52 protein-coding genes (2 of these 52 cut by a window edge) are annotated in these 57,671 nt (G+C 40.5%); 39 read left to right on the plus strand and 13 right to left on the minus strand.

What is annotated here, in order from left to right; translation table 11 throughout:
- The 8 genes from LX92_RS07995 to LX92_RS22625 all read left to right on the plus strand — a co-directional run.
- Positions 1 to 99 carry the 3' portion of a helix-turn-helix domain-containing protein gene (locus tag LX92_RS07995; protein WP_223308348.1) on the plus strand. It extends 771 nt beyond the left edge of the window, so 99 of the gene's 870 nt are visible here — the last part of the coding sequence; its start codon lies off the left edge, out of view; its stop codon occupies positions 97 to 99.
- 56 nt (positions 100 to 155) lie between these two features.
- Positions 156 to 1,247, plus strand: coding sequence for a family 16 glycoside hydrolase (locus LX92_RS08000; protein ID WP_109649785.1), 1,092 nt, complete (start codon positions 156 to 158; stop codon positions 1,245 to 1,247).
- Positions 1,248 to 1,438: 191 nt separating this feature from the next.
- A complete protein-coding gene (locus LX92_RS08005; protein ID WP_109649786.1) occupies positions 1,439 to 2,497 on the plus strand; it encodes an alpha/beta hydrolase in 1,059 nt (352 codons plus the stop codon).
- A gap of 125 nt (positions 2,498 to 2,622) precedes the next feature.
- Positions 2,623 to 3,285, plus strand: a complete 663-nt coding sequence (locus LX92_RS08010) for a hypothetical protein (protein WP_109649787.1) — start codon at positions 2,623 to 2,625, stop codon at positions 3,283 to 3,285.
- A 424-nt stretch (positions 3,286 to 3,709) separates the two neighbouring features.
- Positions 3,710 to 5,638, plus strand: coding sequence for a S9 family peptidase (locus LX92_RS08015; protein ID WP_170117812.1), 1,929 nt, complete (start codon positions 3,710 to 3,712; stop codon positions 5,636 to 5,638).
- An 81-nt stretch (positions 5,639 to 5,719) separates the two neighbouring features.
- Positions 5,720 to 5,893: a DUF6090 family protein gene (locus tag LX92_RS22895; RefSeq protein ID WP_223308347.1), complete on the plus strand. Its 174-nt coding sequence runs from the start codon at positions 5,720 to 5,722 to the stop codon at positions 5,891 to 5,893.
- A 549-nt stretch (positions 5,894 to 6,442) separates the two neighbouring features.
- Complete coding sequence (locus tag LX92_RS23050; RefSeq protein WP_211315843.1) at positions 6,443 to 6,574, plus strand: cob(I)yrinic acid a,c-diamide adenosyltransferase; 132 nt, start codon at positions 6,443 to 6,445, stop codon at positions 6,572 to 6,574.
- A gap of 50 nt (positions 6,575 to 6,624) precedes the next feature.
- The gene (locus LX92_RS22625) at positions 6,625 to 6,834 is read left to right on the plus strand and encodes a cob(I)yrinic acid a,c-diamide adenosyltransferase (protein WP_211315844.1); all 210 of its coding nucleotides are present in this window, start codon (positions 6,625 to 6,627) and stop codon (positions 6,832 to 6,834) included.
- 59 nt (positions 6,835 to 6,893) lie between these two features.
- On the opposite strand, the gene LX92_RS08025 is transcribed toward LX92_RS22625, so the two are convergent.
- Positions 6,894 to 8,048: a N(5)-(carboxyethyl)ornithine synthase gene (locus tag LX92_RS08025; RefSeq protein WP_109649789.1), complete on the minus strand. Its 1,155-nt coding sequence runs from the start codon at positions 8,046 to 8,048 to the stop codon at positions 6,894 to 6,896.
- Positions 8,049 to 8,574: 526 nt separating this feature from the next.
- Between LX92_RS08025 and LX92_RS08030 the strand changes: the two genes are divergently transcribed.
- From LX92_RS08030 to LX92_RS08060, 7 genes are all read left to right on the plus strand, one after another.
- Positions 8,575 to 10,065: an ArnT family glycosyltransferase gene (locus tag LX92_RS08030; protein ID WP_109649790.1), complete on the plus strand. Its 1,491-nt coding sequence runs from the start codon at positions 8,575 to 8,577 to the stop codon at positions 10,063 to 10,065.
- Positions 10,066 to 10,296: 231 nt separating this feature from the next.
- Positions 10,297 to 11,154 (plus strand): hypothetical protein, encoded by an 858-nt coding sequence (locus tag LX92_RS08035; protein WP_223308346.1) that lies wholly within the window; start codon positions 10,297 to 10,299, stop codon positions 11,152 to 11,154.
- A gap of 186 nt (positions 11,155 to 11,340) precedes the next feature.
- Positions 11,341 to 12,630 (plus strand): alkaline phosphatase family protein, encoded by a 1,290-nt coding sequence (locus tag LX92_RS08040; protein ID WP_109649791.1) that lies wholly within the window; start codon positions 11,341 to 11,343, stop codon positions 12,628 to 12,630.
- A 175-nt stretch (positions 12,631 to 12,805) separates the two neighbouring features.
- Positions 12,806 to 13,630, plus strand: a complete 825-nt coding sequence (locus LX92_RS08045; RefSeq protein ID WP_211315845.1) for an acyl-[acyl-carrier-protein] thioesterase — start codon at positions 12,806 to 12,808, stop codon at positions 13,628 to 13,630.
- Positions 13,631 to 13,921: 291 nt separating this feature from the next.
- Positions 13,922 to 14,785, plus strand: coding sequence for a CPBP family intramembrane glutamic endopeptidase (locus tag LX92_RS08050; RefSeq protein ID WP_109649792.1), 864 nt, complete (start codon positions 13,922 to 13,924; stop codon positions 14,783 to 14,785).
- A gap of 221 nt (positions 14,786 to 15,006) precedes the next feature.
- On the plus strand, positions 15,007 to 15,207 hold the full coding sequence (locus LX92_RS08055) for a hypothetical protein (protein ID WP_109649793.1): 201 nt from the start codon (positions 15,007 to 15,009) through the stop codon (positions 15,205 to 15,207).
- Between the two features lie 5 nt (positions 15,208 to 15,212).
- Positions 15,213 to 16,061 carry an SDR family oxidoreductase gene (locus tag LX92_RS08060; RefSeq protein WP_109649794.1) on the plus strand — a complete coding sequence of 283 codons (849 nt, stop codon included), beginning with the start codon at positions 15,213 to 15,215 and terminating at the stop codon, positions 16,059 to 16,061.
- Positions 16,062 to 16,240: 179 nt separating this feature from the next.
- On the opposite strand, the gene LX92_RS08065 is transcribed toward LX92_RS08060, so the two are convergent.
- Genes LX92_RS08065 through LX92_RS08080 form a run of 4 tightly spaced genes read right to left on the minus strand, consistent with a single transcriptional unit; the run spans position 16,241 to position 20,912 of the window.
- The gene (locus LX92_RS08065) at positions 16,241 to 17,008 is read right to left on the minus strand and encodes a hypothetical protein (RefSeq protein ID WP_109649795.1); all 768 of its coding nucleotides are present in this window, start codon (positions 17,006 to 17,008) and stop codon (positions 16,241 to 16,243) included.
- A gap of 24 nt (positions 17,009 to 17,032) precedes the next feature.
- On the minus strand, positions 17,033 to 17,770 hold the full coding sequence (locus tag LX92_RS08070) for an MIP/aquaporin family protein (RefSeq protein WP_109649796.1): 738 nt from the start codon (positions 17,768 to 17,770) through the stop codon (positions 17,033 to 17,035).
- 31 nt (positions 17,771 to 17,801) lie between these two features.
- Positions 17,802 to 19,298: a glycerol kinase GlpK gene (gene glpK / locus LX92_RS08075; protein ID WP_109649797.1), complete on the minus strand. Its 1,497-nt coding sequence runs from the start codon at positions 19,296 to 19,298 to the stop codon at positions 17,802 to 17,804.
- Between the two features lie 54 nt (positions 19,299 to 19,352).
- On the minus strand, positions 19,353 to 20,912 hold the full coding sequence (locus tag LX92_RS08080) for a glycerol-3-phosphate dehydrogenase/oxidase (protein ID WP_109649798.1): 1,560 nt from the start codon (positions 20,910 to 20,912) through the stop codon (positions 19,353 to 19,355).
- Positions 20,913 to 21,229: 317 nt separating this feature from the next.
- On the opposite strand from LX92_RS08080, the gene LX92_RS08085 reads away from it, so the two are divergent.
- Complete coding sequence (locus LX92_RS08085) at positions 21,230 to 21,997, plus strand: DeoR/GlpR family DNA-binding transcription regulator (protein WP_109649799.1); 768 nt, start codon at positions 21,230 to 21,232, stop codon at positions 21,995 to 21,997.
- A 232-nt stretch (positions 21,998 to 22,229) separates the two neighbouring features.
- Here the strand turns inward: LX92_RS08085 and LX92_RS08090 are convergent, their stop codons facing one another.
- Positions 22,230 to 25,709: a hypothetical protein gene (locus LX92_RS08090; protein WP_109649800.1), complete on the minus strand. Its 3,480-nt coding sequence runs from the start codon at positions 25,707 to 25,709 to the stop codon at positions 22,230 to 22,232.
- Between the two features lie 291 nt (positions 25,710 to 26,000).
- Here LX92_RS08090 and LX92_RS08095 point away from each other — a divergent pair, with 291 nt between their 5' ends.
- From LX92_RS08095 to LX92_RS08140, 10 genes are all read left to right on the plus strand, one after another.
- Positions 26,001 to 26,348, plus strand: coding sequence for a VOC family protein (locus LX92_RS08095; RefSeq protein ID WP_109649801.1), 348 nt, complete (start codon positions 26,001 to 26,003; stop codon positions 26,346 to 26,348).
- Positions 26,349 to 26,529: 181 nt separating this feature from the next.
- The gene (locus LX92_RS08100; protein WP_170117813.1) at positions 26,530 to 27,312 is read left to right on the plus strand and encodes an alpha/beta hydrolase family esterase; all 783 of its coding nucleotides are present in this window, start codon (positions 26,530 to 26,532) and stop codon (positions 27,310 to 27,312) included.
- Between the two features lie 251 nt (positions 27,313 to 27,563).
- Positions 27,564 to 28,427: a mechanosensitive ion channel family protein gene (locus tag LX92_RS08105; protein WP_109649803.1), complete on the plus strand. Its 864-nt coding sequence runs from the start codon at positions 27,564 to 27,566 to the stop codon at positions 28,425 to 28,427.
- 53 nt (positions 28,428 to 28,480) lie between these two features.
- The gene (locus LX92_RS08110) at positions 28,481 to 29,014 is read left to right on the plus strand and encodes a dihydrofolate reductase family protein (RefSeq protein WP_109649804.1); all 534 of its coding nucleotides are present in this window, start codon (positions 28,481 to 28,483) and stop codon (positions 29,012 to 29,014) included.
- A gap of 171 nt (positions 29,015 to 29,185) precedes the next feature.
- Entirely contained in the window at positions 29,186 to 29,851 is a 666-nt protein-coding gene (locus tag LX92_RS08115) for an HAD family hydrolase (protein ID WP_109649805.1), read from the plus strand.
- 2 nt (positions 29,852 to 29,853) lie between these two features.
- Positions 29,854 to 30,873: a 3-dehydro-L-gulonate 2-dehydrogenase gene (gene yiaK, locus LX92_RS08120; protein WP_109649806.1), complete on the plus strand. Its 1,020-nt coding sequence runs from the start codon at positions 29,854 to 29,856 to the stop codon at positions 30,871 to 30,873.
- A gap of 585 nt (positions 30,874 to 31,458) precedes the next feature.
- Positions 31,459 to 33,774 (plus strand): chondroitinase-B domain-containing protein, encoded by a 2,316-nt coding sequence (locus LX92_RS08125; RefSeq protein WP_109649807.1) that lies wholly within the window; start codon positions 31,459 to 31,461, stop codon positions 33,772 to 33,774.
- Position 33,775: 1 nt separating this feature from the next.
- The gene (locus LX92_RS08130) at positions 33,776 to 36,034 is read left to right on the plus strand and encodes a heparinase II/III family protein (RefSeq protein WP_109649808.1); all 2,259 of its coding nucleotides are present in this window, start codon (positions 33,776 to 33,778) and stop codon (positions 36,032 to 36,034) included.
- Positions 36,035 to 36,108: 74 nt separating this feature from the next.
- Entirely contained in the window at positions 36,109 to 37,323 is a 1,215-nt protein-coding gene (locus LX92_RS08135; protein ID WP_211315846.1) for a winged helix-turn-helix domain-containing protein, read from the plus strand.
- Positions 37,324 to 37,393: 70 nt separating this feature from the next.
- Positions 37,394 to 38,488 carry an SGNH/GDSL hydrolase family protein gene (locus LX92_RS08140; protein ID WP_109649809.1) on the plus strand — a complete coding sequence of 365 codons (1,095 nt, stop codon included), beginning with the start codon at positions 37,394 to 37,396 and terminating at the stop codon, positions 38,486 to 38,488.
- A 54-nt stretch (positions 38,489 to 38,542) separates the two neighbouring features.
- Here the strand turns inward: LX92_RS08140 and LX92_RS08145 are convergent, their stop codons facing one another.
- On the minus strand, positions 38,543 to 38,863 hold the full coding sequence (locus LX92_RS08145) for a winged helix-turn-helix transcriptional regulator (RefSeq protein ID WP_109649810.1): 321 nt from the start codon (positions 38,861 to 38,863) through the stop codon (positions 38,543 to 38,545).
- A 137-nt stretch (positions 38,864 to 39,000) separates the two neighbouring features.
- On the opposite strand from LX92_RS08145, the gene LX92_RS08150 reads away from it, so the two are divergent.
- On the plus strand, positions 39,001 to 40,002 hold the full coding sequence (locus LX92_RS08150; protein ID WP_109649811.1) for a YhdH/YhfP family quinone oxidoreductase: 1,002 nt from the start codon (positions 39,001 to 39,003) through the stop codon (positions 40,000 to 40,002).
- A gap of 136 nt (positions 40,003 to 40,138) precedes the next feature.
- Here LX92_RS08150 and LX92_RS08155 read toward each other — a convergent pair whose 3' ends face one another.
- Positions 40,139 to 40,615 (minus strand): Dps family protein, encoded by a 477-nt coding sequence (locus LX92_RS08155; RefSeq protein WP_109650100.1) that lies wholly within the window; start codon positions 40,613 to 40,615, stop codon positions 40,139 to 40,141.
- Positions 40,616 to 40,856: 241 nt separating this feature from the next.
- Here LX92_RS08155 and LX92_RS08160 point away from each other — a divergent pair, with 241 nt between their 5' ends.
- The 10 genes from LX92_RS08160 (at position 40,857) to LX92_RS08205 (ending at position 49,305) form a co-directional block, all read left to right on the plus strand.
- A complete protein-coding gene (locus LX92_RS08160) occupies positions 40,857 to 42,392 on the plus strand; it encodes a serine hydrolase (protein WP_109649812.1) in 1,536 nt (511 codons plus the stop codon).
- Between the two features lie 345 nt (positions 42,393 to 42,737).
- Positions 42,738 to 43,142, plus strand: coding sequence for a DUF134 domain-containing protein (locus LX92_RS08165; RefSeq protein WP_190263534.1), 405 nt, complete (start codon positions 42,738 to 42,740; stop codon positions 43,140 to 43,142).
- A 9-nt stretch (positions 43,143 to 43,151) separates the two neighbouring features.
- Positions 43,152 to 43,469 (plus strand): NifB/NifX family molybdenum-iron cluster-binding protein, encoded by a 318-nt coding sequence (locus tag LX92_RS08170; RefSeq protein ID WP_109649813.1) that lies wholly within the window; start codon positions 43,152 to 43,154, stop codon positions 43,467 to 43,469.
- Between the two features lie 5 nt (positions 43,470 to 43,474).
- Positions 43,475 to 43,714 (plus strand): DUF5320 domain-containing protein, encoded by a 240-nt coding sequence (locus LX92_RS08175; protein ID WP_109649814.1) that lies wholly within the window; start codon positions 43,475 to 43,477, stop codon positions 43,712 to 43,714.
- 102 nt (positions 43,715 to 43,816) lie between these two features.
- Positions 43,817 to 44,182, plus strand: coding sequence for a NifB/NifX family molybdenum-iron cluster-binding protein (locus LX92_RS08180; protein ID WP_109649815.1), 366 nt, complete (start codon positions 43,817 to 43,819; stop codon positions 44,180 to 44,182).
- A gap of 95 nt (positions 44,183 to 44,277) precedes the next feature.
- Positions 44,278 to 45,177, plus strand: coding sequence for a nucleotide-binding protein (locus LX92_RS08185; protein WP_109649816.1), 900 nt, complete (start codon positions 44,278 to 44,280; stop codon positions 45,175 to 45,177).
- Positions 45,149 to 46,036: an ATP-binding protein gene (locus LX92_RS08190; RefSeq protein WP_109649817.1), complete on the plus strand. Its 888-nt coding sequence runs from the start codon at positions 45,149 to 45,151 to the stop codon at positions 46,034 to 46,036. Before LX92_RS08185 ends, LX92_RS08190 begins: the two co-directional genes overlap by 29 nt.
- A 49-nt stretch (positions 46,037 to 46,085) precedes the next feature.
- Entirely contained in the window at positions 46,086 to 46,703 is a 618-nt protein-coding gene (gene ribA, locus LX92_RS08195) for a GTP cyclohydrolase II (RefSeq protein ID WP_109649818.1), read from the plus strand.
- Positions 46,704 to 46,752: 49 nt separating this feature from the next.
- Positions 46,753 to 47,535: an MBL fold metallo-hydrolase gene (locus LX92_RS08200; protein ID WP_109649819.1), complete on the plus strand. Its 783-nt coding sequence runs from the start codon at positions 46,753 to 46,755 to the stop codon at positions 47,533 to 47,535.
- 81 nt (positions 47,536 to 47,616) lie between these two features.
- Positions 47,617 to 49,305: an FAD-dependent oxidoreductase gene (locus LX92_RS08205; protein WP_109649820.1), complete on the plus strand. Its 1,689-nt coding sequence runs from the start codon at positions 47,617 to 47,619 to the stop codon at positions 49,303 to 49,305.
- A gap of 140 nt (positions 49,306 to 49,445) precedes the next feature.
- On the opposite strand, the gene LX92_RS08210 is transcribed toward LX92_RS08205, so the two are convergent.
- The 5 genes from LX92_RS08210 to LX92_RS08230 all read right to left on the minus strand — a co-directional run bounded on the left by LX92_RS08210 (position 49,446) and on the right by LX92_RS08230 (position 53,216).
- The gene (locus LX92_RS08210; protein ID WP_109649821.1) at positions 49,446 to 49,721 is read right to left on the minus strand and encodes a DUF3817 domain-containing protein; all 276 of its coding nucleotides are present in this window, start codon (positions 49,719 to 49,721) and stop codon (positions 49,446 to 49,448) included.
- 147 nt (positions 49,722 to 49,868) lie between these two features.
- Positions 49,869 to 51,260: a dihydrolipoyl dehydrogenase gene (gene lpdA, locus LX92_RS08215; protein ID WP_109649822.1), complete on the minus strand. Its 1,392-nt coding sequence runs from the start codon at positions 51,258 to 51,260 to the stop codon at positions 49,869 to 49,871.
- Between the two features lie 159 nt (positions 51,261 to 51,419).
- The gene (locus tag LX92_RS08220) at positions 51,420 to 51,947 is read right to left on the minus strand and encodes a DUF1572 family protein (RefSeq protein ID WP_109649823.1); all 528 of its coding nucleotides are present in this window, start codon (positions 51,945 to 51,947) and stop codon (positions 51,420 to 51,422) included.
- Positions 51,948 to 51,969: 22 nt separating this feature from the next.
- Complete coding sequence (msrB, locus tag LX92_RS08225) at positions 51,970 to 52,476, minus strand: peptide-methionine (R)-S-oxide reductase MsrB (protein ID WP_109649824.1); 507 nt, start codon at positions 52,474 to 52,476, stop codon at positions 51,970 to 51,972.
- Between the two features lie 161 nt (positions 52,477 to 52,637).
- Positions 52,638 to 53,216 (minus strand): collagen-like protein, encoded by a 579-nt coding sequence (locus LX92_RS08230; protein ID WP_109649825.1) that lies wholly within the window; start codon positions 53,214 to 53,216, stop codon positions 52,638 to 52,640.
- A 179-nt stretch (positions 53,217 to 53,395) separates the two neighbouring features.
- On the opposite strand from LX92_RS08230, the gene glgB reads away from it, so the two are divergent.
- Together glgB and LX92_RS08240 are read left to right on the plus strand one after the other, a co-directional pair.
- On the plus strand, positions 53,396 to 55,291 hold the full coding sequence (glgB, locus tag LX92_RS08235) for a 1,4-alpha-glucan branching protein GlgB (protein ID WP_109649826.1): 1,896 nt from the start codon (positions 53,396 to 53,398) through the stop codon (positions 55,289 to 55,291).
- A gap of 99 nt (positions 55,292 to 55,390) precedes the next feature.
- Positions 55,391 to 57,671, plus strand: the 5' portion of a protein-coding gene (locus LX92_RS08240) for a glycoside hydrolase family 31 protein (RefSeq protein ID WP_109649827.1). 119 nt of this gene lie beyond the right edge of the window; the window shows 2,281 of its 2,400 coding nt (coding positions 1–2,281); the start codon lies at positions 55,391 to 55,393; its stop codon lies beyond the right edge, outside the window.

The following is a 57,671-nucleotide window of genomic DNA, read 5'->3' on the forward strand; positions in this document are numbered from 1 at the left end:
AATTTCAGTGAACCTAATAATTTGACACGGTTCTTTTTGAAAATGGAAGGGGTCAATCCTACCAAGTATCGGGAAAATTACCAAAATGATAGTAATTAATGATAAAGTGATACGCTACTAGAGGCGGTAAATGGGTAATTTGGAAATAAAAAATCATGGCAAAAATCAGTTATTCATTCATTGCTTTTTTTGGTCTTCAACTGGCTATCTCCCAAAGTCCCGAAATAAAAATTGACATGGTCGCTTCGAATTGGAATGTTTCGCAAGAAACTACTTTTGAAAGATTCGACAATAGGGAAACCCTACTTCTAAATGGTGGAAGGGTCACCGTAAAAAACCACAGATTTACAAACGGTACCATTGAAGTGGATGTGTATGCCAACGCCAACCGGAGTTTTGCAGGCATTACGTTTAGAAAGCAAAACAACACGATGGAGGAGGTTTATATGAGACTCCATAAATCGAACCAAGTCGATGCCGTTCAATATACCCCCATTTATAATAATGAGTCGAATTGGCAATTATATCGCGAAAACCAGGCAAAGGTCTCATTTAAAAATACAGGTTGGAACAACTTGCGAATCGAGGTGAACAACCAAAGTGCCGAGGTTTTTGTAAACGACGAAAAAGTCATGACCATAGATGAACTAAGAACAGACCAAAATGATGGGGAGATCGGACTCTTTGCTTTGTTCCCCAATAGGTTTTCAAACTTCAGGATTACACCCAAGGATGCCGTAGACCGTACCGATGCCGTAGCACGAACCAAAAAGGATAACGATCTTTCCGCTGATTCTTCCATTATCACGACATGGGAAATCACGAAGGCAAAACCCTACAAAGCGGAGGAGATACGTTTTGAAAACTTTGAAAAGGAAGAATACATGACGGTTAAAACGGAAGCGTCTGGACTCTTACCCATTTCCAAGTACATAAAGAAGTCTTCTTCGGGTAACTTCGAACAGAATGAAGAGGACTATATCGTCGCAGCTACAACAGTCTATGCCAGCAATGACGAGACGAAACTTTTGTCATTTGATTACAGTGACAGAATAATGGTCTATTTAAATGGCAAAGCGGTTTTTAAGGGCAATAATGCCTTTAGGGCCAAAGGAATTCAATACATGGGGCATATTGACATTAATACCAATAAATTATACCTGCCACTTAAAAAAGGAACAAACAAAATTCACTGTGTTGTTATGGATAAGGCAAATGGTTGGGGTTTAATTGCAAAATGGGAATGATGCTTTAGAACAATCTATTACCACAATTAGGGAGTCATAACGCTTCGGGATGACTAGCCCAAAACTAGTTAAGGACAGGCTATTCGAATCCAATTGAAATTGTCAACTGTCGGCCTTAATCAAAAATAATCGCTAACTTACGGTAAATGAAGGTTATACGATATTGTTGTAGCCCATTAAATCCAAATAAAATGGAAAGGACTATCTTCTTATTCATTGCCTTTTTCCTCACGCTGCAGGTATCCTTAGCCCAATATCCAAATGGAAAGGTAGTTTACGAAAAATTATATTCAAAGTTATTGGAGAACCCCGGTGGCGAAAATCCGACACGAAGAGTGACTGTTTATCTCCCTCCGGGATATGATACAGGTGAAAAAAGATACCCAGTAATCTATTATCTACATGGTTTTACATGGAATGATAGTCTGGCAATTGCAGTAGATAAATTTGATAAGTTATTGGATAAGGCTATTGCGACCAATAAAATAGAACCCGTAATTGTCGTTATGCCCGATCAATATACGGTATATCGAGGTAGTTGGTACACCAACTCAACACTAACCGGTAAATGGGCTGACTTTACGGGTAAGGACCTTGTTACATTTATTGATAAGAACTTTAGGACAATCCCGGAAAGTGGGAGTAGGGGTATCGCGGGCCATTCAATGGGCGGGCAAGGAGCCATAAAAATGGGAATGATGTTTCCTGATGTTTTTTCCTCTGTTTACGCTTTGTCCCCTGCACATATGGGAACACTTACCGAAGAGTTTGGAATTGATGGATATGCCCATAAACGAATAACAGAAATTTCATCTCACGAGCAATTGACCACAGGATATGCTGAATTTTTACCTAATGTCTTGGTTTCTATGGGTAGGGCATATTCACCAAACCTTGATAACCCACCTTATTATATGGATTTTCCATTTGAATATGTTGGTGATAGTATAATTACTAACTACGATGTTATAGAGAAATGGAAAAATAACACTCCTGTTGGCATGATTGACGATCACATTAATGATCTTAAAAAATTAAAAGCATTAAAGCTCGATTGGGGAAGAAATGAAGATAATAAGCTAATTCCTAATACCTGTTTGGAATTCAGCAAAAAGCTAGAAGCTTTTGGAATTAATCATTATGCGGAAACTTATATTGGTAATCATACCAATAAACTTTGGACCGAAGATGGCAGGGCTTTGAACAGTATGTTGCCATTTTTTAATATGTATTTAAAATTCAGGGAATAAACGAGCTAAAACGCCACTTCCTATGAAAAGTTTTAGCCCGGTTCTCTAAAGTCACTTTATATCTTATCTTTAAATCAATAACCAAACATAGGGGCTAGCCCGTTACCACACATTTGAGAAAACCAATGATTGAACAACTCATCGAAAGAACAAATACTACAGAATTCTATCAAAATGGATATTTACATTTGACTGGGGCAAAAGGTCAATTGGATATATTTAAAACGATGGAATTTGATTTTGTGGTAGAAGAGGAAGACAATTTCGGAAAAAAGCATAATGTGGAATGTTGGAGATTAATTGCCCACAAAATAATAGATTTTAAAGGAATCTTTGCAGATCAATATCTTCCCTACATAAAATTGAAAATCTTAACAGACCACCCACTGCTATGGAGTTATAATAAAGCCCAATTACAATGTGAATTAATAAGGTTCCCGGAAAACCCAAGCGAATTTATGGGGGATTTATTCTTTGAGTATGAAAAGATTACCGGAAATTGGATTCCACTACACAAGAATTTTTGGGCTATCAATGGACATTATAAACAAAACGGAAAGCGCAATTTATCGATACTAAAACCTTTAAAGGAATCTGTTGAAAGAGTTTGCGGGAAACACGGCGTGGAATTTAAAGTGAAAAAAGAGACTGACGGATATGATAAAGGTTATACAAATCGACCTAATGCGAAGCTGTTGATTTTTGGAAATGAAGACGTCTGTCCTAATGATTTTAGCTTGGGTCAACCCTATATTATTGCGGACGAATTCATGGCAAGTCGGAAATAAAAATGTGTGCCAACAACGAACTGAGCTAAAAGGCAAATACGATTTAGCGTAATCCACCCACAGAATTACGATCATACTCTAAATTTGATGTAACTATTCAGTAAGCTTGTTTTATTGGTGTATTACATACGGCTATCCATACCAGAATTTGCAAATGTGGTCAAAGCAAGTTCATTAATCCTGCTTTCCATACGTTTTTGGGCGGATTTGAGGTTATAGGCGATGGAGGAAACCTTGCCATTACTCTCTTCGATTTCCCCTATCAAGCGAATAGCTTATCTTTAAATCAATAACCGAACATAGGGGCTAGCCGTTATGCTTCATGATGACCAAGAATACAAGCGGCAGCTTGAAGCTGGAATGGACCATTAAAAAACAGCTGCGACACGCTGGTGTTAATAAAGAACAAAACAAAAATAATGTTATGGGAAAATCAATGCAATGTCTAATCATCTTACTTCTGATTTTTGGATGTAATGAAAAGCACCCAAATTCCGAATCTTCATCCCCGTTCGAGAATGATATACCGATACCTGTCTCCAATAAAATTTCCCTTGCTGGCTCGTTAGAACCAGATATTATTAGGTGCCTCAAAGTACAAGAAGCCATTTCACCCTCTCTTTCCCCGGATGGTACCATGGTTGCCTACAGAACAAGGTTAACGGGTGAATACCAAATCTGGGTAACCAGCACGGATCGATTAAGTGCTCCAAAACAAATTACTTTTGGAAACTCAGTGACTTTTCATAAATGGTCCCCAGGTAATAGTGGCATCCTATATGGAACAGACAAAGAGGGTAATGAGAAGGAAGGGTTCTACTTTATTTCGAGTGATGGTTTAAAGGAAAAAGTACTTTTACCCGCATCGGATGCATACCGTTTTTTCGGGGATTTCAATAAGGATGGTTCCCTATTTGCCTATGCTACGACCGAAAGAAATGGTGTTGATTTCGATATACATGTGTATGACCTCAAGAATGGGACGGACAAGAAGGTATATGTGGGAAAATTAGGATATTACCCTATATCATTTTCCCCTGACGGACAACATATTATAATTTCCGAGCAGATGGGTGAAGACGCAAACAATTTGTATCTATTGAATTTATCCGACTCTTCACTATCGCAAATAAATAAACCTAACGACTACTCATATTTTGGTGATATACAATGGAAAACCGATGGTAGTGCATTTTTTATGTGCACTAACCTTGACGAGGATTTCACGGGAATAGCGCTTTACACCTTAGAAAACAAAACTTTGGAATATCAACTCAAAAAGGACCATGATATTGAACAGGTACTACTTACAGATAATGACTCCATGCTTCACTGGGTTTCGAATGAGGAAGGCTATTCAAAACATGGTATAATAGATGTAACCAATGGTAACGAAGTAACATCACCTGCATGGCCCAAAGGGACATTGTACTTAACCGCATCCACAGGTGGTGAAAAAATAATGGCCTATATCAATAGTCCGAATATTCCTGGGGATTTATGGAGTTGGGTACCTTCCTCAAAAGAAGTCGTACAGGTAACGATGTCAAACCATGCAGGATTGAATTTGAACAGTATGGTCCTTCCCAAGGCCCACAGTTTTTCAGCCAGGGATGGCTTAACCATTCATGGTTTGCTTTATTCTCCCCAAAATATAAGTCCTAGCACACCGATAATTATTAAAGTACACGGAGGTCCGACGAGTCAGGCAAGACCAAGGTTTGATGCGCTCTCACAATACCTGGTCGCAAAAGGGTTTGCGGTGTTCGACCTTAATTTTCGTGGATCAACCGGATATGGAAAGACATATGCCAGGGAAAACAACCTTCGTAAGCGGGAAAATGAACTATATGACCTTGAAGATGCCGTAAAGTATTTGACTGAAAGCAACATAGGGAATCCGAAAAAAATCGCCATTATGGGAGGATCGTATGGGGGTTATCTTACCATGGCTGCCATAACAAGATTACCAGAGGTTTTTGCCTGTGGCGTAGCGTTTGTAGGGGTTTCAAACTGGGTAACTGCATTGGAAGGAGCATCTCCTGAATTAAAGGCCGGTGATAGGTTGGAATACGGAGACATTGACAACCCAGAGGATAGAGTGTTCTTTGAATCGATTTCCCCGATAAAGTATATTGATCAGGTACAAGCACCGGTAATGGTACTCCATGGGGCAAATGACCCAAGAGATCCCGTAACAGAGTCAGATAGATTTGTAGAAGGTATTAGGAAAAATGGTGGAGAAGTTGCGTATTTAAGGTTCCCGGACGAAGGCCATGGAATTCGCAAAATGAACAATAGGATAACGGCCTATGTGAGAGTCGCTGAATTCTTGGAACGAAACTTAAACTAGAAACCTTTAACAATAGCCATAAGTAATCCTCCAGAGGCATAACCAATCATAGTTGGGCAGCCAACCAAGAGCCTATAACCAATGATAAAATATTTTAGAAAAATAAGACAACAGCTTTTAATAGAAAACAAATTCGGGAAATATCTGACTTACGCCTTTGGGGAAATTGTTTTGGTCATCATTGGGATTTTGATGGCTTTGAGTATTAATACCTGGAATGAAAAAAGAGTAAATAAGAAAACAATGGGTCATTAAGACTATTGATAAAATGCATAAAAATGCTAAGAAATTAATGAGTGAAATTCAAAAACAATTAAGTGAAAAGATATCAAAAGACACACCTTCTAAAACGAACTAAACTTCTGTTTTTCAATAATGTCAACCTTGAATCTATTTAAATGAAAACCAATGAAAGCACAACACCAGCTAAAACCAAATGCTGGTGCTAGCCTTCTTGTGAGCCCTGAAGCTGTGGGATTTTATCGATTTGTTTGCTGAATAAGTTGCTTAAATCACGCTACTATGCCTGTACAAACCGATGTGGCCAATTTGGACTCCACGTAACGATTTCCCTTATTTTACGCCTTACTTAGGAATCTTGATAGTACGTTTTCCGAAAATAATCAGCTTACTTTTTCCCACGTTATTGATTACAGGTTTTTCAATCGCTCAAAGCAAATCCATCAATGGGAACAAGTATGTTTCCATTGGGGGTATACTGTAATGGATGACCATAAAAGGGGATGATATCAAAACCCGTAATTCTATTCCTACATGGTGGTCCAGAAAGTACAATGAGTCAATATGGTGCCATGTACCACAAATGGGAAAAGAAAAACAACGGCTGCCTTGGGTCTTGCCTTACGAGCCTTAGGTGCGGGCAAGAAAGTTTTCATTGCCCAATTTGTTAAAGGGATGGTTTATTCGGTAGGATAGGCAAGTGAAAAACTGACATCCGATATCATTGTCAAACAATACGGATTGGATTGTTTGATGTACAACGAACCCACAAAGCGGATATAGATGCGGCCCGTAGTGGTTTTATTGAAGTTTCTGAAATCATTTTGTCCGGAAAATATGATGTTGTGGTTTTACATGAAGCCAATATTGCCATGTACTGTAAATTATTCGGTGTTGAAGAAATCAAGCATTACGATACGAAAGGTATTGAGGCCAGAATGGGGATTGAATATTAAATTGGCCTTGAGGGCCAGGGTACGTAAGGGACTCTATCATTAGTGTTGAAACGCCTATGTTAATTCAAAGGGTCGTTTATTGAATGCGGGTAATTGGAATCACGATTTTGAAACCTTAGAATAGTGTCTTTCACGATGACACCCTTATCAATATTAATGGCATTCTTAATGGTCTTATTTTCATACCAACTTTCGCGACCGGATACCACAGCTGGTACATGTACCATTAATGCGGCTGAAATAGATCGGGAAGCACTTTCCCAAAAATAACTTGGTGTGTGATCCACGGCATAGTAATCAATTTTATCGATTGCTATGATCGGGTTTTTAAACGTTGTAGGTTTTGCAAAATAAAATCCCATCCCTTCATCACAACTAACATCTATGATCAGTGTCCCGGGTTTAAGCATGGATTTTTCATGTTCCATGACATAATCAATGGGGTCATCGGTATCCTGATATGTGCCATTGATTATTATGCCAGATTCGTTTATTAAATCCAGTAAAGGTCGCTCTGAACCATCGTGCTCAACAACAATCAATCGAGGTTCATTTTCGTTTCCTTTTCTAATTCGGACATAGTGTACATTAAGGACTTCCTCCCTAACCTCATGATCCGGTCTTTGTATACAGATGGTAATATCCCTAAAGCCTTGTGATTTCAAGGCATAAATGGCTCCCCTGCTAACTGCGCCAAAACTAAAGATGATCACTTTTCTTTGGTTTCCATAATGACCATTTATTCCTCTTAACTGCAATGCGTGATTCACGGCACTATATCCGGCCAGTTCATTGTTTTTGTAAAAGGTATGTCTTCCCATTTGTCCACTGGGATACCACACATACATATCCTCAAAGGCAATCAAGGTTAATTTTTTGTCTATGGCCGTTTGTGTAATTTGCATTTGCTGTGCACAATGCGGATATCCCCAAATAGTGCCGCCATCTTTCAGCGCTTCCAGATCGGATAGGATAGGTTTGGCGATTATGGCGGAACCAATGTCTGATAATATCTCACTCCGTGTGGCTATGCCACCGGTTAAGGCACTGATTTCTTCGTCTTCTAAATTGAAAGGTGCGCCATAACCTTTCTCAAAAATCAGTTGTCTTCGGATGGTTTCCGGAATTCTTTTTAAATGCTCTGGATGGATAGGTACCCGCCTTTCATCTTCTTTTTTGGAAGTTCCTATAACACCCATTTTTAATAAAGCCATATCTTCTTGGAATTGAAACGAGTTGCAGGGTAATGACGTTTGCAAATCGCAATATTAAAAATTCATCAGATAGTTACATGCTAGTAATCAGCCATTAAGTAGCTACTAGGGTTTCATTAATCCAAAATAAGGGCTTAAACGGAAAGCCTCAGCAATTCGCCGAAGTGGTGCGAAGAGACAATTAATATCAACAGATAAACAATACTGTTCCAAAGATAGGTTATTAAAACCCAATGAACGGAATATCAGATTATTATCTATTCACTTGTAACATAAGGGATATAAGTCTTTTGTTGGAAAAAAGTACTAAAGGTTTTAAAGTCGGAGCTTGGTAATAAGCAGTACCAACAGCCTGGCGTATAAAAAACCTTTGCCCAGCCTCTTAACACCATCCTACATTTTATCTTGATAGAATTTTTCAGTAAGACTTTTGTTCCCCTTTCCCTTTACCAATGAATCGCCTATATTTATAACGGTATAATAAAGACCGAATCCATGGTCCTGCATTGTACGGCAAAACCTATCCATGAAAAAATACATGCCGATCATACTGATACTTGCATTGCTTAAATTCATTGTTCAATGGATGGGGAATGGGAATTACGGCTTCCATCGCGATGAATTATTGCATTTATCGGTGAGTGAACACCTCGATTGGGGATTTATGGAGTTTCCGCCCTTTATCGCCTTCCTCGGTAAATTATCGTATTGGTTTTTTGATTATGCCCTGTTGGGTGTACGCCTATTCCCTACACTTGCAGGGGTTGCCATCCTCATTCTTTGTTGTCTTATGGCCAAGGAACTCGGAGGTGGTTTTAGGGCCGTTTTACTTGCAGGTATCTGTATTCTTGCATTTTTGCCTTTTTACCGCAACCACACCTTGTTTCAACCCGTGGCCTTCAATCAATTATTCTGGACCATGGGATTTTATTTTATCATCAGGTTTATCAATTCCCAAAACAAAAAGTTCCTGATTCTTTTGGGGTTTACGATAGGGTTGGGGCTATTGAACAAATACACCATGTTCGTTTGGGCCTTTGGGGTATTCATAGGATTGTTTTTCTACCAAAAGGGAACCCTCTTTAAAAACAAATGGCTCTATATCCCAGCATTACTGGCACTGCTGGTTTTCTTGCCCAACTTTATTTGGCAAGTGCAGCACGACTTTCCGCTTTTAGCCCATTTAAGGGCGCTTAAAGACAGTCAATTGGACGAAATAGACCCCATGGAGTTTGGTCGTGAACAATTGGAATTACCCTTCACCCTAATTGTTGGTCTTTTTGGTTTAGGGGCCATGATATTCGGTAAAAACCTAAGCAAATACAGGGGGGTAGGGGTAGCCGTCTTGGTTGTTTTTTGCACCCTATGGGCGTTACATTCCAAGGCGTATTATGTGTTTGGTATATATCCGGTCCTTTTTGCGGCCGGGGCGGTTAAATTGGAGGCCTTACTGGTGAAAAAACCAGTCTGGATGTATGTGATTGCGACGGTAGTTTTAGCGCCTTCCCTTTATTTTATACCACAACTAACCCCTGTATTGCCCATTGGGGAATTTGTGGCCTATAAGGGTCTTAAGGAAGATGAAAATGGTCGGATAGCATTGACGAGTGACTATGCCGATATGTTCGGGTGGGAAGAACAAGTAAAATCGGTAGATAGTGTGTACCGCATTTTGAGTGATGATGAACGGGCCCATTGCGTATTGTGGGCGGGGAACTATGGTGAGGCCGGGGCACTTAAGATATTGGGGAAGAAATACGGTCTTCCAGATCCCATAAGCCGGCATGGTTCTTTCTGGACATGGGGCTATGGCGATAAGGATGCCAAGGTTTGGATCAGTCTAGGCAACGGGAAACCAGTGGTGGAGCATGTTTTTGGGGATGTTGAATTGGTGAAAATAATTACCCATAAATATGCCATTGGGGAAGAGAACGGTATACCGCTTTACATTTGCAGAAACCCTAAAGTCGATATCGATACATGGTGGAAAGACTATAGGGAACATATCTTTGATTGAAACGACATCGGGTAACATCTCCTTAAAATAAAGGATATTGATTCATAAAAAAGGGTTGCCCAGTGCTTTACGATCCCAAGGGCAAGGTATCGTCGACGAAATTAGTGACGTTGATGAAATGGATGTAGGGCTTCCTTGAATTATAGGCCATGGGGTACGCCAATTTCCCTACAATTACTTAATTTTATAAGGTTTATTGTATATACGCTCGAACCATAATTCAAAATCCCAATGAGAAAGAACATAAAATCAAAAACCCTCCTAGTCCTAGCAATAGCAGTTACTTTAGTCTCTTTTACAACGGATTGTTCCAATACCCAGAACCCAAGACCAAAGGGCTTTACTATTGAAAAGGACCTATTGTTGGTGCAATTGGATTGTAAGACGGATGTAGACGACCTTCACACGGCTGCTGCATTGGCAACTTTAGTGGCTGGGTCCGATTTTTCACGTTTGAAGTACCATGCGGTAGCCGGTACCTATGGAGTACAAGAAGGTTTATATGTTCCACCGAATGGATTGCTCCAGCTTTCCTTTGGAAGTAATTGGACAGATGCACATAATAGTAGTGTCGCAGCGGTTGAAAAAGTCAAGACAATTGCCAAAGAGACCCTCAATGGTCAGGGCGATATATGGATTGCAGAGGCGGGTCAGTCCGATTTTACGGCTGAACTGGTAAAAGTCCTTCAGCATGATTTGCCTGAATTAAACACAACTGATCGTATACATGTCGTGCAGCATAGTGATTGGAATGAGAAATCAACTTCCCCGGGGGACCTTGATTTCGTCAAGCAAAACACGGATTATAGGAAAATTCCTGATGGTAATGCCGTCGGAAACGGATCCCCAGGGTTTCGAGATCCTGAATACACCAATTGGCAGGACGATGTTAAGGATCCAAAATTGCAGGAAATATGGAAGTATGCCATAGATTTATCAAACAAATACAACGGGAAGGAGGGGAGATATAACAATAAGGCTGTTTCTTCTGGAGGATTGGACTTCTCCGACTTGTCCGAAGTTTGTGCAATTTTAGGTATTGCGGATATCAAGGATGTTGGGGAATTTTTCGATCGGTATGGGAATTGAACCGTTCTAGTCCCTTTTTTGAACGTACTCCGGACTAATATAAGGAAGGGCTTGGACCCGAATTAAATTGCCTTGGTTTTTTTGAAAATCAACTACATTTGCGGTGTCGAAATCAGGATTTATTTCGAACCATATATTACATCAATAAACCTTTCCACACAATAGAAACCATAAAGACCAAATTGAATGGTACAAAGAAATGTCATATACCTCCTTATCGTAATCTTGATTACCTTAAGTTTTTCATCCTGTAAATCCAGTTCCAATCTAACGGAACCAACATTGACCAGGAATTCAAAAGCTTCATTACAAAAACCATATGTGATCTTGGTTTCCCTTGATGGTTTCCGTTGGGATTATGTCGATAAATACAAACCTCCCCATCTTACCGAATTTATAGCGAAAGGGGTGCGGTCCGAGTCGTTGATCCCATCGTTTCCTTCCAAAACATTTCCGAACCATTATACCATTGCAACAGGGATGTACCCTGATAAGCATGGTATAATCGGGAATTATTTTTATAGTTATAAAAAGGATGTCACCTATAAGTTGGGCAATAGGGAAATGGTAGAGGATGGCACCTTTTATGGCGGTACGCCTCTTTGGGTGCAAGCGGATAAGGCGAATATGGTATCTGCGAGTTACTTTTTTGTGGGTTCGGAAGCTGATATCCAGGGAATAAGACCCACCTATTATCAGATATACGATGCATCAACCAAAAATGAGGTTCGTGTAGCCGAGACCTTAAAATGGTTTGGGTTGCCCAAAAAGGAGAGACCACATATGATAACGTTGTATTTTTCCGATATGGATGATGTCGGACATCGCTTTAGTCTGGATAATGAGAGAGAATTGAAAAAAGCTCTTTTCGCTTTGGATAGGGATTTAGGGGAGTTGTTCAAGGGTGTTGAAGCCATTGGCCTCCCGATTAACATCGTCATAGTTTCAGATCATGGAATGGCTACCTTGCCAACGGCGAACATGCTAGCTGTTGAGGATATCGAGAATAACGATTTATATACCGTAATCGCCAATGGGGCAATCCTGAACATCCACCCCAAAAAAAATACGACCATCGATGCTGTTTTTGAATACCTGAAACCCAAGGAAAATCACTTTAAAGTGTATACGACCGAAAACACCCCCGGTTTTGAATACAAGCCAAGAAACAAGGACTGGGGAAGCATTCAGGTTATTCCCGATTTTGGATATTATTTTTCAGGTAAGGAACGTATTGAAACCCTGAGGAAAAAATCGATTACAGCGGTGGGAGTACATGGGTACGATCCCAAGTATAAGGACATGCATGGTATTTTTTACGCCAATGGTCCCGCATTTAAGGAAGGATATGTTATCCCTTCAATAAAAAACATCCATATCTATCCTTTGGTATGTCAGATTTTAGGTCTTGAAATCCCAAAGGAAATCGATGGGGATTTAAACGAAATACAAAGCGTTTTAAAAACCGATCAATGATTCCGTAAATTCCTTTTGGTTTCGAGGCAGTACCTAATGGGGCCAATGAAAAAAATGGGATCACAGCTTTAAAATTCATAAAATAATTTAAAGATCGATTAAATTAGTACTGTAGGTAAGATCAATGGATTACATTCTAATCGTGCTGATATACAGTTGTTTTTGCATCATGTAAGTGAAATATTCAATAGGGGAAGGAAAGATGATCAATAACTATTTTGAAAAGGAATTTGAATTACGATATTTTGAAATGAATGAATTTGGTTTTGCATCGCCGACGACCATCTTAACCCTTTTGGAGGAAACGGCAGCAGAACATTGTTATTCCATTAATCATAGCCTGTATCAGTTGGGAGGACAAAATATTGGATGGGTTTTGGTTTCTGGGATGATGCAAATGGAGCGGTATCCAAGATATAAGGAAAAGATCACGATTAGGACTTGGATGTCAAAATATACATTGATCAAAGGTTTCAGGGATAATATTATATACGACGAACAGAATAATATTATTGGAAGGGCCAAGGGCCTTTGGGTCTTCTTTGATATTAAAAGAAGAAAACCAGTTCGAATATTCGATGATATAATCAAAAAATGGTCGTGCTGTAAAGAAGAAAGTATCGATTACGATATATCTACAAAAATCGAGGAATTTGACAATCCGGATTACCAACTGGAATTCAAGGTAAATAGATATGATACCGATATGGTGAGGCATGTCAATAATATCAGGTATTTACAATGGGTAGTTGAGTCAGTTCCCATAGGGATTATCACTGATTATTATCTGTATGCCATAGATGGCCGATTTATGGTGGAAGCGAATTATGGTCAAACGATTGTTTCCTTGACAAAGGATGATACCGGGAACACATCATTTTTACACACTATAAAAATTAAAGGAACGGATAAGGTATGCGCAACGGCAAAGACGATTTGGAAGAAAAAGGAAACAGGCAGGCACAAAACGGAAAACCTTGGGCAAGCCTATGGTATTTAATGTATCATTGATTCAAGTCGCTTCCGCGCCTATTTTTCACACAACCAAAGGAAAAGCTGACTTTCGATGCCTTGTTAGAATATTTACAGGTATTTAAAGGTGCTTTCCGGAAAAGTTGACAAAGCAAACTGCCGTGTTTTACCTTGATATTTTACATAAAGTTCAATAAGTGATTAAAAATCAACTATTTTAGGGGTCTTACTAATTTGGATTTATGGCCATCGTGTGTACATAGGACTGTTGGACCTGATATTTGATAAACATCGGGGATATAAATAAGAATCACCATTTATGAATAAAACGCTAAAACGGGTCATCGATTTTCCCCTTATGAAAATCATATTGGGAATCGGGATTTGCTTATTGATTCTTATTGGTTTCCAGAATTTTATATCGAAACCGTTTTTTTACTTTTTAATTGATTCCAAACCTATAGCGGATACATTCATCAATTATACGTCTGTCGCGGTATTATTGCTTACGTATTATTATCTCTTTGGATTGTATGAGAAAAGACAGATTAATGAGTTGTCCAGAAAGGGAATAGTAAAGATGCTATCTGGTGGTTTCTTATTGGGCTTTTCGATTTTATCCTTTGTTATTTTGGTTTTATACCTCTTGGGCTATTATAAAATCATACAATTTTCGGGATTCTCTTACTTTTTGGCCCCTTTCTCCTTTTTGGTTATTGCGGCCTTAATTGAAGAAATTTTGTTTAGGGCTATTTTGTATAGGATTTTGGAAAACTGGCTAGGGACTTATATTGTTTTGGTTATTGTATCCATTATGTTTGAACTGCCCCATGTCTTTAATGATAATGTAACCCTCTTATCGGTGGTTTTAGGTCTTCTTTTTGGTTTTGCCCATGGCATAATGTATACTTATACCAAAAGGGTTTGGTTGCCGTTTGCATTTCATTTGGGATGGAATTTCGCCCAACCGTTTTATGATTCAAATTTGTCCGGACTAGAGGATGTTGGGTCTGTATTTAAGGCTGAATTCAATGGTCCGGAATTGATCACGGGAAGTATCTATGGGATTGAGGATTCTATTTTGTCTATATCTTTACTGTTTATAGTGTGTTTGGTGTTTTTAAGATTAGCGATAAAACATAATAAAATAGTCAAAAGGAAGCTATTGGGAGGTGCCCAATAAAAGCTTTGGTCCATTGCTTCCAGATTTTAAAGAAGGATTACAGGAATAATGTTGGTATAGCATGTATAGGCCATCGTATGTAAACAGGGTTGTGCGGAACAATACTGAAGAACAAAACCCCAATTTTTGAAGACCATTCCCATATTTACCATTCTTAGGCAAGAATTTACCTTTTGAATTGGATAAACACAACGGAACTTTGTCCAATAAAAAATAAAATTATGAGTCAAGTAGTACTGTGCCCCAAATGTGGTGGTAAATCAAAGATCAAGGAAGAGGATGGGGTCGTTTCTTATCAGGCAATTCAAGATGAAGAAGCTATTAAGAAAATAGGTCAACTTAAAAAGGCCATGGAAAAGTTCAAAGCAAAGGCAGAGCAACTTGAAAAGGAGTTGGAGGCCATTAAGTCAAAGCAAAATTAACGGTTATGAAGATTGCAGTAACATCAGCTAGCGGGCATTTGGGGTCGGCCATCGTACGACAACTAATAAAGGAAATCGGGAAAGAGAATGTTATAGGTATTGCACGGACCCCCGAAAAAGCACATCGTCTGGGAATCGAAATCCGAGAGGGGGACTACAATAACCGAGAGCATTTTAATAAAGCATTACAAGGTATTGATGCGGTTCTTTTGGTTTCAGGTATGGATGACCCACAGAAAAGGATACAGCAGCATAGAAATGTCATTGAAGCGGCAAAACTGAACGGGGTTCATAAGATTGTTTATACCAGCATTATTGGAGACGAAAACAAAACGGCCTTTAGTCCTGTAGTGCAAAGTAACCGCCAAACAGAAAGGGATATACAGGAATCCGGCCTTGCGTGGGTAATTGGTAGAAATGGAATTTATATCGAACCCGATTTGGAATACATAGACCAGTATGTCAAAGCGGGTGAAATCAGGAATTGTGCAGGGATAGGGAAATGTGCCTATACCAGTAGGGAAGAATTGGGTTACGCCTATGCACAAATGCTGTTGCATGAAAAGCATAATGGGCAGGTGTACAATTTGGTAGGTGAGCCTATCACCCAAGAGAACCTGGCCAAATTGATCAATCAGGCATATGGGACAAGCCTGTCTTATAATCCTGTTTCAGTTGAAGCTTATGCGGAAGACAGAAAAGAGGAGTTGGGGGAATTCATGGGAACCATCATCACCGGAATTTACGAAGGAATCAAGAATGGATCCAACGATGTACCATCTGATTTCGAAACAGCCGCTGGAAGACCACATAAGTTCCCTATGGAAATGATCGAATTATTTAAAAACAGATAAGGAAAAAGGAAATTAAAGCGCTGGGTTAAGAGGTATTGATAAAGCCGGTTGTTTGTATTGTCCCTAAAGAATAGCGTTGGACTAGGTCTTGTCTTTTTAGTTGTGAATATAAAAACCCGTGGTCTGAATATAGATTCATACCACGGGTTTTATGCTAAGTTTGGGGAAACTACCTAATATTAAAATAAGCTAACCGCTAATTGTACCCTTGCTATTTTTTGGGAAGGGTTCCAAAGTGTTGTTGCTGAAACCGGGAAGCTTAAATCTGAAAATCTTAGGGTTTTTGTGGCTGTTAAACCTACATTCACAAAATCGAAATTCTGCTCGCCATCGCCGTATAAATGCGTATCCCCGTTAAAAGAGAATGCACCACCTACAAAGCCCCTTAAATTCACTTTTGATTCACTGATCAACGGATAAGACACTTCCACATAGGTAGAATAACGCTGCTCTAGATCTCCATCGTCATTCAATTGGGCATCGCCACTACCGTACAACAATACATCGGCTTCCAATCGTAAAGGGAAACTTTCGTTGAAGGTATAAGAGGTTCTAAGATCCAATAAATGCGTGGTGGTGTTCTTGTCGTAATTCCACACATCGGGGGTAGCTACGTTACGGGTATTGAATAAATCCCACAGACCAATGGAAAAGCCATTTTCGGCATATTGGACATAGTAGTTTATTTCTTTGTAATAAGTACCGTCGGCATCATTCGAGAATGACATTCCACCCCAAAAACCAGTGGTGAAACTACCCGATTCATTCAATCTCAATTGAGAGAAAACAGCGACCATGGGTTTATCGGTAATGACCAAACCCCTCCATAAATGGTTCGTTTTTACATCAACATTAAAGTCGATCGGACTGTCTTTCAACTCTGTTTCTTGGGCACGGCCCATTTGCACTGTGATCAGCGCTACGAATACTATAAGTATTTTTTTCATTGTAATTTACTTAAGGGGAATTTTCTACATTAAGGCCATATATAACAAGGCAGCGATAACACATCCGATAATGGGGCCTACCACGGGAATCCAAGCATAACCCCAGTCACTTTTGCCTTTGACCGGTAAAATGGTGTGCATGATCCTTGGTCCTAGATCCCGGGCAGGGTTAATGGCATAGCCTGTTGTTCCTCCCAAGGACAAACCAATGACCCATACAAGAAAGGCTACGGGTACTGCCCCAATAGAGCCTAAACCAATGATGGCCCGAGCTTCTACATCTCCTGTGATATCTAATTCCGGACCAGCCAAATAGAATATGACAAAGACCAAAACGAAGGTTCCTATAATCTCACTGATTAAGTTGGAAAAGGTGTTCTTAATTGCCGGACCTGTACTGAAACAAGCTAATTTACCGCCTTCATCATCTGTAATCTTAAAATGGTCCTTATAAAATAACCAGACTAAGAAGGCGCCTAACATGGCACCGATCATTTCACCTGCTAAATATTCCGGGACTACATCCCAGGCAATCTTTCCTGCAGTGGCCAAACCTATGGTTACCGCTGGGTTCAAATGCGCGCCACTATAGGGGCCTGCTACGATCACACCTACAAATACGCCCAAGGCCCAACCTGTAGTTATTACAATCCATCCTGAATTGTTTCCCTTCGTATCGTTTAAGACGACATTGGCAACCACACCGTTCCCTAATAAAATAAGGAGCATGGTACCTAATATTTCTGCTACTAATATTGACATGATTATCTATTTAATGGTTGTTGGTCAGTGATTATTCTTCAATCCAATGCTGTGCACACTTAACGGCTTTATGCCAGTAATGCAACATATTGTCGACTTTCTCCTTAGGGGCTTCTGGATAGAACTCCTTATCAACAACCCATTGGGATTGGATATCATCGATACTATCCCAGTAACCAACAGCCAAACCTGCCAAATAGGCGGCGCCCATAACTGTTGTTTCCAAGGTTTTAGGTCGTATGATCTTAAATCCGAACAAATCGGCTTGGATCTGCATTAATAAATTACTGGCACTTGCACCACCATCTACGCGTAGTTCAATACTTTTTTCACCAGCATCGGCTTCCATTGCCCTTACGATGTCGTATACTTGAAATGCAATACCCTCTATCGTTGCCCTAGCAATATGGGCATCTGTGGTACCACGGGTGATACCCAACATGGCACCCCGGGCATATTGGTCCCAATAAGGGGCTCCCAATCCCGTTAGGGCAGGTACAAAATAAACGCCTCCGTTATCTTCCACGGTTTCTGCCAAATGGTTGATACCTGGGGCTGTTTTTACCATTTTCGCGCCGTCGCGTAACCATTGGATAGCGGCTCCACCAACAAAAACACTTCCTTCAAGGGCATAGGTGGTTTTACCGTTGATTTTCCAAGCAACAGTGGTCAAAAGATTGTTTTCTGAGTACACCGCTTTATCACCGGTATTCATTAATAGGAAACATCCTGTACCGTATGTATTTTTAACCATTCCCGGTTTGGTACACATTTGACCGAACAAGGCTGCTTGTTGATCCCCTGCAATACCCGCAATCGGAATTTTGGATGAGAATAGGGTGGTAGCCGTAGTACCATAAATTTCACTACTTTCCTTAACCTCGGGTAACATGGCTTTTGGTATGTTGAACAATTCCATCAATTCATTGTCCCACGCCATGGTATGAATATTGAACAACATGGTCCTACTTGCGTTGGATACATCGGTAATGAACATTTTTCCCCTTGAAAGTTTCCAGATAAGCCACGTATCAATGGTTCCAAAACAAAGTTTTCCTGCTTCCGCTTTTTCCCTGGCACCTTCTACATTGTCCAAGATCCATTTAAGTTTGGTTGCTGAAAAATAGGCATCGATTACCAATCCTGTTTTCTTTTTGATCATATCGATATGACCGGCATCCTTTAACTCATCGCAATATCGCGAGGTCCTTCTGTCTTGCCATACGATCGCATTGTATATGGGTTCGCTGGTTTCACGGTCCCAGACAACCACGGTTTCCCTTTGGTTGGTAATACCTATGGCTGCAATGCCATCGCCTGAAATACCTTGTTGGGCTACTACCTCGGCCGCAACGGAAATTTGGGAAGACCAAATATCATTGGGGTTATGCTCTACCCATCCTGGTTTTGGAAAAATCTGTTCAAACGGTTTTTGGGAAACTCGAACGATCTCACCGTCGTGATTGAATAAAATCGCACGGGAGGAGGTCGTCCCTTGATCAAGTGCTAAAATCAGTTTGTTCTTCATGTTTAATTGATTAAGTAGTTTTAATTGTTTCTAGGGGACAATTAAAACCGTGGTTTATAAAATATAGTTAGAGGTTACTTCGATATAGTCAGCAACTTGCTTGGTTTGCCAATCGGCATCCTTTCCAAGTTCCTTTGCCATAATTTTGGCTACCTCAGGAGCCATTTTAATACTCTCTTTGGCATCTAAAAGTTGACAACGGGTTCTACGTGCAAGAAAATCTTCCACAGTGCGCGCCATTTCATTTCTTACGGCCCAAACCACTTGGGCCTCTATAACCCCCAAGGAGGTACTTAAGGATTTGTTCCATCCGTTCACTTTGGCCAGATCGACTATGGCATCTTCGTCACTGCCATAGAAATATAAGGGGTTATCAAAGTTGACATTTTCTTTATAGCCATGGATCTTAAGGTGTCTTGTTTTTGTGGGAATGTGTTTCCATTCATGGTTCTTCTCAGCCTTATCGACCAAATCTTGACCCATTCTCCTAAAGGTTGTCCATTTACCACCCACGATAGTCAAAAGTCCGGATTTGGACGTATAGATCTTATGGCTTCGGGAAATCTCTTTCGTTTTGTTTCCTTTGCCATTCGTAGCGGCCAAAGGTCGCAAACCGGCAAATACACTTAATACATCGCTTCTTTTCGGTGCCTTGGTTAGATACCTACTTGCCGTGCTAAGGATGAAACCAATCTCTTCTTCCAGTGCCACGGGCTCCAATGATTCTTTTTCGATTGGGGTATCTGTGGTGCCAACGATTACCTTATTATGCCATGGTACTAAAAACAAGACCCTACCATCATCTGTTTTGGGAATCGTAATAGCATCATCCCCAGGTAAAAAGGATTTGTCCAATATTAAATGTACCCCTTGACTTGGGGCAATGGTTTTTTCAGCTCCAGGGGAATCCATTTGCAAAACGTCATCGGCAAAAACACCGGTAGCATTCACTACCTGCTTTCCTTTGATTTCGAATGATACATCTTCTTCCTCATCATGTACCTTAACACCCGTTAGGTTGCCATCGTTATCTTTGACCAAACCATCAACAGCACAATAATTCAGTACTATCGCTCCCATCTCAACAGCGCTCTGCAAGGTATTAATGGCCATTCGTGAATCATCGAATTGACCATCATAATAAACCACACCCGCTGAGATTTTATCCGGGTTGATAAGCGAAATACGTTTTAAGGTTTTTGATTTTGAAATACGTCTAGATCGTCCAAGGCTCAATTTTCCGGCCAATAGATCATAAAAAGTTAATCCAACGGTATACAATATTTCATCATATAAACCATGTGTCGGAATTATAAATGATTGACTTTTGGTTATATGGGGGGCATTCTTCAACATTAAGCCCCTTTCTACGACGGCCTCCCTTACCAAACCTATATCGCCTTGTGCCAAGTATCGCACACCACCGTGTACCAATTTGGTTGCCTTACTTGAGGTGGATTTTGTAAAATCCGATTTTTCCAATAATACAACGGAGTATCCCCTGGCAGATGCCTCAAGAGCAATGCCGATGCCTGTTGCCCCGCCTCCTATAACTATGAAATCGTACGTTTTAGATTCCTCTTTTAACCTATCGATCATTGCTTTTCTGTTCATGATTCCTCTTTTATTTTTTGATATTGATTTCTAATTCGATATAAATATACAACAAAACGAAACAAAACAAAACCTTTTTTTGGTTGTGAAATGTTATTTTTTGTAAACTATGATTTTTGTCATAAAATCGAAGCCAAATGTTCCAAATAATTGGTATTTCATCGAAATATTTCAATTTTCGTATTATTTATTGTTTCTTTTTTAGGATAATGTGATGTGTGATGGTTTCGTTTTGATTACGGATAGTTCTGTCAAAAGTGATATCCAAGCTTTATTTTGATTACTTGATGTTGTACCTTTGTGTAAAACGAAACAAAATGTCATTGAATATTATCGATCGCCACAGGCTTATCCTGGAGAAGCTTGAAGAGGATGGCTTTGTAAACGTTAACGAATTGAGTAAGGAGTTTAATGTTTCTTTGGTTACAATTCGAAAGGACTTAAAGTTACTTGAAGAGCGGAAGCTGTTGTTCAGGTCGCACGGGAAAGCTATTCCGGTGAATCCGTACATTACGGAACACCCCGTAAATATCAAGGAAAAAATACATACCAAGGAAAAAAACAAGATAGCGATAGCTGCTGCCCTAACCCTAGAGCCGCATGACAGTATTATAATTGCTTCAGGAACCTCGGTCATCGAATTTGCCAGGCATATTAGACCTATTGAGGGATTGACCGTATTAACCGCTTCTTTGAACACGGCCATTATCTTGGCCGAACACAAAGAGATTGATGTTATGCAATTGGGAGGCATTGTTCGATCGAGTTCCTCCTCCGTTGTGGGGCCTATTGGTGAAAAAATGTTGGCCGAATTTACGTTTACCAAATTGTTTTTAGGGGTTGATGGGATTGATCTCGAATATGGCCTCACGACCACAAGTTCTATGGAGGCTTCCTTAAATAAGGAAATGATCAAAGCGGCACATAAGATCATTGTCTTGGCCGATTCTTCAAAATTCAACAAAAAGGGGTTTGGAAGGATTTGTGGGTTGGATGAGGTTGATCAGATCATTACCGATGATGGTATTGATGAGAAAACAAAGAACAGATTGGTTGAATTGGGTGTTGAGTTAACGATTGTCTAAACGAAATACCAATACAAAAACACTCCCCGGGTATTTAGGTCTATGGCCTTAAACGTAGGGGTAGTATTGGGTAGGGGACCCAAATGTTCCATACCGGAATATAACTAAAGGAAGATCCACTTCATTTGTTTTTTATAAATGAAACGGGGGTTTGACCTTATTAGGCTCAAACCCCCGTTTAGGCTTAATGTGTACAATGCTTGGAAAAGGGTCTTTACATTACTAATAAAACCTATTTCCTGTATAAAGGGTCGGCGCCAATAGTACCTTCCAAGCTTTTCAGGTAGGTAGGGGAACTGACTTCCTTAAGCGATTTTTCTACATGCTGTAAACGGGTGTTCAAATCCATCTTCGCAACCAATACCGCATTGTTGGGGTCGGAAATAAAACCTTTTAGATAATTGATTTGTTTGGTGTAGAATTGGATGTCCTTCTGCTGTTTTAGCTTTAACCGTTCGGCATACCAATCGCTATGGATAATATACTCCCTTTCAAAATACCCCCGTAATTCAGGGTCGCTCATGTTCTTACCTTCATAATGGCCATAAGCCATGATATGCAATAATATTTTCAAGGGAGGTATCGCCGCCTCGATACTACCATCCTCAAAATACCGCAGTGCAACTTTCTGTTGCGCTTCTACAATATTGGCAATACCGTCAACAAAGTCTTCCATGCCCTGTAATTCCGGTTTTAGCATCTTTTCGTTGAATACGGCATTGGGTTCATCGAACAATCGATTTAAACAGCGTAAAGAGAAGGTACTTGTAATGCGGTACCCTAATCTACTGGCCAATACTTTTTTACCGTTATACTCAAAGTCCTCCAATTTTTCCAGTGAACCATTCGCAATCAAAGCCTTGGGGTCACGATCCTTAGCTTCTAGACGCGCCCAGATTTCAGGGATTAAAAGACTGATGTCATGATCTACCTTATTTTGACCACCCACATAACCGGCGGCCGTACTAAATGCATTGGACTCGGTTAGAATATGGGATAATAGGGCATTATTCAGATCACTTGTAGGGGTGAGCATATTAAACGGCCCTTTGGTCAAGGCTCCTTCGGAGCCCGCGCCTGTGGTTGAGGGGGATTTACCGGTTAGACTGCAAATGAAGTCCATGAACAACTCCGGTGTTTCCTGATAATGGATAGGGTTATAGACGGCTAAAGGTCGTATGCCCGCTTTTTTATCCACGGGATTGTTCCTTCTTCCTGGCAAAACCGCATTTACTACATGGGTCACGGGGTCTTCCGATTTTACCTTTCGGTATAGACGCACGCCTATTTCGCCTAAATAACTGTCTTCGGTTTCATCAATAAATATATTGGGTTCTAAATATCGGGGGTTTTTGGTAGGTTCGCCATTAACGATCCTAGTATGGGAAGGCAATGCGAAGTACTCCTCTTCATTCGGACTATTTACGACACTTACAATCAAGTCTTTAACAGGTTGGGTGTATTTGTCAAAATTGATTGTGTCCTCGTATATTTCAATCGCATCTTTTTTAGTCAACAACTCGTAGTTGGTCAAAAAGACATTGTCTGAAACCAAATCGCGTTCCGCACCCTCATCATAGCCCCTTACAATAGCCTCATCCGGCCGTTGAAACAAATAGGATTCACAGTTGGCAACGACTTTAAGACTTTTGTTCGGATAGGATGGATTTAAATTTTTAAGCTGAGTCCTAGGTAGGGTAATCGATGCCGAGATATCGTCCTCCATTTGGATTTTCGTTGAAGCGGAGAAGTCGGACCGTAGTTTGTTCAGCATCCAACTTCCTTCTTGGTTGAATCCTATACGCACATAGCTACCGACAACCGGATTGTTGTAATACCATAGTTCGGTTCCTTTTTGTCCGTTGATGATTTGAACGGACATGCAGTCCTTCCAGTTCAACTCATCGTGATCCTGTCGATATAACCTTTTTACAAATAAGACCAAGGATCTGATATGCACTGGAATATTGGATATGAATGCATTGTACTCATCATTGTTCTTATCCGATGGTGTCAATAATTTAACGGCGGACCCCAAGGTTCTTCCTTTATCTAAAAAAGATCTTGATGGGGGTAGTGTAGGGTCGTAATCTTTCCAGCGTTTTGAATAATCATATTCAATGATCTCATCGGCCTTTTTAAAGTCCTCTTCAATATTTATGACATTGAACGAATTATAGGTTATGGCATTCAACATCGATTTGGAAATCTCGGATTTCCCCCCGCCGGAAACCGTACAGGGCTTGTGGCAAAAGACTCCCTCGGGAGAGGTATTGACAATTCGCCATAATGAAATTGCCTTGTGTTTCTCTAATCTGAATTTATTTCCTGTGGGGTGTATATACGTTTTAAGCGGTGATAAGATCAGTTTTTGGGTCTTGTTGTTGTACGTCCAGGTAATGCTATTGGTATTTGTGTTGATATAGGCATCCTCGGGTATATAGATCAGGTTTGGATAATTCCTGTCAATCGCATAATTTGAAGTTTTAACCTCGATCCTGTCGCCCAATAATGTTTTAACATCCTCAAAACTGAACTTGTTCCCGAATTTTTCCGAAAAGGCACTGCCATCGACAATGTCTCCCATAACCCCCCTTGGATAGGCTATTGCCCCACCGGAGTGTTCTTCTTCGACCAAACCGAATAAGTTTGCCGAATAGCTGATTTGGGTTTTGATTTCCTTTTTGGAATACCCAAAATAATTGTCGGCAATGAGCGTAACGACCACACCTCGGTCATCCCTACATGTTATTTTAAAGGCACTGCCATCGTTGTACAACTCTTTTTCATCCTTCCAGCACATTCCGTCATTTTTTTGACGCTCCGTCGCATCATTAAAATGGGGTAAGCCTACTTCTTTCTTGGTCAGGGTCTTTAATTGGGGGGCAAGGACGATGCAGCCGGTGTGTCCGGTCCAATGTTCAGTATCCAATGCCGCATCATTTTCTGCCAAATAGGGGTCGCCGGCATTTCCGAAAATGGATTCCACAAAATCCAAATTACTGACCAGGCTTCCTGGGGCAAAAAAACGAACCTCTAAACTCTTTTTAGAAATAACACCCTTGACTTCGGGACATACCATGGGGCGCATTAGAAGTGAAACCATTAATTTGGCCCGATCTTCCTGATTAGCGGTAAAAGGCAATATTTTTAGTTTATCCGAAGGGTTGAAGGCCGCCTTCAAAAAATGCATGAAGGCAATTTTGGGTACTTCCTTTTTGTCTAATGGAACAGGTAGTGTTCCTTCAACGATATGGAACGTTCCTTTGGTAGTCCTTTTGTCATTGACCGGGTTATTTAAAATACCCTGTTTTATACGATACGATGAAATATCGTCACTGATAAACGTGGTGCCATTAGGAGGTAGACTTACTTCCCTGGCATGCCCTTTTTGGTTTAAAACCAAGGTGTCATTGGGTAAACGTATGGTGTCTCCCATCAATACGTCGGCCAAATAATCATTCAAGAATTGTTGGATCCTGGAATCGGCAGGGGAAAGATGGGTTGATAACAATCTTGATTTTTCGCGAAAATTCTGGATCAATCCGTTCGTCAACTCCTGGAATTTCGGATTACAGAACTTTTCTTCTGAATTATCATCGTCTTGGTAAATGGGTTGCCCAAGTGTCGATAATTGTAGGTTAATATATTGTATGGTATCTTTTCTACTCTGTTTGCGCTGTTCAGGATTCGAATTGCCTTCTTTACTCATTTTTTAAGATTTGAATTGTGCATTACACTGCTTGTTAAAATAAGAACATGCACAACCCTTCTTATCTTTAACCTGGTCAACTAAATTGGTTAACCAATTTTTAAAATTACAAAAATAACTTATGGGGAGGGGTATTTTTAGGGAAAAGTCTTGTTGGGTTTGGTATGGAAATATAAATAATCACAAAATTCATTGAACTAAGGCTATTTATAAATAATTTTATAAGCAGCTGCACGGTAAGATGGTTTTTTTTGAGTCAATTTAAAAAAATATCACATAAAAATAATTAGCATGGAAGCCCAGGACAATCATATAAATTATATTGAATTCAAAGCGAAAGACCTTCAGGAAATAAAGGGATTTTACAAAGCCTCGTTTGATTGGACTTTTGTTGATTACGGGGAAACCTATATTGCTTTTTCGGATAGTGGTCTTGAAGGTGGATTTGAAAAAACTGAAAATGAGATAGTAAACGGGGCATTGATTGTTTTATATCATCACAATATTGAATCGATAAAGAATAAGATCATAGAGGTTGGGGGTAGGATCACAAAGGATATTTTTTCTTTTCCTGGCGGTCGTAGATTTCATTTTATGGATCCCTCGGGTAATGAATTGGCAGTGTGGTCAGATAGTTAGATTCCATACCTTAAAGAAGGTCGCTAATCTGATCGGTTGTTTGGTTCTATAATACAACATGCCTTATAATCAGTGTTTTGTGAACAAATTGTCATTCATAATGTTAAAGGGTCAATTGACATCGAAGTTTATTTATGGTATCGCTTTTGTAATGATATTTTTTTATTCTTGCAATAAGCGCATGTATCATGCTATTTACAATCATGATGATCTGGACAGAACATACGTTCTGTATAAACCGGTCAATTTGCCGGAGAATGCACCTTTGGTTTTCGTTCTTCATAGTTATGGGCGTTATGCAAAGGACCATGTGCAAAGTTTACAGCTTGATAGCATCGCTGAGGCAAACAAATTTGCGGTGTGTTATCCGCAAGGGACTATTGATGTCAATACGGGAAAACCATATTGGACCGGAGGGTTGCCTTCTTCCAAAATTGATGATGTGGGATTCTTGACAGGTCTGGCAAAGCATTTGCAAACCAAGTATAACCTCGACCCCAACAGGACTTTCGTCTGTGGTATTTCCAATGGTGGTTTTATGGGCTATACCTTGGCCTGTGAATCCCCGGATGTATTTAAGGCACTCGCTTCCGTTACGGGAACAATGACCGGTCATATTTGGGAAAACCGAAATTCCACACCTCACCCCATACCCGTTCTGCAAATATCCGGAATGACCGATACTGTCGTCCCTATAGATGGAAGCATGTCAACGGAATTTGGTTGGGGCGGGGCACCACATATGGATACCATAATGGATTATTGGGGAGAATTCAATGGGTGTAACCAAGTGGATACCTTATCGATTGCACCCAACATACACGCTTATCGTTACACCAAGGGTTTGAACGATAACGAAGTGTGGTATTATAAGTTGGAAGGTTTTGGCCATGATTTACCCACATTGGATAATTCGGGATTAAACGCTAATGAATTGATATGGCAATTTTTCAGCAGATTTTAATCTTGCACAAGAATTGTTTTAAAACTGGAAGCAATGCTTTTTGGTTGTTGAAATGGGAAGCGTTGATAATTAGGGCATGGGTATTTGTCCCTGATCATGGTATTGATTCAGAAGAGGGATTTTTCTAATTAAAAGATGATTTTAGGGATGATTGAAGTACATTGGTAACTCCTAATAAAATCCTCCCAAGGGGTAAAATGAAATAAACTTGTCTTCCGTCAGACGGTAAAAGGGCTTGAGCAAAATACAATATGGAAACAATAAAGAATTTTTTAGAAATAGAGTTGATTCATATAGGGGAATTCAACCTGCGGGTGTATACACTCGTAACCATCTTGATGATTTTTCTAATGACCAAATTGATATTGTCCCTAATTAAGAAAACACTTTACAGCGGTAGGTATGGGAAACTTGACAAGGGGTCCAGTTATGCGTTATTTCAGATTGTTAAATATGTGTTATGGGTGATTGCCATTGGCTTTGTTTTAGAAACCCTTGGAATAAAATTAACGGTGTTGATAGCAGGGTCCGCAGCCTTACTTGTGGGCATAGGTTTGGGGTTGCAGCAAACCTTTAACGATATCCTGTCGGGGATAATCCTGCTTTCGGAAAAATCCATTAAAATAGAGGATGTCCTGGAAATAGATGGTGATATCGTAAAGATCCAAAGTATTGGACTGCGAACCTCCAAGGCTTTAAATACCGATGATGTTTCCATAATTATTCCAAATTCATTGATTACGACCAATAAGGTTATCAACTGGAGCCATCAGACCATGAAGGCACGTTTTAGAATTGACGTAGGTGTGGCCTACGGTAGTGATATTGATCTGGTCATAAAGGTTCTGGAGGAAAGTGCGTTTGAACATCCTGATGTTTATGATAGGGAATCAACGGAGGCACGATTAGTGAATTTCGGAAATTCATCGTTGGATTTTCAGGTTTTGTTTTTTAGCCAAAGTATTTTCCGAATAGGTAAGGTGAAAAGTGATATACGAAGAAGTATTAGCAGGAAATTCGCGGATCACCATATCGATATACCTTTCCCTCAAGTAGATTTACATGTGAAGTCAAGTTATACTGAAAATAAAAACGCACAGAATAAGATGCCTTAGCCCGGTGTCTTTGTAATAAAATCGGGAATGTTCATATCAAAACGTGGAAAATAATGCAAAAGGTAATTTATTATGTAGCGAGTTCCCTGGATGGGTTTATTGCCGGTGTTAATGATGATATAAGCAAATTTGTTCCCAAAGGTAAGGGGGTGGAAAAGTATTTATCCGATCTACAAAACTTCCAAACCGTTATAATGGGGCGTAGGACTTATGAATTTGGGTATCAATATGGACTCGTACCGGGGCAGCCGGCGTATCCCCATATGGAGCATCATATTTTTTCCGAGACGCTTAAGATCGACACACTTGCCAGTAATGTTCGAATTGAAAGGAAATCGATCGAACGGATCAAGGAAATCAAGGAAGAATCCAAAACAGACATCTATCTATGTGGTGGTGGTCAATTTGCGGGATGGCTTTTAGACCATGGATTGATCGATATCTTGAAGCTAAAATTGAATCCGATCATACTCGGGGATGGAATTCCCCTTTTTGGAAACTCGAAATCCTCATTGGTCGGACATCTGATCGAAAGGGAATCGTTTGATTATGGATTTGAGATCCTAACCTATGACCTGAAAAAATAGCACTGGCCACAATAGGGAATAAAATTATTGTTGGGATCTTGTTTATTCGCAGCGCTGTGCTTACTTTGTATTGTGGCTATTTTTTGAAATGGGGAATCCTTATTTACAAAGCCGTACCGATCTTATACGCAGTACGTAATCTAAGTTGGGTATTCGTAACAAACAAAAGGAATGGAAGAACGGAGTACAATGTTGAAACCTGATGCCTTACTATTCGATATGGATGGGACATTATGGGATGGGGTAAATGCTTATGCACAAGGATTCAATGATTTCTTTAAGGCCCATAAAATTAATCGAACAGTCACAAAAAAGGATTTGTTCAAATATATGGGGATGGAAGAAGAACCCTTTTTGGCGATGATCCTTCCGGAATTCACCGCTATTGAAAGAAAAACTATCTACCAAGAAATAATCGAATTACAATATAAACGTATTGAAACTGATGGGGGTGAATTGTATGAGGGTGTAAAGGCAGGATTATCAAAACTGGCAGAAAAACACAAACTATTTATCGTTAGTAATTGCCCGGAATTTACAATCCAATACTTTATGGATTGGGCCCATATTGGAGCATATATTACGGATACCATGGCCCATGGTATGAATTACAGACCAAAGCATGAAAATATTAAATTCCTCATCGATAAATATCATTTACAAGCACCGATATACATAGGTGATACCGATTCGGACAGAAAGCAATGTGACCTGTTGGATATCCCCTTTGGATTTGTAAGCTATGGATTTGGGGACACGGAGGATTATAATTTACGGTTTGATTCATTTGATGAATTGACGAACTATTTTTATACAGATACGTTGAAAACCATTTAAGGATGACCGAGGAAGCCATACGAATTACGTCCGAACAAATGCAGGATGTGTTTTACAAACTGTTTGTAAAATATGAATTCGCGGAAGGGAAAGCCAAATTACTGGCCAAGGTCTTCACGGAGAGTACTTTGGTTGGCGTAAATTCCCATGGAATCAATAGGCTGCCCCTATTTATTGATTATGTCGAAAAAGGGCTGGTTAAAATTGATGCCGAAGCGGAAAAGGTGGCGACTTTTGGTAGTTTGGAACGCTGGGATGGTAACCTTGGCCCAGGCATTATCAATGCAACAAAGTGTACTAATAGAGCCATAGCATTGGCAAAATCACACGGAATGGGATTGGTGGCATTACGCAATACCAATCACTGGATGAGGGGAGGAACCTACGGCAGGCAGGCAGCAGATGCCGATTGTATTTCAATCCTTTTTACAAATACGCAACCGAACATGCCGCCTTGGGGAGGGAAGGACAGCCGTATAGGCAATAATCCCCTTGTCGTATCAATACCTAGGGAGCAGGGGCATGTGGTGTTGGATATGTCGATTTCACAATTTGCATTCGGTAAGATCAACGACTATAGGTTGAAGGGTGAAAAGCTGCCTTTCCCTGGAGGTTGGGATGCCAATGATGAACTTTCCAATGATCCGGAAAAGATTCTGACAAAAGAACGTGGATTGCCCATTGGCTACTGGAAAGGTTCCGCCCTTTCCATAGTTTTGGATATGCTGGCCACTTTATTATCGGCAGGTGACTCTACAAGTAAAATCGGGACAAGGGAATTTGAAACAGGCATTTCCCAGGTGTATCTCTGTATTTACCCCGCGGTTTTTGGCGATAAAAACCTACAACAAAAGCTCATCGACGAAATCATAACATATACCCATGATGTAGCGCCCATGAATCCCGGGGATAAAACCTATTATCCAGGAGAGCGGAGTGCAATGACCCGAACAAGGAACCTGAAGGAGGGAATCCCTGTCAACAGCAATATTTGGAAAAAGATAATGGCGCTGTCATCGTAAAAAAATCTTTTCGGATCATTTAATAAGCAAGAATTCAATTCGGACACAACCATATGTAAAAACCTGTTATAGGGTTTTTGAAACAGGTTTTATTCTGTTTTCAATGATTTTTTATACCTGCCATACATCTGTATCGTAACCGCTAAGTAATTCAATAATCAATAAGGGAATATTTGGAAACGAGTAGGTTTTGATATGCTATACAGCGCTATTATAAAAACTTGGACTTCATTTTTTGCCAACGCCGGACACAGAGGACACTGGTGTGTGGTGCCTAACTATGAACATTCAAATATAATTGACAAGATAATTAGCCAATGATTGGGCTAACTGAATAATGTTTGTACATTTATAAAATGAAATTGGTTAACCAATTTTTATGTATCGTATAAACCTATGTTTTATTCTAGAATATCCGTAGTAAATAAACCGGTTTTAAAGTCCATTCCCTTTCGGTTGCCGAGCAGTCGAATACCAGCTATTGGTTTAAAGGGAATGTGTTCCGACTTTAATGTTCTTCGTCAAACTTTAAATGGCGGTCACCGATCATCAAATAGAAACATAACAAATCAATTATATAAATTCATGAAATATTCTGTAATCCTCTCTCTTGTTTTTCTTCTAATCAGCAGTTGTAAAGATTCAGGAACCCAATCTTCCTCGATGGTCACTACCAAAGACGAGCTGCATAATGCGCTGACGAACGCCAAGCCCGGTGATGAAATAGTACTCGCCAATGGGGTTTGGGAAGACGTTGAAATCCGCATGACGTCCAGTGGTACAAAAGATAAACCAATTACCTTAAGGGCCGAAACATCGGGACAAGTCTTGATTCAAGGAGAGTCTGACCTCAAATTGGGGGGCGATTATCTTATCGTTGACGGATTGTACTTTGTCAACGGTCATTCCCCCTCCAATGCGGTAATAGAATACGCAGTGAGCAAAGACAGCGTGGCTAATCATAGCAAAGTCACCAATTGTGTGATCAAAGACTTTAATAAACCACAACGAAACCTGAAGGATCTATGGGTCTTGTTCAAGGGAAGAAACAACCAATTGGATCATAGTTATTTGGCAGGTAAGTCCAATGGAGGGCCAACAGTACGTGTAGACTTGGCCGGTAACCAGAATATAAACAACCATCACAAGATCATTAACAACCATTTTGGTCCACGGCCACCGAAAGGAGGACCCAGCGCTGAGAGTATTCAATTGGGTAATAGTTTTACCTCTATGTGTCCCAGTTATACGTTGGTGGCCAATAATTTGTTTGAAAAGTGTGACGGTGAGGTTGAGATCATATCCAGTAAAACAAACTTCAATGAATTTAGGAACAACGTATTTTATAAAAGTGAAGGCTCTTTGGTCACCAGACATGGAAATTACTGTACCATCGATGGTAATTACTTCATTGGTGACGGGGTGTCCCCGAATTATGGTGGAATTAGGCTAATAGGTACAGGGCATATAGCAACCAATAACTATTTCTATAATCTAAGAGGGCAGAATTTCAGAAGTCCATTGGCTGTAATGAACGGCATTCCCAAGTCCCCATTAAATAGGTATATACAAGTGACCGATGTTGTTGTCGCTTATAATTCATGGGTCGATTGTACTTCGCCATGGCAATTTGGCGTGGGAACCAATGTGAGCCAGAAAGATGTGTTGCCTGCTTCCGAGATCCGTTCTGCCCGACCAATCAGGACTCTAATGGCCAATAATCTTATCTATAATGCGAAAGGGGACAAAGCCCCGATTGTCGCCCATGACCTTCTGGATGGTATCGAATTTAAAAATAATATCATCAACAATCAGGGTGTGGCTTTTGAGCCTAGTGATGCACTAGAGTCAAAATCCTTTACTTTGACTGAGTTAAGTGAAAATATTTGGGTACCCAGTACCGATTTTCCGGACGTACCCGTCTATAATGGTTTTGGATTTGATGAATTTGAAAAAGACCTGTTCGGGGTCTCTAGGAAGGACAATAATGCTGTGGGAGCAATCGTAGGAAAACCCAATGAAGCCCCATCTATCCTTGATAATGGCCATTATGGTCCAACGTGGTATGATGCAAATCCGTCTAAAGCGGAGCCAAAAACACATGTGGTAAATCCTTCAATGAACTTGGCGGATGTTATTTCAAAAGCCCAAGATGGAGATATTATAACACTTGAAACTGGTGATTATGAAATCGCTTCTTCGTTGAATATTGATAAAACCTTGATCATACAATCAGGTATATCCGACGGAAGTGCCACCCTTTTTTATAAAGGAGCTATGAGAACACCCTTGTTCCAAATGAACCCTAAAGGAAACCTTACAATAAAAGGAGTGAGCCTTAGCGGGGATATGGAGCAATATGCTTTTGCGAGCCTGAAGGAGAACATGTCCAGCAAGTACGATTTAACGGTTGAAAATTGCAACATCGAAACGTTTGATTATATCCTAAAAGCCTATAAATATTCCTTTGCGGAAAATATTACCTTTAACAACACCATCTTTAAGAATTGCCAAAACGGAATGGAATTATCCGAGGAAAAGGAGGATAAGGGAGAATACAATGCGGAAAATATCACGATTAAGAATTGTTATTTCGACGGGGTAAAAGAAAATGTAATAGACTATTACCGGGGAGGTTATGACGAGTCTACCGTTGGAGGAACGTTGTTGGTCAACAACAGTACGTTTTCAAACTGTGGGGCAGAGGAGAAAAATGGCATTTTATTGAATACCTATGGTATCGTCAATGTGGATATTTCAGGGAATACTTTTGTCGACAATAATGTTAAACTGATAGCCCAACTTTGGGGAGCGAAGAACAATACACATTCCAACAATAAAATCAATAACTCAGGAAAAATAGCGGTAGAAGAAAACCTGAAACTCAATTTACTCTATTAATATGAAGTGCTATCAACGACTAGGTCTTTTACTTCTTTTTTTGACTCTTGTTCATTCAGAAGTCAAGGCACAGGTACTACCTGATCAACGGGTATTGGACATCGAAGAGCTTGCCGATTATTTGAAACCCGAGACGCGTGGACAATTACAGGCAAACGGGGAAATAACAACGGAATCGCTGGCTGCATATTTTCGGGAACGGTTTTCGGAACGTTTCTTTTATGATTACAAAGGGTTTGATGGTCGTCTTGAGACCTACAATTCGCTTTATGGGAATGAAGCTGCGCATAAAGCCAGGGCCATGGATCACTTTAATAAATACCCTGCCGCCACCCAGTGGGTATTGCCTTTTGATTATTTGAATGGGGAGCCGGTAAATGCGTATGCGCTACGTCATTTGGCAAGGCAGCATAAAATGGTAGACCTAGCCTTGCTATATTTTAATGAAGGTAGGGATCCGAAATACATAAAGTATTTTGTGAATCAGATGAAGTCCATGAATACGGCGTTGGAGTTGGGCGATTATGAGAAAATCGAAGATGGAAATGGCATTTATGAAACCTTTCGTTCTGGTTATCGGATTTCGAATTGGCTTTGGATCCATAATATGTTCTTAAGCGAACCGGCGTATACCGATGCAGATCAGTTACAGACGGTTGCGACCTTATTGCAACATGGCCAACATTTATACGAACGTAATGAAGGGTTTGTGCCAGGTAATCATCAAACCAAGGGAATGTCGGGTCTAGCCGTTTTGTCGATCCTGTTTCGTGATTTTGAAGGTACCGATAAATGGTACGATAGGGCAATGTTGAGGTTAAGTGAGCATTTGGATAAAGAGATCAATCCGGATGGATTCCAGTTCGAAAGGTCAGTACATTACCATATGAGCGATATCAACAATTATTTCTATGTGTATCAATTGGCTCAAATCAATAAGATAACCGTTGCTGAAACTTGGGAGCAAAAACTCAAGTCCCTGTTCAGTACCCTTGTGAAAATTGCGTATCCGGACAAAAGTGCTCCTGTACTCCAGGATGATACTGAAATTCCATGGGCAGAAAAAAATGATATCTCAGGGGCAATGACACTCGGGTATGTTTTGTTCAACGATCCTGAATTTGGATACTTTGCGACAGATAAGGTCGATGAAGGCATGTATTGGTTTTTAAGTAATCGGCAAGTAGAACAATTAAGGGATATTGGGAAGAAGCGACCCTCCTACGGATCACTTGCTTTAGAGGATACCCACTATTATATCATGAGGCAAGGGTGGGAGCCCAATGATAAAATGATGGTGGTCAGTGCCGGATTGGATGCTGATAAACCGGACCACCAACATGGCGATATGTTGGGAATACAGGCGATTGCCAACGGTCAAGTGGTATTGCCCAACTACCAGGTACGCTACTCCCTTGATGATTTTGAACTGTTCAAAAATTCAATGGTGAAGAATGTGGCCCTTATTGACGATGAATTACAGGGTAAGCAATGGACCTCCAATAAAGGTGGGAGTGGATTTGGTAAGTTTAAGGAATTGCCCCATCCGAAAGTAATTGCATGGGAAAGTAATGATAGGTTCGATCTCTTTGTGGGGAGTCATGATGGGTTCGAGACAAAGGATGTAGCCTATACAAGGCAGGTTCTTTATTGTAAGGATGGATTCTGGATTGTCAAGGACAATTTCCAATCGAATGGCACCCACGATTACAAACAAGTTTGGCAGGGACATTATACTACCGAATTGGCCCCAAAAATCTTAAGGGCCTCTTTTCCGGATGCGGCATGTTGTGATATACTTCAATTGAATGAGGTGGATACGGCAAAAACCTCAGGAAGCCGTGGTAAGAATTGGACAGTGGTCTCCAAAGCAAAGGAGGGGGATTTCAACTTCCTGACCATAATTTTCCCCTACAAAGGTTATAGTAATCGCATTGATGAAACCAAGCAGCAGGTCTTGCTCAATGATTGGGTGGTGAATGATGGTACATGGCAATTGGAAGGATCAAGAGCAAATGTCATCCATAAAGGGGATGAAGCCTTCCTCTTCGGAATAAGGCAAGTAAAACTAGAGCAGCTTACCATTCAGGCTTCCCAAGAAACGGACCTCTATATTTCATTGCAAGGGAATAAACTGGAAGCGTGGTTGCTGGGGGATTCAAAAACAACCCTAACCTTTAAAAAAGGAAAGAAAAGGAATAAAAATATGACTACCGTTGAGCTTGTACCTGGGGAGCATTCTTTTGTTGATTTGGATTAAAGGCAAGTTTAAGTGCCAGGAGTCGTAGCGGGAAGCAGTAACAATCCTTATATTGCCACTGCAAGAAGTATTCAATGAGCAAGAGTTTGGAAGCACTTACGATTCAACAAGCGAGAAAATTGGTGTTACTGTCCCAAAGGGTCCCGCCGATAAAACACCAAGGGAATGCCTTGGAAGCAACCTTAAATGCCATTGAGCATCTTGGGTATATACAGATCGACACAATATCGGCCGTTCAACGGGCACACCACCATACCCTGTATAGTCGGAACCCTCGATATAAAACGACCCACCTTGAAACGTTGATGGGTCAAAAACGGATTTTCGAATATTGGTCCCATGCGGCGGCCTATTTACCCATGAAGGATTTCCGTTTTAGCTTGCCAAGAAAACAGGCTATTGCAACAGGTAAAGAGAACCATTGGTATAAGCGTAACGAACGGTTAATGCAGTCGGTACTTCGTAGAATAACTGACGAAGGACCTTTGATGGCCAGGGATTTTAATCATAAAGGTAATAAATTAGGGGCTTGGGAGACTAAATCGGCCAAACAGGCCTTAGAGAACCTGTATATGCAAGGTGAGCTTATGGTTTCATCCAGAAATAATTTTCATAAAATCTATGACCTGACCGAACGGGTATTGCCCGAACATGTGGATACTACCATGCCGGGAGAAGTAGAATATGCACGTTTTTTGATTACCCGATTTCTTGGGGCAAACGGTTTGGGACTAGCTTCTGAAATAGCCTATTTGTTAAAGAACACCAAGCAACAGGTGCGTCATACCTTGGAAGAAATGACCTTGAATGGGGAAGTACTCCAAATTATGGTCAACAATACCGTTTACTATGCCTTAGCAACATCACTAGAGCTCTTGAACAGACCCTTGGGGCGAAGTAAACTCAAAATATTATCACCTTTCGATAATCTTCTTATTCAGCGTAAACGAACAAAGCAGCTGTTTGGTTTCGACTATTTACTCGAATGTTATGTGCCCGGCCCAAAACGAAAATTCGGATATTTCGTTCTTCCGATACTGTGGAAGGGTAGGTTAATGGCCCGTATGGATTGTAAGGCGGACAGGAAAAATTCCGTACTACATATCCATTCGATTTTCCTAGAGCCAGAACTTATTGATATAGAGGGTTTTGTAGCGGCATTTATTAAGGAATTGGCGGCATTTATGCAATTCAATGATTGTGAAACCATACAGCTTCACACCGTTAGTCCGACTAATTTAAAAACCATATTCCAAAAATCGATTGACCAAATGGTTTCTTTGGAGTAACTTGCTTTTTTAAGGGAGTACAAGGGATTTCCAAGAATGGATTATTGAATTATATACGCATACAAAAAGGATGTTGGCAAGAAAAAGAAGCATTTTCGTATTAATGGGACTATGGGTCATTGCGGCTTGTTCGAGTACAGAGAAAGTCCAGGTTGTGGAGTACTCCCATTCAAAAATACAGTACGAAGGGAGGATCGATACGACAAAAAGTGGGGCTGCGGTATTGTATTGGTCAGGAACTTCGATAAAAATGAATTTTGAGGGGGAGTCAATCGCTGCGATCATGCAAGATGAAGAAGGGGATAATTATTTCAACGTGATCGTTGATAATGAGGAACCTTTTATTTTACGTCCCGATACGATTAAAAAGTCCTATCCTTTGGCATCCGGATTATCAAAAGGGAAACATACCATAGAGGTTTTTAAAAGAACCGAATGGGATCGGGGAAAGACCCTATTTTATGGTTTTAATATAGCAGGAAGTGCAACCGTACTGCCCAAACCCTTGCCTAAGAAAAGGAAAATCGAGTTTTATGGGAATTCGATCACCGCGGGCAATGCCGTTGAGGATACCTCGGGTGCTGATTTATCAGATAGTACGTATACCAATAATTATCGTAGCTATGCACGATTAACGGCTAAACATTTTGATGCGGAATATCGCTGCATATGCAGAAGTGGTATTGGGATTACCATCAGTTGGTTTCCATTGACAATGCCAGAACTTTACGATAGACTGGATCCCGAAGACCCGACGAGTACATGGGATTTTTCAAAATACACTCCCGATATTGTAGTAATCAATTTGATGCAGAACGATTCCTGGTTGGTAGGGATGCCTGATCATGCGGAATTCAAGGCTAAATTTGGTACCCAACCGCCCACCGAGGAGTTTATAGTGGATGCGTATGCACAATTTGTACGTAACATCCGAAAAGAGTACCCCAAGGCACATATTGTTTGTATGCTGGGTAATATGGATGTTACCGATAAAGGCTCTAAATGGCCAGGGTATGTTGAACGGGCTGTTGGGGCGATAAATGATCCGAAGATATATACCCATTTTGTACCGTACAAAAACACGCCAGGGCATCCGAATATAGCCGAACAGAAAGAATTATCCCAAAGCCTGATTCAATTTATTGAAGGACATATAGCTTGGTAAGTACGGCGAAAAAAAGAAGTTGCTTGTCTCTTCGCGTAATGTGAATGTAACGATTCAGGAATTCTCAATACTTTTTTCGAAAAGGATTCCGCCTTTGTACATTCCTTTTAGAACAGGGTGGATTTCCCTGCCCAGGGCCGTTAGACTATATTCAACACGTGGAGGAACCTCGGGATAAGCTTTTCGGTCTATTAAACCATCCTCTTCCAATTCCTTAAGTTGTTTGGTAAGCATTCGTTCACTAATATCGGTCAACAATTTGGCCAATTCATTATACCTTTTGTTGCCTTGAAAAAGGTGAAGAATAATGGTAGCTTTTCTTTTTCCTTTAACCACATTTACAAACGTATCGATCGGGCAATAACTTTTTTTCATTTTTTTTCTGTCTTCAAAGCGTTGAAAATGTTCAATTCGGAACTAAATGTTCGTAAGTGTATAATTTGTAAGTTGTTGATAATTAATGCTTTTATGTTGATATTTGCCAAATATAAGGGTTTTTAAATATACTAAAGATGAAGCTAAACACCATTGCGTTCAAAGCGTTTGTAGTTGAAGAGAAAGATGGAGCCTATGTAAGGGAAATAAAAATGAGGACAGTAAATGATTTGCCAGAAGGGGATGTGTTGATAAAAGTACATTATTCTGCCCTTAATTATAAAGATGCCTTGTCGGCTAGTGGTAACAAAGGGGTGACGAGAAACTATCCGCATACACCTGGCGTAGATGCGGTAGGTACCGTGGTAGCCTCGAATTCCGAAACATTTAGGCCAGACGATAAGGTAATCGTAACCAGTTATGATTTGGGAATGAATACCGATGGCGGTTTTGGGGAATATATTAGAGTGCCGAAAGATTGGGTGGTTAAACTACCGGAAAATTTGGACATGAAAGAGGCGATGATTATTGGTACGGCGGGTTTGACTGCGGGAATGTCAGTTTTAAGACTTTCACAATTGACCAAACCGGAAGATGGTAAAATCGTTGTTTCAGGAGCGACGGGTGGGGTTGGAGCTTTAAGTGTATCAATTTTAAGCAAATTGGGATATACGGTTGTAGCGATTACCGGAAAGGAATCGGAACGTGATTACCTCCATAAATTAGGGGCCAAAGAAATACTATTGCGTGGCGAAATTGAGAATTTTGATAAAAAACCATTGTTGAGACCTTTGTTTGCCGGGGGTGTAGATACGGTGGGGGGCGTAATTTTAGAGAACATAATCAAAGCGACCCAGCCGATGGGCGTGGTTACTGCCTGTGGTAATGTTGCTTCGCCAAAGCTTGAATTGACGGTATTCCCTTTTATTTTAAGAGGGGTGACTTTAATTGGGATAGATTCTCAGGATTATCCAATGGCTTACCGGGAACAAGTGTGGAAAAAACTTTCCAAGGATTGGAAACCCGAAACATTGGGGGATACCTGCACTGTAATAACATTGAAAGAATTGGATGAAAAGATCGACCTAATGCTTGCTGGAAAATTAAAGGGAAGAACGGTGATTGATATGGGGGTGTAAATGGGCAGTCTTGTAAGAGGCATATGAAGAAGATCTAGGAGTTAGCCCCCATTTTTTTTAAGAAGCACTTAGGTAAATAACAAAAAAAGCAAGAACAATCTGTTCTTGCTTTTTTTTATGGATGATTTTCGATGTATTAACTTAAGAATGACTCGAGCATCCAAATGTGTTTCTCTTGATTCGAAATGAAATCGCTCACCAAATTGGCAGTGGCCTCATCGGAACTTTCACCGGCTTTTTCCAAAATTTCCCGCTCTTTTCGTAATAGGAATTTCAAATTCCCCAAAACTAAGGCTACACCTTCTTCGCCCTTGGATACATGCTTTGCAACTTCAAGGGTTTTGTTGGACAAATAATCTTCATAGGTATGTAAGGGACTTGAGCCAATGGCCAAAATACGTTCTGCGATTTCATCGATCATCTCGTCAGCCTCATTGTACAATTCCTCATATTTTTCATGTAATAAGAAGAAGTTTCTTCCTTTTATGTTCCAATGCAATCCCCTCAGATTCATATTGTAGATTTGTGCATCGGATAAGAGTGCATTGAGGTCTTTGGTTATTGTAGTTTTATAATCCTGTGTTTTTACTGTTGTTACTTCCAAGGTTTCCATATGTTTATGTTTTATGGGTGTAAAGGTACTTCCAGGCCTCATGCTTAAGTGTAACCTTGGTTACCTAGGTCATCATTATTGGTTATTTGTGTATTTGTAAAATCTATGTGAATAAGAAATAGTATAATCTATTTCTATTCATCCTCTTTTCTGTTATGTTCCCAATTTCATTCTAATAAGTTAACTTTAAAGGATTGGAATAGGTCGGTCATCATAATAACAATACCTAAATTTTTATACCATGAAAAAGTTTCTTTATCTCTTTATTTTCTCTTTCTTTATTTCGATAGGTATTCAAGGACAGGAAAAAAAGCAAGTAGATCTTAAGGCCCTTGATAACTATTTTGCCAAAATGGTTAAGGATTGGGATGTGCCAGGAGCGTCAATAGGTATTGTAAAGGATGGGAAACTTGTTTTTACGGGAAACTATGGTGTTTTGGAAAAAGGGAAGAAAGGAAAGCCCAATGCCCAGACCCTATATGCCATTGCTTCCAACTCCAAGGCATTTACCTCGGCCATTATAGGGATGTTGGTACAGGAAGGTAAATTGGATTGGAATGATAAGGTAAAGAAGTACTTGCCTTATTTTGCCATGTACGATCCATGGGTGAGCGAACATATTACCATTCGGGATATTCTAAGCCATCGTGTGGGTTTGGGTACTTTCAGTGGCGATAATATTTGGTATAAGTCGAATTTTACGGCCAAGGAAATCATAGAACGGATCCAATATGTGCCACAGGCCTACGAATTTAGGTCTGGTTATGGGTATTCCAACCTAATGTATATTACGGCTGGCGAAATCATTAAGACCATAACGGGTAAAAGTTGGGGGGAAAATGTGAAAGAACGCATTTTAGAACCCCTAGGGATGGATCGTAGCATCTATTCCTTGAAAGATCTGGATAGTAAGGGCAACTATGCCCAACCACATGCCAGAAAGAATGATGAGAATTATGTGATTCCTTGGGTAGATTGGGAAAATGTGGGGGCTACGGGTGGACTCATTTCCAGCGTTGGGGATATTTCAAAATGGATGATCTTTAATTTGAACAATGGTGTTCACAACGGCGATACCCTTTTGACCAAGGCTACCCGGAATATGGTGTGGACACCCCACAACAATTTTAAGGTGGACCATACTGCCGATAACGACTTCGATAGGCATTTTAGTGGTTACGGACTGGGATGGGGCCTTAGTGATTATCATGGGAGAATGCGGGTAGGTCATACCGGGGGATATGATGGATTTATCACTGCCATTAATTTGATTCCTGATGAAAATTTGGGCGTGGTTGTATTGACGAACGGAGTGAAAAGTCCGATCATGGCGGCATCCTATTATGCCTTGGATACCTTTTTAGGTATCGAAAATGGCAAAGATTGGTCTGCCGATTTGCTGGAAAGAACCAATAAGCATGCAGCCTCCGATACCCGTATTGCCGACCGAAAGTCAAAAAGGGTCCTTGGTACCAAACCTTCCGTAGCGTTAGATAAAATGGTAGGGGATTACACTTCTGATTTATGTGGCAAGATCAGTATTGGGGAAAACAATGGGGAATTGAGATTGGTGTTTGATAATCATCCCTTATTGTCCGCAAAACTCACCCATTGGCATTATGATGTCTGGGAAATACATTGGGACCACCCACAGGCATGGTTTGGTTTTGGTACCATCAAATTGAGGACCGACAATAACTTAAAGGTACTCGGTTTTGATTTTGACGTACCGAATGATGATTTCTTTTTTGAGGAATTAAAACCTTATAAGCGATAAACAGAAAGTTCATCCATACAATACTTCATGTTTTTACCATAGTCAAGATAGCTAGGATTGTGGACAAAGCTCTAAAGGGTTCTTGCATTCCTAAAGAGACAAGCTCCCACATATCAAGGGTGACCCCTGTTTATCAATAGGGTAATGTTTTGGTGCTGTTGGTGGAACCAACCCCTGTTTCCAAAATCAATACTGACCATGCCACCGGTTCCATGGTTTTTTAAAATGCCATACACCCATGGGGGAAAATAGGAATGCAATAATATTTTAATTTTTTAGTATTATGAGAATATTCTCATTACTTTTGTTGTGTCAATAGTTCGAATCAATAATCCAATTGACTGTATGTCTAGACCAAAAACATTGCGCAAAGTAGTCGCACCGCCCAATTTTAAAGGATATAAGCCTTATGGAACCCATGCGGGGACCAGGGATTCCGTGGAATTGTTATATGAGGAGTATGAAGCTATTAAACTGGCTGATTATGATTTGATGAATCACTTGGAAGCCTCTAAGCTCATGGGGATATCAAGGCCGACTTTTGCACGGATTTATGAAACGGCAAGAAGAAAGATTGCCAAGGCTTTTGTTGAGGCAATAGAAATCAAAACGGTTTACGGGGATGCGCTCTTGGATAAACATTGGTATGTCTGTGATGATTGTCAAACGCGGTTTACCATACCAAAGACCATAGAGGAACATCAATGCCCTTTGTGTAAATCCGAACAGATAGAACTTTTAAACACCTAGTATTAGATTATGAAAACTGTAATAACATCTTCCGGAGAGAATAATTTGGCCCAATTCGACAAAAGATTTGGAAGGGCTGCTTGGTTTTGTGTTTTTGATGAAGAAACAAAAGAGACCATTTTTATAAAAAACACAAATACCAATTCTAGCAATGGAGCGGGAACAAAGGCTGCGGAACAAATTGTGTCCATGAATGTCCAAAAAGTCATTTCCGGCGATTTTGGTCCTAAGGCCAAAGACCTTTTGGATAAGTTTAATGTGCAAATGGTCATTATCCAAGATAATGATGTAACCGTCCAAGGGATTATTGAAAAATTAACAACGTAAAAACGATGCCAGGATTAAATAGAAAAGGCCCACAGGGACAAGGTCCACGTACGGGCAAGGGATTAGGGAAATGCAATTCCAAAAACAGGAACAATGATGGCGACAATGTAGCCGAGGATGGCCTTGGTGCTTCAGGCAGGGGGCATGGACACGGTAGGGGACAAGGACAAGGACACGGAAGAGGAAAAGGTCAGGGCTGCGGATGCGGACAGCATAAAAGTAGTTCGGTCGACAATGAAGGGTAGTTTCCTTTTATCCCTTAAAAAGTGAATACGGTGATATCAATCACAATAAAATAAATCGATAAACCAAACCCCGAATACAATTTGGGGATTAAAATGTAAACAATGAAAAAAATCGCAATACCAGTTGATGGGGAAGGAATGCTTGATGCTCATTTTGGGCATTGCAAGTTCTTTATGGTTTTTACCGAGGAAAATGGGCAGATTATTGCCCAAGACAGAATAATACCTCCACCCCACGAACCTGGGGTATTGCCTAAATGGCTTTCGGAAAAGGGTGTTACCGATATTATTACCGGAGGTATGGGGAAAATGGCCTTGGATTTATTCAATCAAAGAGGGGTAAATACATTTGTCGGGGCACCACAAAAATCATCCTTCGATTTGGTACAGGGTTTTATGGGCAATACATTGAGCCTTACAGCCAATTATTGTAACCATGAACACGAGGAAGGCTGTAGTGGTCACTGATCGTAAATACTACAACCCCAGAGCGTAACCACCAGGGATTTTCTTATGAATTCCCTGGTTTTTAAAAGAGATGAACTTCCATAAGCATTTAAAGTATGTCCTATAAAATTGCCATAGCAAGTGGTAAAGGTGGTACCGGTAAAACAACGGTCTCCGTAAATCTTTTTAAGGGCTTCAATGAGCTTCGTGGAAAAAAGGTGCAACTGGTGGATTGTGATGTTGAGGAGCCCAATGATGCCATATTCTTCTGTGATGCAGAAGTTGTTGATGTACAGGAAGTATCGCAAATGGTTCCTGTTATTGATAGTGAAAAATGTACTTTTTGCAGAAAGTGTGTGGAGTACTGTGAGTTTAATGCAATCGTGGTCTTACCTCCAGTTCCTTTTGCTGAGATAAACCCTAGTTTGTGTCATTCATGCGGAGCCTGTTCAGTAGCTTGTGAAGATGGGGCCATTACAGAGCACCCTAAACCCATCGGTACGTTGAATTTTTACAAAACCGATGAAAATAATGGGTTGGTAGAAGGTAGATTGGAGATAGGTTCTACGATGCAGACCATGCTCATCCGCGAACTCAAGAAAGCCATTCCCGGAATAAACGATATCATAATCTATGACGCCCCTCCAGGTACCAGTTGTCCAGTGGTAGAGACCATTCATGATGTCAATTATTTGATATTGGTTGCCGAGCCCACTTTGTTCGGTCTGCACGACTTAAAACTAATGGTTGCCTTGGTTAGGGAATTGGGCTTGGAATTCGGTGTTGTAATTAATAAAGTAGGGTTGGGAGACAATGCTATTTATGATTATTTGGATAAGGAATGCATTGAAGTATTGGGGGAAATACCCTTTGATAAGGCATATGCAAGTCTCTATGCGGTAGGGGAAATAACAGGGGTTATTCCGGATGCTATACACCAAAGCTATACGGAAATACTCGACGTACTGAATCAGAAAATAACGCATCATGAAGGAAATAACCGTATTAAGTGGTAAAGGGGGTACCGGTAAAACTTCAATTACCGCGGCTCTAGCCTCCGTGGCAGGAAAGGCCGTTTTTTGCGATAATGATGTGGATGCGGCGGACCTACATTTGATTTTTCAGCCAGATATACAGGAAGTATTTCCTTTTAGTAGTGGTACTAAGGCCTCGATCAATTCCATGGAATGTACAAATTGTGGTATTTGTATGGATCATTGTCGTTTTGATGCCATTGATTATAACAATGAGGGTACATTGGTCATCGATCCTTATCAATGTGAAGGGTGTAGACTTTGCGAACGGGTATGTCCAGAGCAAGCCATAAGTGCATTGGAAAATACTAACAATCAGTGGTTTGTGTCCACTTCCCGCTTTGGCGATTTTGTGCATGCCGAGATGGGCCCAGGGGAAGAGAATTCAGGAAAACTGGTAAGCCAGATACGAAAAAAAGCTATGGAAATAGCTAAAAGTACCCAATCGGAATACATTATCAATGATGGCCCTCCGGGGATTGGCTGTGCCACCATTTCCTCAATTTCGGGGAGCAATGCCGTACTTGTTATTATAGAACCCACGATATCGGGATTTAATGATGCCCAACGGTTGGTGGCATTGATTCGGCTTTTCAATATCCCCACCTATGCCGTTATCAACAAATATGATATTAACCTGACCATGACCAAGAACATAGAGGAATATCTGATTCTTGAAAATATTGACCTGTTGGCCAAGATTCCTTTCGATGTTGAGATGGTAAAATCAATGACCTTGGGAAAAACCATTATTGAGTACAATCCGGCTTCAATAATATCGGGACAGATACAGGAGATTTGGAATAAGGTTAAAGTAAGTCAAGAGGTTGTGCCTCAATAAGTACGATTGTTGGGGTTAAACAAAAAGAAATGGAACAAAAAGGGAATGGATGAGCGCTGATAATATAAAGATCGAACAAGGTGAAAGAGTGGGACTCCCTACGAAATATGGTTATTTTGAAATCATCCCTTTTTTGGAAATAGATAGTAATGAGGAGCATATCGCATTGGTGAAAGGTGATTTCACCCCCAATGAAGCGATACTGACCCGCATACATTCCGCCTGTGCCACAGGGGATTTGTTCGGTTCGTTGCGATGTGATTGTGGAGAACAGTTGGAAATGTCCCTTCAACGCATTGAAGCGGAAGGAAAAGGGCTTTTGGTTTATCTGCAACAAGAAGGTAGGGGCATCGGGCTAATGAATAAAATCAAGGCTTACAAGCTACAACAAGAGGGGTATGACACCGTAGATGCCAATATACATTTGGGCTTTAAGCCCGATGAGCGGAACTATACCATAGGGGCTGAGATTCTGAAAGCACTTGGGGTTTGTAACGTGCGGCTAATGACCAATAATCCCGATAAGATATCCGGAATGGAATTGGCCGGAATTACGGTGGAAGAACGTATTCCACTGGAAATAAAGCAAAATAAATTTAATGTGGATTACTTAACGACCAAGCAGGGGAGAATGAACCATCTTTTAAACCATTTGAAACATAGTTAAGTTGCCACGTTTGTGAAATTGGTTAGGGCATAACAAAATAATAGGGAATATGAAACTCACCGTCTTGACAGAGAATGTTGCCGGACCCGGTTTTTTGGCTGAACACGGACTGTCTTATTTAATTGAGGTTAAAGGGGAAACCATTTTATTCGATACCGGGAGTAGCGATGTTTTTTTAAAAAACGGGAAACGACTAGGTATTGATGTCGATAAGGTGGTCAATACGATTGTCCTTAGTCATGGGCATTGGGACCATGGTAACGGACTTCGGTTTATCGGTAATAAGACATTGATAACCCATCCCGATTCCTTTATGAAACGATATCGAAAAAAAGACCATTCCGCGATAGGGTTACAATTATCCAAGGAAGAACTGTCAGAAAAGTTCAAGGTCATCACTTCCAAAAAACCATATAAGATAAATGAACATATCATATTTCTAGGGGAAATACCGCGACTGACCGATTTTGAGGCTAAAACGTCCGAACATATCAATGAGGAAGGAGCACTTGATTTTGTTCCTGATGATTCAGCTTTGGCCATAGTAGAGGATGATGTGTTGCATGTAGTGACGGGTTGTTCCCATGCGGGCATATGCAACATAGTCAATTATGCAATCCAAGTAACAGGGGTCCATAATGTAAAAACCGTAATTGGTGGTTTTCATTTAAAGAAAGACAACAAGCAGACAGAAGAGGCCATTCGGTGTTTTAAGGAGTTGCATATCCAAAGTGTTTTTCCCTCCCACTGTACAGAACTACCAGCCTTAGTGGCATTTTCCAAGGGTTTCCCAATTTCCCAGCTTAAGACAGGTATGGTTTTGACACTATAGGACAAGGAAGGTGATCCATTGAGGAAAAATAAATTGAAAGGAGCGTATTTAAACAGAATGTGAACATAATAGGTTGATCTAATGAGTAAAAAAATAATTGTGATAGGTGGTTCCGCCGCGGGGCCAAAAGCGGCAGCAAAGGCTCGCCGCATGGATGAATTTGCCGAAATAACCATGTTTCAAAAAGGCCCGGACCTCTCTATGGCCTCATGTGGTTTCCCATATTTCATAGGAGGTTTTTTTGATGACCGAAATAAACTCCTTTGCACACCGGCAGGAGCGGTTCGTGATCCTAAATTCTATTGGAATGCCAAAGGTATTGTAGCCAAAGTGAACACGGAGGTCACCCGAATAGATAGGCAACATAAAAAAGTTGAATTCACGGATTTGATGACGGGCAAAAAAGGGAGTCAATCCTATGACAAGTTGATTATTTCCACGGGGGCAACTGCCAATATGCCTCCAATACCCGGCTCGGATTTGGACGGTATCACCAACCTGCAATCCATGCAAGATGCTGACTATTTGAGAAAAATAAGGGATGAAGGCAAAATTAAAAAAGCGGTTGTTATTGGGGGTGGCCTCATCGGCATTGAAACCCTTGAAGCGCTTCATTTGGCGGGAATTGAGTTGACCATGGTTGAGCTTTTACCACAATTATTGACTTTCCTGGATTGGAAAATGGCCAAACTTGTCCAGAATTACCTAAAAACCAAAGCCAATGTTATCACCAAAAATGGAGTAGCCGAATTCAAAGGGGAAAACGGAAAAATTACGGGTGTAAAACTTCAAAATGGAACTGAAATTCCCTGTGAATTGGCAGTGGTCGCCATTGGGGTTCGCCCAAATATTGGACTTGCCAAAGAAGCGCTCCTCGATATTGGCAGCCTTGGGGGTATTACCGTGAACGAATACATGCAAACCTCGGATCCCGATATATATGCGGTGGGGGATTGTTGTGAAATAAAGAATATCATTACGGGTAAGAATGTCCTTGCGCCGTATGGTGACTTGGCCAACCTTGAAGGACGTGTCGCAGGGGAAAATGTGATCAAGGGGAATGTAGCCTCCTTTCCAGGTACGATTCAAACCGGTATATGCAAATTGTTCGATTACGGAATCGGTATTACGGGTTTATCGGAAACCAAGGCAAAGGAAGCTGGTTTCGATTTTGTGAAAGTAATCAATGCGAGTCCGGATAAACCGGGATTTATGGATGGTAAAATGCTTATTACCAAACTTATTGCGGAAAAGGAATCAGGGAAGATCTTAGGGGCACAATGCATTGGCCCCGGTGATGTAAGTAAGCAATTGGCCATTTGGGCGACAGCCATAAAAGGGAATTTAAACGTTGAGGATATGGTAAATGCCGATCTTCCTTATGCACCGCCATTTTCTTTGGCCATTGACCATAGTATAGCCTCTGCCCATATTTTACAGAATAAGATGAATGGTGTTTTTGAGGGAATTTCCGGGGTCGATTTAATGGAGAAATTAAATAATAATGAGGATATATTCTTATTGGATGTACGTGGTCCGGATGAATATGAACAAACACGCCTAGGTTTGGGGGAGACCCTTATACCTTTGGGGACATTGAGAATGCGACTCGATGAAATGCCCCAAGATAAAAATATGGAGATCATCACGTATTGTAAAATATCCTTGAGGGGGTATGAGGCAGCTGTTCTATTAAAGGCCCATGGATATACGAAGGTAAAAGTGTTGGAAGGCGGAATTACGGCTTGGCCTTTTGATAAGGAAAAATAATAGTGGTTGTTTGTTAAGGAGTGGATGGTTTACGGGTTTATAACTCTTGGCCATCCACTTTTTCTTTAGTAAAATGGCAACTGTAATTGCTTTAAAGGCAAGTCTTACGTAAACGCACTATGGGAAAGGGAACTATTTCCTTACTCCCTCAGGTATTTTTTGTCAATATAAAATGTGGCAAAGGGTAGGAGTGAAGCCGCGAAAAGAACAATCAATCTTTTTAAACCCCATTTTTGCGACTGTGTCAATACCACAGCCAGAATAATATAGGCAATGAATAAGAAGCCATGGGCATATCCTATGTATTTGTTGGGTTCCCCAAGTCCTGCCAAGTATTTCAAAGGCATGCTTATAGCGAATAGGGACAAGTATGAAATGCCCTCTAAAATGGCAGTATATCTGAAGGTTTTTAGCATAGCTTAGTTGATATCCAATTGGATTTTTTGCTGGTTTTGAAATCTTAAAACCAACGTTTCCCAAATGATTTGAAGTTATCGGTACCTTCTCTGAAAAAATACGGAATCACTACCCAAATCATTTGGGGCTTACGTTAGTGGTTGGTCTTATAGATGGATAACTTCATCATAGGCATCGGCAACAGCTTCCATAACCGCCTCACTCATAGTGGGGTGAGGGTGTACGGCTTTAAGGATTTCGTGACCTGTGGTTTCCAGTTTACGGGCCACAACAGCCTCTGCGATCATATCGGTTACGCCGGCACCAATCATATGGCAACCCAACCATTCCCCATATTTGGCATCGAAGATTACCTTAACGAATCCATCTGAATTACCGGATGCTTTTGCTTTTCCACTTGCGGAAAAAGGAAATTTACCAACTTTTATTTCGTGACCGGCATCTATGGCCTGTTGTTCGGTAAGACCAACGGAGGCTATCTCCGGTGTACAATAGGTACAACCTGGTATATTGCCATAATCCAATGGTTCAACATGCATTCCGGCAATTTTTTCAACACAAAGTATACCTTCTGCCGAGGCAACATGCGCCAAGGCTTGTCCTGGGGTTACATCCCCAATGGCGTAATAACCCGGTATATTGGTTTGGTAGTAATCGTTCACCAAGATCTTATCGCGATCGGTAGCAATACCAACATCCTCAAGACCGATATTTTCGATATTTGTTTTGATACCTACTGCGGAAAGTACGATATCGGCTTCTAATACTTCTTCCCCTTTGGCGGTCTTAACTGTCGCTTTTACTCCCTCACCGGAAGTGTCCACTCCAGTAACCTCTGCGGAGGTTTTTATTTTGACACCGATTTTCTTAAAGCTACGTTCCAATTGTTTTGAAACATCGATATCCTCAACAGGAACAATTTTAGGTAGATATTCGACTACGGTTACCTCTGTACCCATAGCATTATAGAAATATGCGAATTCGATACCAATGGCACCACTACCCACAACAATCATTTTCTTGGGTTGTTTCTCTAAGGTCATAGCCTCTCTATACCCAATGATTTTTTTACCATCCTGGGGCAAACTTGGCAATTCCCTACTACGGGCTCCGGTCGCAATCACAATATGATCGGCGCTATATTCGGTTTCCTTGCCTTCGGCATCCTTTACGGAAACTTTCTTACCGGGTTTAAGGGTACCGTATCCATTGATAACCTCAATCTTGTTTTTTTTCATCAAAAACTGAACCCCTTTGCTCATGCCCTCGGCAACATTGCGACTTCTTTTGACTACGGCATTGAAATCCTTGTCAACACCTTCAGCGGAAAGTCCGTAATCACCGGCATGCTGCAAGTATTCAAAAACCTGGGCCGATTTCAATAATGCTTTTGTAGGTATACAACCCCAATTTAAACAAATACCACCTAATTTTTCCTTTTCGATAATTGCGGTTTTCAATCCAAGTTGTGAGGCACGTATCGCAGTAACATATCCTCCTGGGCCACTCCCCAAAACAATAACATCAAAATTGCTCATATTTATAGTCTTTGATTTTTTTAATTAGAGGCTTGCCTGCCGACAAGCAGGTGCAAAAATACAAAACCAAATCGAGGTATTTAAAAATTGCATTTTAAAATAACAAATTGAAATGGGATTGGTAAATCGGTAAATAAGTAAAGATTTGGGTCAAAGCGACTAACGGTTGAATTTCTCCTTGTTATAGGTTTCGGATTGGCCTTTGGGAATCGATAGGGATATCCATTCCTGACCCTTGATCATCTTACCCAGATACACGATTTGTCCAACATGTGCGGCGTAATGGGTCATTTGACGATTTATGGCCTCTATCAATGAATGTTCCTCATTCCTGATTTTTATTTGTTCATGAAAATTTGTGGCATTAATGGTGCCCAAAGTGTTGAACAGGCATTGCCAGGCATTTTCCCATGAAGCGATCATTGCTTCCTTTGAGGTAAAGGGATCTTCGAATTCTTGATCCCTATCCCGCCATGGTTTTTCACCATCCTCAGTAAAAATGTTGGTCCACCTACTCAATAGGTTTCCGGAAATATGTTTAACGATTTGCGAAACACTGTTATCGTCGTCATTGTATTTCCATAGAATTTCATCGTTGGTCAGTTGGAAAAAGGTCTTATCACCCATTTGTTTGTACTTGTGAAATTCAAAACGTACGCTCTTTAGATAATGATCAATAAACTCCATACCAAACATAATTATACTTTAACTACCGATCGCTTGAAGGGATGAACTTGAGTGCCGCCCCATTGACACAATGTCTTAGCCCTGTGGTCTGTTGTGGCCCATCATTAAAAACGTGGCCTAAGTGCCCTCCACAGACGGCACAATGTTCCTCTGTGCGTTTATGGCCAATTTTGTAATCGACATCGAAGGCGACATTACCTTTGATTTCGCGGTCAAAACTGGGCCAACCCGAACCGGAATCATATTTGTGCTCACTTTTAAAAAGTTGGGTATTGCATGCGGCACAGACATAAACGCCCTTCTTTTTGTTCTCTAAAAAGGCACTGGTACCTGCGGGTTCGGTACCTGCCTTTCGCAATACATAATACTGTAGGTCCGAAAGTTGCTTCCGCCATTCCGCATCACTTTTGGTCACTTGGTAAGTGGGTTCCCCTGGAGTATTGGGTTCCTGGGTACTCGGATTATCCTGGGAATTCCCTTTGCACCCCATAAGGACGAGGCATAATGCAAAAAACATTTTCTTGATCATCTATTCTTTTTTGTTTTAGGTCGATGAAAGGCGACCATCCTTTCAAATATAAGGAAATGGAAGGTATAAAAGCATTAAGGCTTTGTTAATGGGGCTTTAGGATTCAGGAATAAAAAAACCTGCTTTATTGGAGCAGGTTTTTGTCGAGATACTATTTTCCGTTAATTAATGCTAATCTCTTTTATCTCCTTATCTGAAATCTGAAGGGAGTTCATTACAGCTCCAAAGTTTGACTTATCCACATCGGAACCATCCAAAAATACACTCGGAACGATAACGATTCTAAAAAACTGATTATCGGTAAAATCCTGGTTTAAAGTAGCTAAATTAAAATCACCATCGATAAATAGTTCCATATCAACAAAAGTGTGTGCCGCAGTGTATTGAATTATTCCTTCTGGCAAAAAGAAGTTTTGGGGTATCAAACTCCATGCATCGGCATCGCTTCCATCTTGAAAATCGACAATGCCATCGAACCTGTAGACCAAAACAGCATCTGATTCAAATATTTCGAAATCAGTATAATCCGAAAAAGTTAAAAGGCTTGAATATAAGTTCGCATCTGGGTCATATTCAAAATCCACCCCATCAATCTGTAAAACCTGGCCCTGGATTCCATCCTCGCCGTCCAATCCGTCATATCCATCAAGTCCATCATACCCAGGAGGGCCTTGGGGACCTTCGCAAGCAACAATAAATAGTGTTAAAAGGGCTCCAAGTACTAAGCTAAATTTTTTCATAAATTCTGGTTTTAATTGTTTGTTTCAATAGTCTTATTGTTATTTCTTCAAAAAGTGTTCCATTTTTCTATTTCTTCTTATTTTTATATTTACGAATCAATGGTGGTTCAAAGTAAATACTTTAATCCCACGCACTTTATACAAAGTTGATTAGCTTTGTATTAAAATATAACCTGGTTATGTCTAAAGTTATTGTACATTCTCTTTTTTCTGATTTTGATATTGATCTTTTCAAATCGGGTAAGCATTTTAAACTGTATGAGAAATTGGGGTCGCACCCAATGGAATTGGACGGGGTACAAGGTACCTATTTTGCTGTTTGGGCACCAACGGCCAATTCTGTTTCCGTGGTAGGGGATTTCAATAATTGGAGGGATTTGGAACATCCGCTTAACGTGCGCTGGGATGGAAGTGGTATCTGGGAAGGATTCATTCCCGGAATCGGATCTGGGACCCTCTATAAGTATAATATACATTCCAATAATTTTGGAATAGTCACCGAAAAGGCGGATCCTTTCGCTAAGTATTGTGAGCATCCTCCAAAAACGGCCTCCGTGGTCTGGGATGGGGATTATACATGGAAAGATGAAAAATGGATGGATGTCCGAGGGGATAAAAATTCATTGGACAAACCTTATTCGGTCTATGAAGTGCATTTAGGTTCTTGGAAACGCAAAGAAAACAATGATTTTCTGACGTATAGCGAACTGGCTGAGGATTTGGTCAAATACGTTAAGGAGATGGGCTTTACCCATGTGGAGTTCATGCCAATCATGGAGTTTCCATTCGACCCTTCCTGGGGCTACCAATTAACGGGCTATTTTGCCCCTACATCACGTTTTGGGAATCCAGAGGAATTTAAATTTTTAGTCGATAAATTGCATCAGGCCGGTGTCGGGGTAATCCTCGATTGGGTACCTTCCCACTTTCCGGAAGATGCCCACGGACTTGGATTTTTCGATGGATCCCATTTATATGAACACCCCGATCGAAGAAGAGGATATCACCCCGATTGGAAGAGCCTTATTTTTAATTATGGGAGAAATGAGGTACGGGCGTTCTTAATCAGTAATGCATTGTTTTGGTTAGATCAATACCATGTTGATGGCTTGCGGGTAGATGCTGTGGCTTCGATGCTCTATTTGGACTATTCTAGGGAAGAAGGGGAGTGGGAACCTAATATCTATGGTAATAACGAGAACCTCGAGGCGATTTCCTTTATTCGCGAATTGAACGAGACTGTTTATGGGAATTTCCCCGATGTACAGACCATTGCAGAGGAATCCACTTCATTCGCCATGGTTTCCAAACCTGTGAATATTGGTGGATTGGGCTTTGGAATGAAATGGATGATGGGTTGGATGCACGATACCTTGGAGTATTTTAAGAAAGAACCTATTTACAGAAAGCACCACCAGAATGACTTAACCTTCAGTATGACCTATGCCTTTACGGAAAACTTTATGCTACCGTTTTCGCATGATGAGGTTGTCTATGGTAAGCAATCACTTTTGTATAAAATGCCTGGTGATGAATGGCAGAAATTTGCCAATCTACGGTTGTTGTATAGCTATATGTTTACCCATCCGGGTACGAATCTGATTTTCCAGGGAGGGGAATTCGCCCAATCCTCGGAATGGAACTATAACCAAAGTTTGGACTGGCATTTGACCCAGTACGAATTTCATGCCGGTATTCAGGAATTGATCAAGGACCTCAATAAAATATACAAATCATACCCTGCCTTATATGAAAAGCAATTTAGTCAGGAAGGGTTCCAATGGATCGATTATGGTGACGCGGCAAATTCGGTTTTGACCTATATTAGAAAAGGTCATAAACAGGAAGACGATTTGATTGTTGCGGCAAACTTCACCCCGGTTCCAAGGGAAAAGTATCGTATAGGTGTTCCTAAAAGTGGCACGCTGAAACAAGTCTTCAATAGTGATGCCAAAAAGTATGGAGGGTCTGGCTCTAGGAAATCTTCAGTGAAAACAGAAAAAAAATCATGGCATGGTTTTGATGATTCCATCGAAATTACAATTCCCCCATTGGGAATCGTTATTTTTCAATAAACCTATTAATTATATCGCATTTGTTGGCAATTGGACGCTTTACATTTCTTAATTCCAGGGTAATGTGCGTATTTTGCCATGCTTTTAAATTAATCATATATGATAACTAATACAGAACTGGAGTATAAGGGAAACCTTTATCCCAATCAAATAGTGGATTTTAAACAGGATGTAGATAAGTTCTATTTCACTACCGAAAATGGGGTTATCTTACAGATTACTGTTTTACGTAATAGTGCTTTACGTTTTAGATATGCCACAGAGAATGTATTTGAACCTGATTTTTCCTATGCCATAAGTGAAGATGCGAATAGAGGGTATGGTAGTTTGGATGTAGAGGAAAAAGAGGACTATTATCTGATTTTGACTTCAAAACTTCGGGTGTTGGTCGATAAATCGACATTGCGTATCCAGATTTCAGATACCGAAGGAAATATCATCAATGAGGATGAACTTGGTTTTCATTGGGAAGAAAACTATGAATATGGTGGCAATACGGTGAAAATGAGTAAGATCACCCAAAATGCGGAAAGTTATTTCGGTATGGGTGACAAGGCAACGCATTCCAACCTCAAAGGAAAAAGGGTCAATAATTGGTGTATGGATCAATATGCCTACGGTAAGGATCAAGATCCATTATATAAGGCCATACCATTCTATATGGGGCTACATAAGAATCAGGCCTATGGTATTTTCTTTGACAATACCTTTAGGACCTATTTTGATTTTGCCCATGAACGAAGAAATGTTACCAGCTTTTGGGCTGATGGTGGCGAAATGAACTACTACTTTTTCTATGGGCCGGAAATGTCCAAAGTAGTAAAAGCGTATACGAACTTAACCGGTACACCGGAATTGCCACCGATGTGGGCTATGGGATACCATCAATCGAAATGGAGTTATTTCCCGGAAAGTAATGTAAAGGAATTGGCCAGTAAGTTCCGGGAATTGAGAATACCCTGTGATGCATTGTACCTTGATATTGATTACATGGACGGATTTCGCTGTTTCACTTGGGACAAGAAGAAATTCCCCGATCCCAAACGAATGATTTCTGAATTGAATGAGGACGGTTTTAAGACTGTCGTCATGATTGATCCAGGTATTAAAATAGATAAGGACTATTGGATATTCCAGGAGGCCATGGAGAAGGATTACTTCTGCAAACGGGGTGATGGTCCTTATATGAAAGGTAAGGTTTGGCCTGGCGAATGCCACTTTCCCGATTTCACCAATCCAGAAGTTCGCGAATGGTGGGCAGAACTCTATAAAGAGTTTATGTCGGAATTGGGCGTTCATGCGGTTTGGAACGATATGAATGAACCTGCTGTCATGGAAGTGCCTACAAAAACGGCACCTTTGGATACTAGGCATAATTACGACGGGCACCCGTGTACCCATCGTAAGGCGCACAATATATACGGAATGCAAATGGTTCGGGCCACCTATGAGGGAATCAAGAAATACGTGTATCCCAAAAGACCTTTTGTGATTACAAGGGCAGCCTATGCCGGCACACAACGCTATTCATCTACATGGACAGGGGATAATGTGGCGACTTGGGAACATTTATGGTTGGCCAATGTTCAGGTACAACGGATGTGTATGAGCGGAATGTCGTTCGTTGGTTCCGATATCGGCGGATTTGCAGAACAACCCAATGGGGAGCTTTTTGCCCGATGGATCCAATTAGGGGTTTTCCATCCTTTCTGCCGGGTACATTCAAGTGGTGACCACGGCGATCAAGAGCCTTGGTCCTTTGATACCGATGTAACCGATATTGTACGTAAGTTCATAGAACTACGGTATCAACATCTTCCCTATATCTATACCATGTTCTGGAAATATTCAAAATTTGGGGAGCCCATGTTGAAGCCTTTGGTCTATTTCGACCAAGAAGACCCACAAACGCATTTCAGGACCGATGAATTCATTTTTGGCGATCATATATTGGTTTGCCCGGTACAGGAACCAAACGCCCAAGGAAGGCGTATGTATATCCCAAGGGGAAAATGGTACAATTATTGGGATAATACAATCGTGAAAGGAGGGAAAGAGCAATGGGTAGATGCTGATATCGATATTATGCCCCTATTCGTCAAGGAAGGTTCCATAATTCCTAAGTTCCCGGTACAGCAGTATGTTGGGGAGTTGGTCATTGAGGAATTGGATTTGGATGTGTACTATAAACTGGGAACAGAGAGTTCAACAGTATATGAGGATGATCAGGATGGTTATGATTACAATAAAGGAAATTTCAGCCTAAGGAACTTCAAATTGAATGGAAAGGCAAATAGCCTTGCCATACAACAGTTTAAGGATGGGGCATTCACTACCTCTTATGATACTTTCCGAATCAACTTGCATGGATTGCCCTTTG

The organism is Maribacter polysiphoniae (assembly GCF_003148665.1).
Lineage (GTDB): Bacteria > Bacteroidota > Bacteroidia > Flavobacteriales > Flavobacteriaceae > Maribacter_A > Maribacter_A polysiphoniae.

What these genes read in the sequence shown, in the direction of transcription:
- LX92_RS08000 (WP_109649785.1), top strand. Translation starts at nt 156, where the DNA reads ATGGCAAAAATCAGTTATTCATTCATTGCTTTTTTTGGTCTTCAACTG.
- LX92_RS08005 (WP_109649786.1), top strand. Translation starts at nt 1,439, where the DNA reads ATGGAAAGGACTATCTTCTTATTCATTGCCTTTTTCCTCACGCTGCAG.
- LX92_RS08010 (WP_109649787.1), top strand. Translation starts at nt 2,623, where the DNA reads ATGATTGAACAACTCATCGAAAGAACAAATACTACAGAATTCTATCAA.
- LX92_RS08015 (WP_170117812.1), top strand. Translation starts at nt 3,710, where the DNA reads ATGGGAAAATCAATGCAATGTCTAATCATCTTACTTCTGATTTTTGGA.
- LX92_RS22895 (WP_223308347.1), top strand. Translation starts at nt 5,720, where the DNA reads ATGATAAAATATTTTAGAAAAATAAGACAACAGCTTTTAATAGAAAAC.
- LX92_RS23050 (WP_211315843.1), top strand. Translation starts at nt 6,443, where the DNA reads ATGGTGCCATGTACCACAAATGGGAAAAGAAAAACAACGGCTGCCTTG.
- LX92_RS08025 (WP_109649789.1), bottom strand. Translation starts at nt 8,048, where the DNA reads ATGGCTTTATTAAAAATGGGTGTTATAGGAACTTCCAAAAAAGAAGAT.
- LX92_RS08030 (WP_109649790.1), top strand. Translation starts at nt 8,575, where the DNA reads ATGAAAAAATACATGCCGATCATACTGATACTTGCATTGCTTAAATTC.
- LX92_RS08035 (WP_223308346.1), top strand. Translation starts at nt 10,297, where the DNA reads ATGAGAAAGAACATAAAATCAAAAACCCTCCTAGTCCTAGCAATAGCA.
- LX92_RS08040 (WP_109649791.1), top strand. Translation starts at nt 11,341, where the DNA reads ATGGTACAAAGAAATGTCATATACCTCCTTATCGTAATCTTGATTACC.
- LX92_RS08050 (WP_109649792.1), top strand. Translation starts at nt 13,922, where the DNA reads ATGAATAAAACGCTAAAACGGGTCATCGATTTTCCCCTTATGAAAATC.
- LX92_RS08055 (WP_109649793.1), top strand. Translation starts at nt 15,007, where the DNA reads ATGAGTCAAGTAGTACTGTGCCCCAAATGTGGTGGTAAATCAAAGATC.
- LX92_RS08060 (WP_109649794.1), top strand. Translation starts at nt 15,213, where the DNA reads ATGAAGATTGCAGTAACATCAGCTAGCGGGCATTTGGGGTCGGCCATC.
- LX92_RS08065 (WP_109649795.1), bottom strand. Translation starts at nt 17,008, where the DNA reads ATGAAAAAAATACTTATAGTATTCGTAGCGCTGATCACAGTGCAAATG.
- LX92_RS08070 (WP_109649796.1), bottom strand. Translation starts at nt 17,770, where the DNA reads ATGTCAATATTAGTAGCAGAAATATTAGGTACCATGCTCCTTATTTTA.
- glpK (WP_109649797.1), bottom strand. Translation starts at nt 19,298, where the DNA reads ATGAAGAACAAACTGATTTTAGCACTTGATCAAGGGACGACCTCCTCC.
- LX92_RS08080 (WP_109649798.1), bottom strand. Translation starts at nt 20,912, where the DNA reads ATGAACAGAAAAGCAATGATCGATAGGTTAAAAGAGGAATCTAAAACG.
- LX92_RS08085 (WP_109649799.1), top strand. Translation starts at nt 21,230, where the DNA reads ATGTCATTGAATATTATCGATCGCCACAGGCTTATCCTGGAGAAGCTT.
- LX92_RS08090 (WP_109649800.1), bottom strand. Translation starts at nt 25,709, where the DNA reads ATGAGTAAAGAAGGCAATTCGAATCCTGAACAGCGCAAACAGAGTAGA.
- LX92_RS08095 (WP_109649801.1), top strand. Translation starts at nt 26,001, where the DNA reads ATGGAAGCCCAGGACAATCATATAAATTATATTGAATTCAAAGCGAAA.
- LX92_RS08100 (WP_170117813.1), top strand. Translation starts at nt 26,530, where the DNA reads ATGTATCATGCTATTTACAATCATGATGATCTGGACAGAACATACGTT.
- LX92_RS08105 (WP_109649803.1), top strand. Translation starts at nt 27,564, where the DNA reads ATGGAAACAATAAAGAATTTTTTAGAAATAGAGTTGATTCATATAGGG.
- LX92_RS08110 (WP_109649804.1), top strand. Translation starts at nt 28,481, where the DNA reads ATGCAAAAGGTAATTTATTATGTAGCGAGTTCCCTGGATGGGTTTATT.
- LX92_RS08115 (WP_109649805.1), top strand. Translation starts at nt 29,186, where the DNA reads ATGGAAGAACGGAGTACAATGTTGAAACCTGATGCCTTACTATTCGAT.
- yiaK (WP_109649806.1), top strand. Translation starts at nt 29,854, where the DNA reads ATGACCGAGGAAGCCATACGAATTACGTCCGAACAAATGCAGGATGTG.
- LX92_RS08125 (WP_109649807.1), top strand. Translation starts at nt 31,459, where the DNA reads ATGAAATATTCTGTAATCCTCTCTCTTGTTTTTCTTCTAATCAGCAGT.
- LX92_RS08130 (WP_109649808.1), top strand. Translation starts at nt 33,776, where the DNA reads ATGAAGTGCTATCAACGACTAGGTCTTTTACTTCTTTTTTTGACTCTT.
- LX92_RS08135 (WP_211315846.1), top strand. Translation starts at nt 36,109, where the DNA reads ATGAGCAAGAGTTTGGAAGCACTTACGATTCAACAAGCGAGAAAATTG.
- LX92_RS08140 (WP_109649809.1), top strand. Translation starts at nt 37,394, where the DNA reads ATGTTGGCAAGAAAAAGAAGCATTTTCGTATTAATGGGACTATGGGTC.
- LX92_RS08145 (WP_109649810.1), bottom strand. Translation starts at nt 38,863, where the DNA reads ATGAAAAAAAGTTATTGCCCGATCGATACGTTTGTAAATGTGGTTAAA.
- LX92_RS08150 (WP_109649811.1), top strand. Translation starts at nt 39,001, where the DNA reads ATGAAGCTAAACACCATTGCGTTCAAAGCGTTTGTAGTTGAAGAGAAA.
- LX92_RS08155 (WP_109650100.1), bottom strand. Translation starts at nt 40,615, where the DNA reads ATGGAAACCTTGGAAGTAACAACAGTAAAAACACAGGATTATAAAACT.
- LX92_RS08160 (WP_109649812.1), top strand. Translation starts at nt 40,857, where the DNA reads ATGAAAAAGTTTCTTTATCTCTTTATTTTCTCTTTCTTTATTTCGATA.
- LX92_RS08165 (WP_190263534.1), top strand. Translation starts at nt 42,738, where the DNA reads ATGTCTAGACCAAAAACATTGCGCAAAGTAGTCGCACCGCCCAATTTT.
- LX92_RS08170 (WP_109649813.1), top strand. Translation starts at nt 43,152, where the DNA reads ATGAAAACTGTAATAACATCTTCCGGAGAGAATAATTTGGCCCAATTC.
- LX92_RS08175 (WP_109649814.1), top strand. Translation starts at nt 43,475, where the DNA reads ATGCCAGGATTAAATAGAAAAGGCCCACAGGGACAAGGTCCACGTACG.
- LX92_RS08180 (WP_109649815.1), top strand. Translation starts at nt 43,817, where the DNA reads ATGAAAAAAATCGCAATACCAGTTGATGGGGAAGGAATGCTTGATGCT.
- LX92_RS08185 (WP_109649816.1), top strand. Translation starts at nt 44,278, where the DNA reads ATGTCCTATAAAATTGCCATAGCAAGTGGTAAAGGTGGTACCGGTAAA.
- LX92_RS08190 (WP_109649817.1), top strand. Translation starts at nt 45,149, where the DNA reads ATGAAGGAAATAACCGTATTAAGTGGTAAAGGGGGTACCGGTAAAACT.
- ribA (WP_109649818.1), top strand. Translation starts at nt 46,086, where the DNA reads ATGAGCGCTGATAATATAAAGATCGAACAAGGTGAAAGAGTGGGACTC.
- LX92_RS08200 (WP_109649819.1), top strand. Translation starts at nt 46,753, where the DNA reads ATGAAACTCACCGTCTTGACAGAGAATGTTGCCGGACCCGGTTTTTTG.
- LX92_RS08205 (WP_109649820.1), top strand. Translation starts at nt 47,617, where the DNA reads ATGAGTAAAAAAATAATTGTGATAGGTGGTTCCGCCGCGGGGCCAAAA.
- LX92_RS08210 (WP_109649821.1), bottom strand. Translation starts at nt 49,721, where the DNA reads ATGCTAAAAACCTTCAGATATACTGCCATTTTAGAGGGCATTTCATAC.
- lpdA (WP_109649822.1), bottom strand. Translation starts at nt 51,260, where the DNA reads ATGAGCAATTTTGATGTTATTGTTTTGGGGAGTGGCCCAGGAGGATAT.
- LX92_RS08220 (WP_109649823.1), bottom strand. Translation starts at nt 51,947, where the DNA reads ATGGAGTTTATTGATCATTATCTAAAGAGCGTACGTTTTGAATTTCAC.
- msrB (WP_109649824.1), bottom strand. Translation starts at nt 52,476, where the DNA reads ATGATCAAGAAAATGTTTTTTGCATTATGCCTCGTCCTTATGGGGTGC.
- LX92_RS08230 (WP_109649825.1), bottom strand. Translation starts at nt 53,216, where the DNA reads ATGAAAAAATTTAGCTTAGTACTTGGAGCCCTTTTAACACTATTTATT.
- glgB (WP_109649826.1), top strand. Translation starts at nt 53,396, where the DNA reads ATGTCTAAAGTTATTGTACATTCTCTTTTTTCTGATTTTGATATTGAT.